General features: G+C 28.0%; 51 protein-coding genes, 8 tRNA genes, 1 pseudogene and 2 riboswitches (2 of these 62 cut by a window edge). Of the genes and pseudogenes, 8 read left to right on the forward strand and 52 right to left on the reverse strand.

Annotated features, from left to right (window positions below):
- The 21 genes from rodA to EJJ37_RS02655 form a co-directional block, all read right to left on the reverse strand.
- Positions 1-57 carry the beginning of a rod shape-determining protein RodA gene (gene rodA, locus EJJ37_RS02555; RefSeq protein ID WP_133014027.1) on the reverse strand. The gene continues 1,080 nt to the left of window position 1, outside the view, so only the first 57 of its 1,137 coding nucleotides appear in the window; its start codon is at positions 55-57; the stop codon falls past the left edge of the window.
- A 265-nt stretch (positions 58-322) separates the two neighbouring features.
- Positions 323-592: a cell division topological specificity factor MinE gene (gene minE / locus EJJ37_RS02560; protein WP_133014028.1), complete on the reverse strand. Its 270-nt coding sequence runs from the start codon at positions 590-592 to the stop codon at positions 323-325.
- Positions 593-607: 15 nt separating this feature from the next.
- The gene (gene minD / locus EJJ37_RS02565; protein ID WP_133014029.1) at positions 608-1,405 is read right to left on the reverse strand and encodes a septum site-determining protein MinD; all 798 of its coding nucleotides are present in this window, start codon (positions 1,403-1,405) and stop codon (positions 608-610) included.
- 15 nt (positions 1,406-1,420) lie between these two features.
- Positions 1,421-2,068, reverse strand: a complete 648-nt coding sequence (gene minC, locus EJJ37_RS02570) for a septum site-determining protein MinC (protein WP_133014030.1) — start codon at positions 2,066-2,068, stop codon at positions 1,421-1,423.
- A gap of 244 nt (positions 2,069-2,312) precedes the next feature.
- Entirely contained in the window at positions 2,313-5,252 is a 2,940-nt protein-coding gene (locus EJJ37_RS02575; RefSeq protein WP_133014031.1) for a penicillin-binding transpeptidase domain-containing protein, read from the reverse strand.
- On the reverse strand, positions 5,249-5,740 hold the full coding sequence (gene mreD, locus EJJ37_RS02580) for a rod shape-determining protein MreD (protein ID WP_133014032.1): 492 nt from the start codon (positions 5,738-5,740) through the stop codon (positions 5,249-5,251). The genes EJJ37_RS02575 and mreD overlap by 4 nt, the downstream gene beginning before the upstream one ends.
- Before the next feature lie 4 nt (positions 5,741-5,744).
- The gene (gene mreC, locus EJJ37_RS02585; protein ID WP_133014033.1) at positions 5,745-6,587 is read right to left on the reverse strand and encodes a rod shape-determining protein MreC; all 843 of its coding nucleotides are present in this window, start codon (positions 6,585-6,587) and stop codon (positions 5,745-5,747) included.
- Positions 6,587-7,606 carry a rod shape-determining protein gene (locus EJJ37_RS02590; protein WP_133014034.1) on the reverse strand — a complete coding sequence of 340 codons (1,020 nt, stop codon included), beginning with the start codon at positions 7,604-7,606 and terminating at the stop codon, positions 6,587-6,589. Before EJJ37_RS02590 ends, mreC begins: the two co-directional genes overlap by 1 nt.
- A 17-nt stretch (positions 7,607-7,623) precedes the next feature.
- Positions 7,624-8,313 (reverse strand): RadC family protein, encoded by a 690-nt coding sequence (gene radC / locus EJJ37_RS02595; protein WP_133014035.1) that lies wholly within the window; start codon positions 8,311-8,313, stop codon positions 7,624-7,626.
- A gap of 36 nt (positions 8,314-8,349) precedes the next feature.
- Positions 8,350-8,916, reverse strand: a complete 567-nt coding sequence (locus tag EJJ37_RS02600; protein WP_133014036.1) for a Maf-like protein — start codon at positions 8,914-8,916, stop codon at positions 8,350-8,352.
- A gap of 267 nt (positions 8,917-9,183) precedes the next feature.
- A complete protein-coding gene (locus EJJ37_RS02605; protein WP_133014037.1) occupies positions 9,184-9,984 on the reverse strand; it encodes an SPOR domain-containing protein in 801 nt (266 codons plus the stop codon).
- Between the two features lie 143 nt (positions 9,985-10,127).
- Entirely contained in the window at positions 10,128-11,579 is a 1,452-nt protein-coding gene (locus EJJ37_RS02610) for an aminoacyl-histidine dipeptidase (protein WP_133014038.1), read from the reverse strand.
- Positions 11,580-11,928: 349 nt separating this feature from the next.
- Positions 11,929-13,071, reverse strand: a complete 1,143-nt coding sequence (gene rpsA, locus EJJ37_RS02615) for a 30S ribosomal protein S1 (protein WP_133014039.1) — start codon at positions 13,069-13,071, stop codon at positions 11,929-11,931.
- Between the two features lie 112 nt (positions 13,072-13,183).
- Positions 13,184-13,603 carry a CBS domain-containing protein gene (locus tag EJJ37_RS02620; RefSeq protein WP_133014040.1) on the reverse strand — a complete coding sequence of 140 codons (420 nt, stop codon included), beginning with the start codon at positions 13,601-13,603 and terminating at the stop codon, positions 13,184-13,186.
- Between the two features lie 107 nt (positions 13,604-13,710).
- Positions 13,711-14,616, reverse strand: a complete 906-nt coding sequence (locus EJJ37_RS02625) for a 3'-5' exonuclease (RefSeq protein ID WP_133014041.1) — start codon at positions 14,614-14,616, stop codon at positions 13,711-13,713.
- A 54-nt stretch (positions 14,617-14,670) separates the two neighbouring features.
- The gene (locus EJJ37_RS02630; protein WP_133014042.1) at positions 14,671-16,467 is read right to left on the reverse strand and encodes a MutS-related protein; all 1,797 of its coding nucleotides are present in this window, start codon (positions 16,465-16,467) and stop codon (positions 14,671-14,673) included.
- A gap of 79 nt (positions 16,468-16,546) precedes the next feature.
- Complete coding sequence (locus EJJ37_RS02635) at positions 16,547-19,252, reverse strand: AAA family ATPase (protein ID WP_133014043.1); 2,706 nt, start codon at positions 19,250-19,252, stop codon at positions 16,547-16,549.
- Positions 19,242-20,372 (reverse strand): metallophosphoesterase family protein, encoded by a 1,131-nt coding sequence (locus tag EJJ37_RS02640; protein WP_133014044.1) that lies wholly within the window; start codon positions 20,370-20,372, stop codon positions 19,242-19,244. Before EJJ37_RS02640 ends, EJJ37_RS02635 begins: the two co-directional genes overlap by 11 nt.
- A 255-nt stretch (positions 20,373-20,627) precedes the next feature.
- Positions 20,628-20,810, reverse strand: coding sequence for an alpha/beta-type small acid-soluble spore protein (locus tag EJJ37_RS02645; protein ID WP_133014045.1), 183 nt, complete (start codon positions 20,808-20,810; stop codon positions 20,628-20,630).
- A 154-nt stretch (positions 20,811-20,964) separates the two neighbouring features.
- Positions 20,965-21,219: a hypothetical protein gene (locus tag EJJ37_RS02650; RefSeq protein WP_133014046.1), complete on the reverse strand. Its 255-nt coding sequence runs from the start codon at positions 21,217-21,219 to the stop codon at positions 20,965-20,967.
- A 69-nt stretch (positions 21,220-21,288) separates the two neighbouring features.
- Positions 21,289-22,239 (reverse strand): CRISPR-associated protein Cas4, encoded by a 951-nt coding sequence (locus EJJ37_RS02655; protein WP_133014047.1) that lies wholly within the window; start codon positions 22,237-22,239, stop codon positions 21,289-21,291.
- A 146-nt stretch (positions 22,240-22,385) separates the two neighbouring features.
- On the opposite strand from EJJ37_RS02655, the gene EJJ37_RS02660 reads away from it, so the two are divergent.
- Positions 22,386-23,231: a phosphatase domain-containing putative toxin gene (locus EJJ37_RS02660; protein WP_166484643.1), complete on the forward strand. Its 846-nt coding sequence runs from the start codon at positions 22,386-22,388 to the stop codon at positions 23,229-23,231.
- A 45-nt stretch (positions 23,232-23,276) separates the two neighbouring features.
- Here EJJ37_RS02660 and licT read toward each other — a convergent pair whose 3' ends face one another.
- The 6 genes and pseudogenes from licT to EJJ37_RS02685 form a co-directional block, all read right to left on the reverse strand.
- Positions 23,277-24,134: a BglG family transcription antiterminator LicT gene (licT, locus tag EJJ37_RS02665; protein WP_133014049.1), complete on the reverse strand. Its 858-nt coding sequence runs from the start codon at positions 24,132-24,134 to the stop codon at positions 23,277-23,279.
- Between the two features lie 129 nt (positions 24,135-24,263).
- Positions 24,264-24,953 (reverse strand): annotated as a pseudogene (locus EJJ37_RS21115) (sensor histidine kinase).
- On the reverse strand, positions 24,889-25,047 hold the full coding sequence (locus tag EJJ37_RS20035; protein WP_166484644.1) for a hypothetical protein: 159 nt from the start codon (positions 25,045-25,047) through the stop codon (positions 24,889-24,891). The pseudogene EJJ37_RS21115 and the gene EJJ37_RS20035 overlap by 65 nt, the downstream one beginning before the upstream one ends.
- Positions 25,048-25,140: 93 nt before the next feature.
- Positions 25,141-25,214, reverse strand: a tRNA-Trp gene (locus tag EJJ37_RS02675).
- Between the two features lie 86 nt (positions 25,215-25,300).
- Positions 25,301-27,499, reverse strand: coding sequence for a DNA helicase RecQ (gene recQ / locus EJJ37_RS02680; RefSeq protein WP_133014050.1), 2,199 nt, complete (start codon positions 27,497-27,499; stop codon positions 25,301-25,303).
- Positions 27,500-27,652: 153 nt separating this feature from the next.
- Positions 27,653-27,726, reverse strand: a tRNA-Trp gene (locus EJJ37_RS02685).
- Positions 27,727-27,861: 135 nt separating this feature from the next.
- Between EJJ37_RS02685 and tsaE the strand changes: the two genes are divergently transcribed.
- Genes tsaE through rimI form a run of 3 tightly spaced genes read left to right on the forward strand, consistent with a single transcriptional unit; the run spans position 27,862 to position 29,466 of the window.
- Complete coding sequence (gene tsaE / locus EJJ37_RS02690; RefSeq protein ID WP_133014051.1) at positions 27,862-28,323, forward strand: tRNA (adenosine(37)-N6)-threonylcarbamoyltransferase complex ATPase subunit type 1 TsaE; 462 nt, start codon at positions 27,862-27,864, stop codon at positions 28,321-28,323.
- Positions 28,320-29,036, forward strand: coding sequence for a tRNA (adenosine(37)-N6)-threonylcarbamoyltransferase complex dimerization subunit type 1 TsaB (tsaB, locus tag EJJ37_RS02695; RefSeq protein WP_133014052.1), 717 nt, complete (start codon positions 28,320-28,322; stop codon positions 29,034-29,036). Before tsaE ends, tsaB begins: the two co-directional genes overlap by 4 nt.
- A complete protein-coding gene (gene rimI, locus EJJ37_RS02700; RefSeq protein ID WP_133014053.1) occupies positions 29,020-29,466 on the forward strand; it encodes a ribosomal protein S18-alanine N-acetyltransferase in 447 nt (148 codons plus the stop codon). The genes tsaB and rimI overlap by 17 nt, the downstream gene beginning before the upstream one ends.
- A 21-nt stretch (positions 29,467-29,487) precedes the next feature.
- Here the strand turns inward: rimI and EJJ37_RS02705 are convergent, their stop codons facing one another.
- The 4 genes from EJJ37_RS02705 to EJJ37_RS02720 form a co-directional block, all read right to left on the reverse strand.
- Positions 29,488-30,072, reverse strand: a complete 585-nt coding sequence (locus tag EJJ37_RS02705) for an ECF transporter S component (protein WP_133014054.1) — start codon at positions 30,070-30,072, stop codon at positions 29,488-29,490.
- A 180-nt stretch (positions 30,073-30,252) separates the two neighbouring features.
- A riboswitch (FMN riboswitch) is annotated at positions 30,253-30,367 on the reverse strand.
- 529 nt (positions 30,368-30,896) lie between these two features.
- On the reverse strand, positions 30,897-31,127 hold the full coding sequence (locus EJJ37_RS02710) for a hypothetical protein (protein WP_166484645.1): 231 nt from the start codon (positions 31,125-31,127) through the stop codon (positions 30,897-30,899).
- Entirely contained in the window at positions 31,108-32,637 is a 1,530-nt protein-coding gene (locus tag EJJ37_RS02715) for an extracellular solute-binding protein (RefSeq protein WP_133014056.1), read from the reverse strand. Before EJJ37_RS02715 ends, EJJ37_RS02710 begins: the two co-directional genes overlap by 20 nt.
- 714 nt (positions 32,638-33,351) lie before the next feature.
- A complete protein-coding gene (locus EJJ37_RS02720) occupies positions 33,352-35,514 on the reverse strand; it encodes a Tex family protein (protein WP_133014057.1) in 2,163 nt (720 codons plus the stop codon).
- A gap of 139 nt (positions 35,515-35,653) precedes the next feature.
- On the opposite strand from EJJ37_RS02720, the gene EJJ37_RS02725 reads away from it, so the two are divergent.
- Positions 35,654-35,986 (forward strand): hypothetical protein, encoded by a 333-nt coding sequence (locus EJJ37_RS02725; RefSeq protein ID WP_133014058.1) that lies wholly within the window; start codon positions 35,654-35,656, stop codon positions 35,984-35,986.
- Positions 35,987-36,053: 67 nt separating this feature from the next.
- Entirely contained in the window at positions 36,054-37,571 is a 1,518-nt protein-coding gene (locus tag EJJ37_RS02730) for a M28 family metallopeptidase (protein WP_133014059.1), read from the forward strand.
- A gap of 23 nt (positions 37,572-37,594) precedes the next feature.
- Here the strand turns inward: EJJ37_RS02730 and prfB are convergent.
- The 6 genes from prfB to recD2 all read right to left on the reverse strand — a co-directional run bounded on the left by prfB (position 37,595) and on the right by recD2 (position 46,484).
- Positions 37,595-38,696 (reverse strand): peptide chain release factor 2 gene (gene prfB, locus EJJ37_RS02735; RefSeq protein ID WP_193553906.1). Its coding sequence is split into 2 segments (ribosomal slippage): positions 37,595-38,617 and positions 38,619-38,696, totalling 1,101 coding nucleotides; the frame shifts between segments, so codons are not numbered across the junction.
- A 115-nt stretch (positions 38,697-38,811) separates the two neighbouring features.
- Positions 38,812-41,325 (reverse strand): preprotein translocase subunit SecA, encoded by a 2,514-nt coding sequence (gene secA / locus EJJ37_RS02740; RefSeq protein ID WP_133014060.1) that lies wholly within the window; start codon positions 41,323-41,325, stop codon positions 38,812-38,814.
- A gap of 298 nt (positions 41,326-41,623) precedes the next feature.
- Positions 41,624-42,151 carry a ribosome hibernation-promoting factor, HPF/YfiA family gene (gene hpf / locus EJJ37_RS02745; RefSeq protein ID WP_133014061.1) on the reverse strand — a complete coding sequence of 176 codons (528 nt, stop codon included), beginning with the start codon at positions 42,149-42,151 and terminating at the stop codon, positions 41,624-41,626.
- A 437-nt stretch (positions 42,152-42,588) separates the two neighbouring features.
- Entirely contained in the window at positions 42,589-43,269 is a 681-nt protein-coding gene (locus EJJ37_RS02750; RefSeq protein WP_133014062.1) for a ComF family protein, read from the reverse strand.
- Positions 43,245-44,234, reverse strand: a complete 990-nt coding sequence (locus EJJ37_RS02755; protein ID WP_133014063.1) for a hypothetical protein — start codon at positions 44,232-44,234, stop codon at positions 43,245-43,247. Before EJJ37_RS02755 ends, EJJ37_RS02750 begins: the two co-directional genes overlap by 25 nt.
- An 18-nt stretch (positions 44,235-44,252) precedes the next feature.
- Entirely contained in the window at positions 44,253-46,484 is a 2,232-nt protein-coding gene (gene recD2, locus EJJ37_RS02760; RefSeq protein WP_133014064.1) for an SF1B family DNA helicase RecD2, read from the reverse strand.
- A gap of 178 nt (positions 46,485-46,662) precedes the next feature.
- Here recD2 and nagA point away from each other — a divergent pair, with 178 nt between their 5' ends.
- Positions 46,663-47,802, forward strand: a complete 1,140-nt coding sequence (gene nagA, locus EJJ37_RS02765) for an N-acetylglucosamine-6-phosphate deacetylase (RefSeq protein ID WP_133014065.1) — start codon at positions 46,663-46,665, stop codon at positions 47,800-47,802.
- Between the two features lie 41 nt (positions 47,803-47,843).
- On the opposite strand, the gene metK is transcribed toward nagA, so the two are convergent.
- From metK to EJJ37_RS02800, 7 genes are all read right to left on the reverse strand, one after another.
- The gene (metK, locus tag EJJ37_RS02770; protein ID WP_133014066.1) at positions 47,844-49,019 is read right to left on the reverse strand and encodes a methionine adenosyltransferase; all 1,176 of its coding nucleotides are present in this window, start codon (positions 49,017-49,019) and stop codon (positions 47,844-47,846) included.
- Positions 49,020-49,111: 92 nt separating this feature from the next.
- A riboswitch (SAM riboswitch) is annotated at positions 49,112-49,293 on the reverse strand.
- Positions 49,294-49,430: 137 nt separating this feature from the next.
- A tRNA-Tyr gene (locus tag EJJ37_RS02775) sits at positions 49,431-49,515 on the reverse strand.
- Between the two features lie 5 nt (positions 49,516-49,520).
- Positions 49,521-49,595 (reverse strand) — tRNA-Thr (locus EJJ37_RS02780).
- A 5-nt stretch (positions 49,596-49,600) separates the two neighbouring features.
- Positions 49,601-49,676: transfer RNA gene (locus EJJ37_RS02785), tRNA-Val, on the reverse strand.
- A 30-nt stretch (positions 49,677-49,706) separates the two neighbouring features.
- A tRNA-Tyr gene (locus EJJ37_RS02790) sits at positions 49,707-49,791 on the reverse strand.
- A 3-nt stretch (positions 49,792-49,794) separates the two neighbouring features.
- Positions 49,795-49,869 (reverse strand) — tRNA-Thr (locus EJJ37_RS02795).
- Between the two features lie 36 nt (positions 49,870-49,905).
- Positions 49,906-49,990: transfer RNA gene (locus tag EJJ37_RS02800), tRNA-Tyr, on the reverse strand.
- Positions 49,991-50,392: 402 nt separating this feature from the next.
- On the opposite strand from EJJ37_RS02800, the gene yyaC reads away from it, so the two are divergent.
- A complete protein-coding gene (yyaC, locus tag EJJ37_RS02805; RefSeq protein WP_133014067.1) occupies positions 50,393-50,926 on the forward strand; it encodes a spore protease YyaC in 534 nt (177 codons plus the stop codon).
- Positions 50,927-50,980: 54 nt separating this feature from the next.
- Here yyaC and mreB read toward each other — a convergent pair whose 3' ends face one another.
- The 8 genes from mreB to atpD all read right to left on the reverse strand — a co-directional run.
- The gene (mreB, locus tag EJJ37_RS02810; protein WP_133014068.1) at positions 50,981-52,015 is read right to left on the reverse strand and encodes a rod shape-determining protein MreB; all 1,035 of its coding nucleotides are present in this window, start codon (positions 52,013-52,015) and stop codon (positions 50,981-50,983) included.
- A 102-nt stretch (positions 52,016-52,117) separates the two neighbouring features.
- Positions 52,118-52,372: a sporulation transcriptional regulator SpoIIID gene (gene spoIIID, locus EJJ37_RS02815; protein ID WP_133014069.1), complete on the reverse strand. Its 255-nt coding sequence runs from the start codon at positions 52,370-52,372 to the stop codon at positions 52,118-52,120.
- 125 nt (positions 52,373-52,497) lie between these two features.
- Positions 52,498-53,322: a M23 family metallopeptidase gene (locus EJJ37_RS02820; RefSeq protein ID WP_133014070.1), complete on the reverse strand. Its 825-nt coding sequence runs from the start codon at positions 53,320-53,322 to the stop codon at positions 52,498-52,500.
- A gap of 150 nt (positions 53,323-53,472) precedes the next feature.
- A complete protein-coding gene (spoIID, locus tag EJJ37_RS02825) occupies positions 53,473-54,528 on the reverse strand; it encodes a stage II sporulation protein D (RefSeq protein ID WP_133014071.1) in 1,056 nt (351 codons plus the stop codon).
- A 140-nt stretch (positions 54,529-54,668) separates the two neighbouring features.
- Entirely contained in the window at positions 54,669-55,931 is a 1,263-nt protein-coding gene (gene murA / locus EJJ37_RS02830) for a UDP-N-acetylglucosamine 1-carboxyvinyltransferase (protein WP_133014072.1), read from the reverse strand.
- Positions 55,932-55,951: 20 nt separating this feature from the next.
- On the reverse strand, positions 55,952-56,593 hold the full coding sequence (locus EJJ37_RS02835; protein ID WP_133014073.1) for a hypothetical protein: 642 nt from the start codon (positions 56,591-56,593) through the stop codon (positions 55,952-55,954).
- A gap of 327 nt (positions 56,594-56,920) precedes the next feature.
- The gene (locus EJJ37_RS02840) at positions 56,921-57,322 is read right to left on the reverse strand and encodes an ATP synthase delta/epsilon chain alpha-helix domain-containing protein (RefSeq protein WP_133014074.1); all 402 of its coding nucleotides are present in this window, start codon (positions 57,320-57,322) and stop codon (positions 56,921-56,923) included.
- Between the two features lie 12 nt (positions 57,323-57,334).
- Positions 57,335-57,671 carry the end of a F0F1 ATP synthase subunit beta gene (gene atpD, locus EJJ37_RS02845; RefSeq protein ID WP_133014075.1) on the reverse strand. 1,058 nt of this gene lie beyond the right edge of the window, so only the last 337 of its 1,395 coding nucleotides appear in the window; its start codon lies beyond the right edge, outside the window; the stop codon is at positions 57,335-57,337.

The following is a 57,671-nucleotide window of genomic DNA, read 5'->3' on the forward strand; positions in this document are numbered from 1 at the left end:
TATATCTACTTTTTTTAGATTCTTTAAATTCATTTTAAACTTTGATAAAGGTATCATACTTTTACCTCCTTGAATTTATACTTACTTATTATATCCTATTTCATGCTTTTTCTCCATAAATAATTATATTACTACATATAAAATTCATAAACTTTTAAGAATTACTAATTTTATAAGCTACATTTTATTTTATATATATTCTCTAATACTTATACTAAGTATTAACTTATTAAACAATACAATTTACTATATTATAATTTTTTCAAAAACTATTATCTCAATATTAAAAGAGACTGTTATTCTTTTTAACAGTCTCTTTATATTATCTATTTCTTATATTTTTTATTGGAATATTTGCAATTAACGCTGGTGAACTTTCTCCTTCAATATCATCACTTCTATTTAAAGATATCTCTACATCGTTAGCATCAATCTCTATATACTTAGAAATAACTTCTAGTATTTCTCTTCTTATCTTATCTAAAGTTTCAGGAGCTAAATCACCTCTATCATGAATAAGTATTAACTTTAATCTATCTTTAGCGACTTCTTTTGGTGTAGTTTTGTTAGAAAATACCCTTAATAAATCCATACCGCCTTTATCCCCCTAGTTTTTCTTAAAAATCTTTCTTATAGCTGAAAAGAATCCTGTAGATTCTGTTCCTAATTTTAATAAAGGAACCTCTTCACCTGTAATTCTTTTAGCTATGTTTCTAAACGCTTGACCTGACAAAGCTTTTTCATCTAAAACTATAGGTTCACCTTTATTAGTTGAAACAGTTATACTTCTATCATCAGGTACAACACCTAATAGCTTAACAGATAAAGTTTCTATAATATCTGATACGTCAAGCATATCTCCTCTTTTTGTCATTTCATAGTTTAATCTATTAACTATAACAGCATGATCTTCTAATCCTTTTGCATCTAATTTTCCTATTACTCTATCAGCATCTCTAACTGAAGTAATTTCTGGATTAACCACTACTATAGCTCTATCTGCACCAACAACAGAATTTTCAAATCCTTGTTCAATTCCAGCTGGTGAATCAATTAACACATAGTCAAACTCCTCTTTAAGCTTATTAACTAAATCAAACATATCTTGTGCTCTTATATCATCTTTATCCTTTGTTTGAGCTGTTGGCAATAAACAAAGATTAGTATATCTCTTATCTTTTATCAATGCTTGCTTTAATCTACATCTATTTTCAATTATATCTATTATCGTGTAAACTATTCTATTTTCTAATCCCATTAGTACATCAAGATTTCTTAATCCAGTATCTCCATCAACTACCACAACTTTTTTCCCTAATGCTGCTAATGCAGTTCCTAAATTTGCAGTTGTTGTAGTCTTTCCAACTCCACCCTTTCCTGATGTAACAACAATCGAAATTCCCATGTAAATCCCTCCACTTTAGTAAATATATTTATTTGGCAAATATGGTTCTACTACTATATAACCATCCTTTATTTTTGCAACCTCTGGATAAGATGGCTTTAATCCATCATCTGGTGATATAGTTAATATATCTGAAATTTGCATTAATTCAGGTTGCATAAAAAATGCGGCTATTATAGATTTTTTATTTCCTCCAGTACCAGCTCTCACATGTCCTTTAATACTTCCAAGAACTATAATATTACCTCCGGCAGAAACTTCCGCTCCACTATTAATATCTCCTATTATAATAATATTACCAGGGTAATCAACAGACTGTCCACCCCTTATTGTTTTCTTGATAAATTTAGTTTTTCCTTCATTAACTCCATTAAAAGTTTTAAAAGAATTATTTTCTTTAACTTTATTAATATCATCAAAAATACAATCTTTTATATCTATCTTTTGAAATAATTCTTCCTTCAATCTAATTATTTCAGAGTTCTCAATATGCTTAAGATTAGATGTTATTTTTAGTATCGAATTTTTGTAAAAGCCCTTGTTCTTTGATAAACTAGATACTAATACTTCTAACATATCATCAAAACATACAAACTTCTCCATATCTATTATAATATTTACACCATCTTTATCGCCTTTTATTTGTATTCTTTCATCCTTCATTGGCCATCCTCCACCAATTAAAAACTCAATTTACTTTTAATTATATCATATAACTACAATTAAAAACATAATCTCATTAAAAGTATTGTAATTTTTCTACAAATTATCACTTATTTTACCAATACATGCATTACTAATTATAATTTAACAACTCTTCTAAGTAAATAATATCTTTTTAAATAATTTAAATTTTAATATAAAAATAAGAGAAGCCATTATTAAACTTCTCTTATTTTTATTATATTTATTCAGTTTGTTGCTCTTGCTGTGTTTCTTCTTGTTGTACTTCCCCTTGAGCTTCCTGTTGTTGATTTTGTTCTTCAGCTTCTTGATTATTATCCGCTGGCGCTTCAGAAACATACTTTTTGAACGTTTCTGAAGTTGCTGCATAATTAGGATTAATAGTTAATAATTCATCTTTAAAGAAAGCTTCATATATAGCTTTATGAACATACGCACTATTTGCCCCTCTATTACCATCATATATAGTTGAGAATATAGCTATTTGTGGATTATCCATTGGTGCAAAACTTATATAGTTTGCATATGCCTTTCTTCCTTGGAATTCGTACTGCTCTGAAGTTCCAAAGTCAGCTGTCCCTGTCTTACCACAAACTTCAATAGGGAAATTAGCAAATAATTGATAGGCTGTTCCATTAGAAGGTGAAGTATTAACTCTTCTCATACCTTCTTTAATTGCCTGTAATATATCTTCATCTATTGGATTACTTTCTATTACTTCTGGCTTAAATTCTTGAATAACTTCCCCTGTAGGTGATGTTACTTTATCAACTATAGAAACCTTATAACGAGTACCTCCATTTGCTAAAGTAGCCATATAGTTAGCCATTTGTAATGGAGTAAATGCATTCATACTTTGACCAATAGCATCTTGTACTAAGTTAATAGGTGATTTTATTTCTGAAGTTTGATTTGTTATAGTAAAGTAAGCAATTGCATTTGCTACTGTTTTTGCCTGAGCATCAATATCTACTTTTTTATTATTAGCAGCTTCATAGTTAGCCACATTTTCTTTATATTTATCAGATATTTCCATTATCTTTTTAACAGTACTAAGTATACTTTTAGCATATTCATCTTGACTAGTGATTTGATCATCAGTACCAACCTTAAGTAATGTTTCTTTAATATTATTTTTTAAACTAGTTTTTAGCTCCTTTAATTCATCTGAATCAGTACTTACATCACTTATATCAAATGGTACAAATGTAAATCCATAATATACTCCTTCTTCAAGTGCTGGAACTAGACTATACTTTGCATTTGTTGCAAGGCTATTTCTCCACGAAACAAAATTATATGTTTGCCCGAAATTCTCATATATTTGAATTCCTGTAGAAGCTGTTTTACCTTGTTCTGCTCCTAAACCAAATCTCCAAGCATAACGAGCTAAAGAGTTAAGAGCATCTATATTAGCACCATTTTTAACATATAATCTTATAGCTGTTTCATAGAAGAAATAGTTAGATGATACTTCAAGAGCTTTTCTTACATCTGTAATTCCATGACCTGTCTTTTGGAAGTTTTCAAGTACTTGTTTACCTGTATATTCACTACTCCAAAGTCCTACGTCATTAACTGTATCATTTTCAGTTATAGCACCATCAGTTAAACCAGCAACGGCTGTTAATGGTTTAAATGTAGACCCTGGAGGCACTAACCCTTGTGTTGCATAATTAAGCATAGATCTTGGATATAAGTCATACTTGTCTTCTCTAACACCATCTTCATTTACAGGGAAAAGTTCATCTAAAGTTCCCTTCGCACCTGTACTTTGAATATGCTGTGTTCCGAATGATTCATAGTCAGGGTTAAAGTATTCATTATATTTTTCTGTGCTTAATTCACTAGGAATAGCAAAATCATTTGGATCAAAATCTGGATAGCTTGCCATAGCAAGAACTCTTCCTGTATTAACTTCTATAGCAACAACAGCTCCCCTTGTAGCACTACTTAACCCTTCTGACTGCAATTTAAGAATTTGGTCTTTTAATGCCTCTTGAGCAGCATACTGCACATCCTTATTTATTGTTAAATGTACATTATTACCTGGATAAGATTCTAACTTAAACAATTCTTCTGTTGTTCTACCTTGAGAATTTACCTTTACAGTAGTTCCACCTTTTGTTCCCTTTAACTGCTCTTCAAATGCTGACTCTATTCCTGATACACCAATTAAATCAGTAGATGTATCATATCCTCTTAACTCATAACTCTCTTTTTGAGAACTACTTATTGAAGATACATATCCTACAACAGCTGATGCAAGTGTACCATATGGATAATATCTAACAGGTTTTAAACTAACATTAATTCCTGGTAAATCATTTAATTGTTGATACACAATAAAGGCAGTATCTCTTTTTATATTACTTGCTATTGTTATATTAGAATATCCACTAAAACTTCCCATCTTTATAGCATCTTTTATAACTATATATCTTCTTATTTGTTGTATAGAGTATTCCTTTAATAAGTCATCTAATATTTCTTTACCAGTTGCATCCTTATATTTTTTAGCTAATTCACTAGCTTGTTCCGAAGTATAGTTTTCTGGCAACAATAACTTATATAGATCATATGATTTTACAAGATAATAAAAAGTATCTTCTGCTGATATTTCCATAAGTGCATCATTAACTTCATTTATCTCTTCATCAGTATAATCGCCTTCTTTATCACCAAATTTTTCTTTCTCTATATCTTCATTTAACCCTCTATCTCTTTTAAATCTTATTTCAAGTGTTCTTTTACTAGATTCACTATCTGTTTTAAAATCAAAATATATATTTCCACTGTCATCAACTTTAAGTGCTAAATCATCTTGAAAGCTTTCACCATTGTCTTCTAGTATTTTAAAAACTTTATCCATGGTGGTATAGAATGCCTTAGTTGAATCTACAGTTTCCATATAAGTTAAAGTATAAGTTTGCTTATTAGTTGCTATAACATTTCCTTCACTATCATATATATTTCCTCTTGGAGCCTCTTCTGAAATAAATTTAGTAGAGCTTACATCAGCTTTTTCTTTATAATCATCATATTTGTATACTTGAAGATATAATAGCTTGGCAACAATAGTTCCCATCATTATAAACATAATTATATACAAAACAGAATATCTGGAATTCTCCTTATTTTTTTTAGGTTTATTAACTATCATTTAAACCTCCATGTATTCCTATCTAGATATTTATCTAAAGTTTTTAAAATTAAAGTATAGAAAAGCATCATACAAATAGCATTTAATACACATGAAATTAATGCTACAGGTATGTTAATAGTTTGAGAAAATAGTTTAAATATAATTACTACTCCTAAAACCTTTAATAATGAAATACCTAAAGCTGTCAAAACTGGTACTAGTCTATTTTCCTTAAATATACTTTCTCCTATTTTTGCACATAAAAGACATAAAAGCATATTTAAAAATAAATTTACCCCAAAACCAGAAAAGAAAAATATATCTTGTAAAAATCCGCTTACTATTCCCATAAAAATAGCTTTTTCTTTACCTTCAATAATTGAATAAGCCATAGCGAAGGTAAATAATAAACTTGGGAATGAGCCGTGTATTGAGTAGTAAGGCAATAAAGTATTATCAATAATTAATAAGACTATTAATATAATTATTAAATATAATTTCTTCATACTTCTACTCCCCAATATTAATTTCTTCTTTTGGAACTACCACAAATAATCCCTCTAACTTATTAAAGTCTACATATGGCTTTACAACTGCTTTCTTCATAATTCCAACAGTATCAACCTCTACTGAAACTACTTCACCAATTCTAATTTCTTTTGGATACATTCCCCCAAGTCCAGAAGTTAAAATTACGTCACCTTCCTTTATTTCAGAATCAATCGGAATATTTGACAGTACAGTTAAATTTTTATTTTTGCTATCTGTAGCTCCTTGTAATATCCCTGTTGTCTCTCTAGTACTTTCTACCATAGAAGCCACTGCAATATTTTCATTTAATATAGTTTGAACAATTGAATAACTACTTTCAGACTTTGTAACTTTTCCAACTAATCCTTGTGGAGTTATTACTATCATGTCCTTTTTTACTCCATCATTAGTTCCTTTATCAATTACATATCCGTTAGAAATATTTCCTCCACTATATCCAACTATATTGCATCCTAAATAATTATAATTTTGGTTAGCTTGAGAATAATCAAACATTTCTCTTAATGTTGTATTTTCATCTTTCATTCTATTATATTCAACTAACTTATTTTCTAATTCTGCATTTTTTGCTGCAAGTTCTTCATTTTCTTGCTTTACTTTTGAAAAATTAATAAAAAAATCAAAAGATTCTTTTAGCTTATCATTTGCATTATAAATTATTTTTTGTAATGGACTAATAACACTACCTACACCACTAGAGATAACACTTGAATTGCTTTTTAAACTGAAAATAATTATGCCTAAAAAGGCAACTGACAGTACCACTATAGTTACTGCCAGTTTGTTTTTAAAAGGTTTCATTATTGACCTCTTTGAGTTTTGCTTAATTCATCAAAATTCTCTAGTGCTTTTCCTGCTCCTAAAACAACACAATCTAATGGTGTTTCAGCAATATGAACAGGCATGTTTGTTTCGTGGTTTATTAACTTGTCTAGCCCTTTTAATAATGCTCCGCCTCCAGCTAACATTATTCCTTTTTCCATTATATCAGCTGATAATTCTGGTGGAGTCTTTTCCAATGTAGTTTTTATTGATTCAATAATTGAATATACTGGCTCTTTTAATGCTTCTCTTATTTGATCTTCTGTTATTGTAACTATCTTTGGAAGCCCTGTTATCATATCTCTTCCTTTAATATCCATAGAAGCATTTTCATCATCTATCTTATAGGCTGATCCTAATTCCATTTTTATTTGCTCAGCTGTTCTTTCACCAATCATTAAGCTAAATTCTTTTTTAACGTATGCTATTATCGCTTGGTCTAACTCATCTCCAGCAACTCTTAATGACTTACTAGTTACTATTCCTCCTAATGAAATAATAGCTACTTCAGTAGTTCCTCCACCGATATCAACTATCATACTTCCTGTAGGCTCACCAACTGGAAGTCCAGCTCCAATAGCCGCTGCCATTGGCTCTTCCATTAAAACAACATCTCTTGCTCCAGCAAATTTTGCTGCTTCTTCAATAGCTCTTCTTTCTACTTCTGTTACTCCTGATGGATAACATACTATTATTCTTGGACTTGTAAAGGCACTCTTGCTTGTTACTTTTTCTATTAGTTTTTTAAGCATAGTTTGTGCAACATCAAAATCAGCAATAACTCCATCTTTAAGTGGTCTTATTGCAACTATATTCCCAGGTGTTCTACCTATCATAAGCTTTGCTTCTTGACCAACTGCTAGAGGCTTTCTTGTATTACTATTTATTGCTACAACTGAAGGTTCGCTTAACACAATCCCTTTTCCTTTAACGAAAACAAGTGTGTTAGCTGTTCCTAAATCTATTCCCATATCTTTATTACTACTGAAAAATCCCATATGAATTCCCCTTTCAATTATATAATTCCTTTTTCCTTTAAACTAACATATTTATTATCACCAATAATAATATGATCTAACAATTCAATGCCCATAATATTTCCACATTCCTTTAGTCTAAGAGTTATATTAATATCCTCTTTACTTGGACTAGGATCTCCTGATGGGTGATTGTGACAAACTATTATACTTGCACTTCCTCTATGAACTGCTTCTTTAAAAACTTCTCTTGGATGAACTATAGATGAGTTCAATGTTCCTTTAAATACATCTTTAGTTCCTATTACAATATTCTTAGTATTTAATAGTATTAATTTAAATACTTCTTGTTTAAAATTGCTCATTTCATTAATTAATAATGTTGAAACATCTTTAGGTGACGAAATTTTAAAACTTTCTCTTTGAGATTTTAAAGTTCTAAACCTATTGAACATCTCTATCATAGCAATTATCTGACAAGCCTTTACTTTCTTAATACCTTTGATTTTACTTGCTTCTTCAAAACTTACATTTAAAAGCCCGTCTAAACCATCTAGCTCAATTAGTATTCTTTTACTTAAAGCTATGACGTTTTCTCCTTTTGTACCTGTTCTTAATAATATAGCTAACAGTTCTTCGTTACTTAAACTTTCTACTCCAAATTGAAGTAATTTTTCAACTGGTCTTTCGTTTAATGGTATATCACTTACTCTTATATTTTCTGCCATAAGCACTCCTTTTAAGTAATAATATCCATCCCCCAATTATAAAATTTCTTTTATCATTTTGTTTAGTAAGTTTAATGGTAATCCAACTACATTATAGTAACATCCATTTATCCTTTTAACAAAAACCCCACCGAAGCCTTGTATTCCGTAGGCACCAGCCTTATCCAAACATTCTTCAGTTTCTATGTACTTCCATATTTCCTCATCCGAAAGCTCTGAAAAATAAACCTCTGTATATAGACATTCACTTTTTATCACTTTTGTAGTATTATTAATAACTGTAACTCCAGAATATACTCTATGCACATTATTACTTAGCGCTTTGAGCATTCTAAAAGCATCATTTTTATCCTTTGGCTTTCCAAGAACTTTATTATCTATAACAACTATAGTATCAGCTCCTATTATTATAGAATCTTTACTACAATTTAACGCTACTGATTTAGCTTTCCCTTCTGACAATATTTTAACATACTTTTCAATGTCATTATTAACTTGTACTGAATCTTCATCAAAATCACTAACTCTAACTTCAAAATCTCTTACTATCCTAGATAATAACTCTTTTCTACGCTCTGAAGCAGATGCCAATATAAACTTCAAAATATCACATCCTACAGTCATTTATTAAGTATTATTCCCAATTTAACGTTAGTCTTACACCTGACTTTAAAATTTAATTTAAAACACAATAAAAAAGAGGTAAATTCTTGTCACCTATCTTTATTTCTAATATAGTTTATCACTTAATAGGTATTCAAACAAGCATTTTCCTCTTTTTATATATGAATTTTTTGTAGAATATTCTATAAAATTTTCTTAATTTTTAATGTAATTTTTTACATTTATTGATATATATTTATGTGTTTTTTATTTATTAAAGTTTAATAAAATTTTATATAAATATTGCATCTCATTAGAAACATCTTCCTTCTTTATTTCCGTTCCTAATTCATTAATATGTTTTTTTAGATCAGATAAAACTTCATATTTATCTCCATCCTTTATATCATCTAACTTTCCAACCCATTCTTTAAAATCTGTAGTATCTACTGATTTTACATCATCTTTAAATGCAGTATCCAATATTTCTAAATAACCATCATAAATTCCAGCTATTTGATTTTCAATAGAATTTCCACCATTAAGATTAAATTCAACTTTAGCACACTCAATACCACTTGCAGTTAATTTATCCATAACAGCTTGCCCCTCGTCTTCTGAATAAACGCCAGCTAAAACCTTAAATTTATCTGCATCATTATATATAAAAGCTCCATATCCATTAGCTATCTTATTAAATATTTCTTTTGCATTATCTTCTTGTGCAAAGTATCCACATTGAATCGCCATAAAACTAGTATTAATAGTTCCTTGTGTAGCTTCTGAAGATTTATCATTATCTACTACTTCAGCAGCATTTACTTGAGTATCTGCCTCTCCCTCTGAAACTTCATTACTTACATTCTCCGAATTATCAGTTTGAACCTGTTCATTTTTATTACTAGCATCAGCTGTACTCGCATTATTCAATGGTAAAAAGTGAATTATAATATTAGCAAGTAATACTCCTACTATTATTACAAATACGCTCATACCAATAAATGATAGAATAAATTTCAAAATATCATTATTTTTCTTTTTCTTATAGTTATATCTTGTATACCTCACTTTCTCATCCTCCCACTCATTAACTTATTATGTTTTTTACTTACTACATTACAATATATTCATTAATACTCACTTATATACATAATAAAAATAACTTTTCTTTATAAAAAAAACGAAGACATTACATCTTCGTTTTTTACTAACTATTTAATTTCCTTAAGTATTGCTTTTAAATATTCATAACAGTTTCTTACTGATGAAATACTCATATGCTCATCTGGAGTATGTACATCATAAAGATTTGGTCCAAAGCTTATCATATCAAGATTACCTAATTTTTCATTAAATAATCCACATTCAACACCTGCATGAATTGCAACTATCTTTGCTTCATTTCCATAAAGATCCTTATGAACCTTTTGGCAAATTTCTCTTATTTTTGAATCTGGGTTATATTCCCATCCTGGATAATCTGATGTAGTCGTAAATTCTCCACCAAAAAGCTCAACTATAGTTTTACTTCTTAAAACTATTTCTTCTTTTAATGATGGTACAGAACTTCTTATTGCTGAATCAAATTCTACAGTAGTATCATTAGTAGTTAAAACTCCTAGATTAGTTGAACTTTCTACTAGTCCATCTATTTCTACGCTCTTTGAGTTTATTCCATTTGGATATAGATATAATAAATCTACAACCTTTTTAGTAGATTCATCTGTAAATTCTTTTTCCTCTTTATCAGCAATTGATGAAACCTCAATTTTTAATCCTGAATCTTGAGTTCTTAATTCATTACCTATAATATCATTCCAGTTTTTTATTACATCTATAACTGTATTTTCATCACTAGAATTAATAGTTATAACAGCTTCAGCTTCTCTTGGAATAGCATTATTCTTAGAACCACCATTTAAATTAACAACATTAAAGTTAACTTCTCTTGATAGTCCCTTAAGAACTCTACCTAGAATTTTATTTGAATTTCCTCTTTCCTTAATTATATCCATACCAGAGTGACCACCTTTAAGTCCTGATACGTTTATTTTTACTAACTTTTTATCTTTAATATCTTGTTTTTCTATATTAATAGTTGCTGTACTTCTTATTCCACCAGCACAGCTTACTAAAAGATACCCTTCTTCTTCATTATCTAAATTTATTAATATTTTACCATCAATATGTTCCTTATTGATAGCCATTGCACCAGACATTCCTGTTTCTTCATCTGTAGTAATTAATACTTCTATTGGCGGATGTGGAATATCCTTTGAAGCTAATATTGCCATAGCATAAGCAACTGCAATACCATTATCAGCTCCTAATGTTGTATCTGTTGCATATATATAATCATCTACTATTCTTAATTTTAATGGATCTTTTTCAAAATCATGCTCTACACCATTATTTTTTTCACAAACCATATCCATATGACCTTGAATAATAACAGTTGGTGCATTTTCATACCCTTCAGTTCCCGGCTTTTTTATTATAACATTTAATGCCTCATCTTGAATTGATTCAAGACCTAAGCTTTTACCGAAATTTAATAAATAATCACTTATTCCTTTCTCATTTCCTGATCCTCTTGGAATATTTGAAATTGCCTCAAAATACTCAAAAACTTCTTTTGGTTCTAAATTTTGTAAAATCTTCATTTTTAAGTCTCCTTACTGTTTAATTATGTTAAAATAATTATATATTAATTAGTTTATCATATCTATATAGCAGTCAAATTTATTCTATATAATTTTTATTTTAATTAAAGTAAGATGGTTTTATGCAAAAGACTAAAATGATTTTTACATCGGACCTGCAAGCGATAATGAAACAATATTAACTGAATTTATTAATGATGGTGTAAAATTAAAGGCCGGTTAGCATTTCACATTTATATGTGATAAAGAAATATTAGGATAAAATAGAAAAGATTTAGAGAAAAAATAAAAGAGGAAAGTTAAGAGATAAGCTGAATTCACACCTTATCTCTTTCCTCTTATCTCTTAATTAGAATAAATCTTTGAATAAATCTCCTAATGTAACATCATCATCGTTATCATTATATTGTAAATACTCATTTGATCTTTCAACTGCATCTTTAATGCTTAAAGAAATTCTCTTGTTTTCTTTGTTAACATCAAGAACTTTAACTTTAACCATTTGTCCTATTTCAAGAACATCGGAAGGCTTAGCTATGTTTTCATCTGTAATTTCATTTATATGAACTAATCCTTCAACTCCAGGAAATAACTCTACAAATGCTCCAAATGACATAAACTTAACTACTTTACCTTCTATTACATCACCAGTTTTTATATCATCAGCATGAACTTTCCAAGGTTCTTTATCTACATCCTTTAATATTAAAGACACTCTTTCATGCTCTGCATCCACATCACCAACAAATACAGTAACCTTGTCTCCAACATTTACTACATCTTCAACTCTTTTAACTCTTTCCCAAGCTAAATCATTGATATGAATTAGTCCAGTAATTCCACCAATATCTACAATAGCTCCAACTTTAATAATCTTCTTAACTGTACCTTCTCTTTTTTCACCGCTCTTTACAGCCTTCCAAAGTTCTTTTTTCTTAGTTTGGTAAGCCTCTTCTTCTAATACTCTTCTAGAAGCAACAACTTTTCTATTTCTTAAATCTAATTCTGTTAACTTAACTTCAATTTCTTTTCCTAATAAAGTACTTAATTCAATTCTTTCTCTTGAAGCTAATGATGCTGGAATAAACACTCTGATTGATCCATAGTAAGCAACTAATCCACCCTTAACTTCTTCTTTTACTAATACCTTTATAACTTCTTCATTTTTAAAAGCCTTTTTTAAATCTTCCTTTTCAGTTATTTGTAATGCTCTTAATCTTGAAAGTTGAACATATCCTTCACCATCATTAGGTGAAATAACGTATACATCTAATGTATCTCCTGGCTTAACAACTTCTAATGGAGAAATATCCCCTACTACTAATTCTTCCTTTGTTATTACCCCATCAAATGCATAGTTCATGTTAACTGTAGCTTCTTTTTCATTAACATCTATAATTTGACCTTTTAATATATCTCCTGAATTAATTCTCTTAACATCAAATTCCTTTAAAAGATCTCCCATTGAATTTTCATTTAATTCAACTGACATAGTATCCACTCCTTTGTAAAAACATCTCATATTTAATTTTAAGTCACCAGTAAATTTTATACAAGTAAAACAATAAAAAAGCTACTTTAGAAGAAGTAGCTTTAATTAAAATCTATAAAATTTTTTTATCCTTTTTGATTGCATTGTAACAATAATTTATTATGTCACTACGTTTTATTATTCCTATAAATATACCTTCATCATCAACTACTGGTACAAAATTTTGAGTTGTAGCTAATCTAATAATACTCTCAACATCTGCATTAATAGAAACACTCTTATGTTTTGTTCTTATAGCTATTTCACTAACTTTAACATTCTCTGTATTTTTGAAGTTAAGATTTGCTGTGTTTTTTAACTTCCACAATAAATCTCCCTCTGTTAAAGTTCCAACATATCTTCCATGCTTGTCTATTAGTGGTATTGCTGTATAACCATGATGCTCCATTCTCTCAATTACTTGTCTCATTGTTGCATCTATATATTCATAAATAACCTCATTTTTAGGAGTTAAAAGAAATGCAATATTCATATCTTCTTCCTTTCCTTTAAATCATACTTCCTCTTCATTTTATCATATATAAAATGTATTTGTTATATTATATTTAAATTTTAATAATTTCTTAATTTAATTAAATCTTAATTATAAACTTTATTTTTTAATTTATTCTCGTATCTTAAATAATCATACTCATCTATTACAGTTGCAACTTCTTTATATATCTCTTCACCAGATAAACTCTTTCTTACAATAAGCTCATCTAATATTTTACTATTACATTTTGTACATGTTCCTAAACATATAAATCTCCATCCAACTACACTAAATGGATAATCAACTTTAATCTTTTTTTGACATTTAGGACATATTTGATTTATTTTGTTATAATCTAACTTTATTCCTTCTAATGATTTTACTTCTAAAGCCGGCATTTTATAAACATCTTCTATTATATATTTTTTTATAGCTCTAGCATTATATACATTCTTAAATACATGTGCCGTATATATAGAATCATTTAAAGCATCATGTAACGCTCCCTCATTCACTTTTATTTTTAAAGCCTTAAGTGCATTTTTTAAACTCAATGATTTTCTAAAACCTAATATCTTTGTTACATATTCTTGAATATCTAAATAATTATCAATCCAAGTTAAATCATTATATCCATAATAATTTGCATTTCTTATTATTTCAGCTATATCATCCTTAGCCCATGAACAAATTATATCCCCTTTACTAACCATACTCCTAAGCTTATTAATACCTTCTATGAAATCCACTCCATTTTCTAAATCTTTTATATCTATTTTAGTTATATCTAATATTTTAGGATTTATTACTGGAATAACTGATGGCTTTATAAACACTTTCAACTCTTCACATGGTTCCATATGAGAATCTAATTTAACTGCACCTATTTCTATTATTTCATTTACTAAATCTAACTTTTTTAGATTTGGATAATCATTATATACATTAGGAATATACTTATGTATTCCACTTAAATTATTAAATTCTAAATCTATTATTATAAAGGCCAAAATTCTCCCCCCACCCTTTTATTAATGGTAAATTAACAATATTAATTTTAAAAATTAATATTCTATATCTATACCTGCTAACTTCATAAGATGCTTTGCATTTTGTGTCTCACTTTTCCCTCTTCTAAGAACATAATCAAAGTTAATTTTATTTTCTTTATAATACTCTCTAAAGTTATAATTAACTAACCAACTTTTTTCTTTTTCTAAATTGCATAATTCTAAATCATGAGTAGAAACTAGCCCAACTCCTTGAAGTTTAACAAGCTGTTCTATTAATATTCTTGCTCCATCATGTCTATCATTTGAATTAGTTCCCTTAAATATTTCATCTAATAAGAAAAATACCTTTTCTCCTGCCTTAGCAGCTTCAATAACTAATTTTATTCTTAATATTTCAGCATAAAATGAAGATATATTTTCTTCTAAATTATCTTGCGTTCTCATACAAGTATAAATATTACTTATTCCACATTTAAAGGATTTTGAACAAGTTGGTAACCCTAGATAAGTTAAAATCATATTAAAGCCTATAGTTCTTAAAAACGTACTCTTTCCAGACATATTTGACCCTGTAATCAAAGCAACTTTCTCACTACCATTAAGATTAAAATCATTAGACTTAGCTCTATCTCCTAACAATGGATGTGCTAAAGCTTTAGCCTCAATCTCATTTACGCCTGATATAGTAGGATAAGCCCATTCTTCATGCTCAAATGCTAAAGTTGATAAACTTACTAATGCCTCTATTTCTCCCATAATTTCAAGCCATTTCTCTAATTTATATCCATTTTTAATTCTCCACTCTTCCAAATTGCAAAGAATAAAAATATCACTCATTAAAAATACATTTATTATAAGATAGTAAGCATTTGATGTACTATCCCCTAACCAATTAACTATATTTTTTAACTTTTTCATTTCAACCTTACAATTTATATTAGAACCTACTAAATCTTTTTGTAGCTCTAATAACTTCTTAGATTCGAACTTTTCATCTTGTATTAATGCTAACAAACTACTATATTTAATTATTTCCCTCTTATTTTTTATAAAGGTATCTATTACACTACTTAATCTTTTAGTTAATAACTTAATAACTAAATAATTTATCATCAAATCTAATAATAGATATGTTATTGGAATACGTCCTATAATAGATAAAAATATAATTATTACAGTTATAGCTATAAAAATATATGATATATACTTTGTAGTAAAGCTATTTTTCTCTTCACCTTTAGCCCATTTTAATAATTCTTCTATATTTTCTTTTTTCTTGTTTTCTATACTAGCAGCGAAATATATCTTTTCACAAAACTCTCTCTTATTTGCTAATTCTTTTATAGCTTCCTGATTATCTTGTATTTCATATCTTGTAGGTAAATTATTTACCATCATTTTGTGCGCTAATTTTTTTCTACCAAAGCTAGTTTTAGTTACATTTATCCATTGAAATAAAGAACTTTTCCCAAATATATCTAAATCACTTGAAAAGTTATGATTTCTATTAATAAATTCCTTACCAATATCATCAAATTCCTTCCAAGTATTATCTAATCTCTTTATTCCTTTCTCATAATAATTTAACATTGTTAATAGTCTTTTTTTAGCGTTTATCTTTTCATTATGAAAAAATGCAATTACTAAAAATATAATTAATGCACATAAAAAACTAAATCCCATACCTTCTATACTATTTTGCTTATAGTAATAATACATGGATATTAATCCAATAATAACAACTATAAAGCGTATAATTGAAAAAACTATAAGTTTTTTTTCTAAGTTTTCCAATTTACTATTAACTTTACTTATATTATTTTTATAATAATTTAATGAATTCTCCATCCTCTTATTACCTCTTTAAATAAATCTACACTCTTAAGTTTAGACTATTTTTCCTATTTAATCCATATTAAATTATACTTTATGGTATTAATTTAATATATTTATGTTCTATATTATTTTTTGAAAGTATACTTTCCTCCCTATTCTGACAAGTAAATATAATGTATTGTTTAAAATTTTGATTAACTAAATATTTAATTGTTTTTTCTAATCTTTTATTATCATATTGAACAAAAGCATCATCTAAATATATTGATACATCTTTGCTTTTAAATATCATATCTATAAATGCCAACCTAAGAGATAAATTTAACTGATCGTTAGCTCCATTACTTAATATATCCGCTTTCATTATATTATTTTGATTTCTAACCTTCATTTCATAATTATCAGATACCATAACATCACTATATTTTTCATCAGTAAATTTACTAAAGGAATCTATTACATTCTTATTAAGTATTGGCCCAAAATTCTCTCTTATCTCTTGATATGCTTCCTGTAAACTTTCTATAGCAATACTACTTGCTCTTAATTGCTTTACTTTTTCCTTTACTTCATCCTCAACCTCTTTAATTTCCTCTTCTATATCTGGTATTGTTCTTTTTCCATTAAATCTATTTTTTATTTCATTTTCAATATCCTTAATACTCTTCTCAACTTCCAACAATTTTAAATTTTTTTCCTTAATAACAGAATCTATTTCCTCTTCATTTTCATAGGAATATTCAAAATTAATATTAATTACATCACCTAGTTCTTTTTTTATTAAATCTATATCTTTCCCTTTTGTTAAAACAGAATATGCTTCTTCTACTGATGCTAAATCTCTATTTATTTCATCTCTAAGCTCTAATTTATCCTCTAATTCCTTTAAAATATCTTTAACGCCTAAAATATTTATATTTTCAAAGCCTATAGAACCTAATTTTCCCCTTATCTTTCTCTCTCTAATTATCAATTGCTCTTTTGTTTTTTCTAAGCCAATTTTTAAATTTTTTAATTCAATCTCTAATATATCTAATCCTTTAGATGATTGTTGATATTTATTAACTTCAGTTATAAGCTCTCCTAAATCATTTGTACCAGAAATTTTTAAATACTCTTCTATTTCATCATTTACAGCAGCATATTCAGATATAGCTTTTTCTAAATCTAATAACTCCTTTTGAGATAACTTTTCATTAATCTTTTCATTAATTTTATTTTGGAGTTTTGTATAATCATCATATATTTTTAACTTTTTAAATAACTCTTTATAACTACTAATTTTCAATGCATTACAATAATAATCTAAGTCTTTTTCTATCTTATTTATATCCATTTTTATAGACTCAATCTTTTTATTTTTTCCACCCTTATTAAAATAAATATTAATTAATAAGAATACAGTTGATACACCAAAAATTATATATAATATTAAACTTAATATTATATTATTTGAAGCAATTGCTAATATTATAGATAATATTGATATTATTAATAAAAATCCATAAAATACATTATTATTTTTATTTCTATTATCATCTTCTACTATTTTTTTTAAATCTTTTAATTTTTCTTCATAACTATTTACTGTGTTCTCTATTGATTCTCTAAAATCATTAATAATTAAAGCATCTCCAACTATTTTTTGTGCTTCTCTTTCTTTAAGATTTAAGAAATCAATTTCATTTTCTATAGATTGATTTATATCAACTTTTTCTTTTAATATTTCTCTTCTTATTTTTAGTCCTTCTAATATATTTAATATATTTTCAGGTAATTGTTCTATATAATCATATTTATCTAAAGGAGTTTTTAATTCTTTTAATTTTTCTTCCTTTTCTCTAATCTCTTCTTTTTCAGATTCACTTGTATCTAATATATTTAAATATAAAGAATATTCTTCTCTTAACTCCTTTATAAATGCATAATTTATAAATTCGTCATTATAAGTTAATAACTTATTTATATACTTTTCCTTATTTTTCAACTCTTGCTTCTTTTTAAAATATTGTGTTATTTCTTCAAATTCTTTTTTAAGCTTTGTCTTCTTTAAAAACCTCTTATATATCTCTAAATTGTTAATTTCATTATTTAGACTTTTCTTTTCTAAATTCATATTAATCAACGATTCCTCATTGTCTAAATTATGATTTGATAAATTATATGCTTCATATCTTTCACTTAGTAAGTTACTATACCTTTCATTTAATACATCTAGATCTCCATTTTTCCTAACATTAGAAATAGATTTTTTATATTTATTCAATTTTGTAAGTGCCACATCTACTGATACTTGTCCATCATCTATTCCTATAGAGTTAGCTATCTTATCTATTATTTCTTCTTCTTTATCTTTTCTTACCTCAACGCCTAATTGGCCAATAAATAATGTATTAATAAAAGTAGCTCTGTTTATATTAAAGAAATATTTTCCTGGTTCTTCCTTTGAAATGTATTTTATCTCTTCTCCAGTAATAGCATCTATTACTGATGATGTATCTTCTTTTTTACTCTTTCCAAAAGTCCTTCTAATTATATACTCCTTATTTTTAAATTCTACATATAACTCTCCACTAATAGTTTCACCTGTACTTGGCATATATTTAAGTCGTTCATTTTGCTTATAGTCTTTACCTTTATAATTTGACATTCCATATAACCAAATTTTAATGAACGCTTGAATAGTACTCTTTCCAGCTTCATTTTCTCCATAGACTATATTCATCCCTTTATCAAAGCTTATTATTTTATCCTTTAAACCACCAAATACAATAATATTTACTTTTTTAATAATCATTTAAATTCACCTCGTCTTCTGAAAGACATTGAATTCCCATTTTTAAGGCCAGCTTTAATATCTCTTTATCATCATCACTTGCATCTTTTAATTTCTCAAGTATTTTTGCTATAAACATTCCTTTTATAGAGTAATCCCTACTTAACTCTGTTAAATTAACTTCTATACTTGTATCATTAATTATCTTAATATAGTAAAATTTATTTTTTAACTTCTCTATAAGTAAACTTTCCTTTAAGTTAAAATGTTCTTTTAATTCACCTTTTAATATAATCTTATAAAAATTTTTATGAATTTCCTCATCACTTAAATCTGATAGTAATTTAAATATAACTTCATCATAATTATTAGTACCTGTTATATCTATTTCCTTTGTAATATACTTCCTTTTACACACAGGTAAAAAACTCAAATTAGTTCCACCTTTATACACCTCTCCAATTATGACTCCCTTTTCTCCCTCTTCATCAAAGCCTCTTCCTTGTGGACATCCACTATATGCATAAGTAGTCATTCCCTCTTTTAATATTCCTGAAAATTTATGTCTATGACCTAACGCAATATAATCAATATTTGACTTATATATATCATTTATATATATTGGATTATATTCGTTTTTGCTATTGGCAGATGTTATTTCCCCATGAAGTAGCATAATATTTATTTTGTTATTTTCTACGTTAATATTTTTTAATAAAGTTTCATTTTCATAATTATTCCTAAATCCAGCTCCCCATATAATTAAATTTAATTCTTTAACTTCTTTAAACTCCATATCACCTTTGAAAATATAAACATTTTCTGGCCAATTTATCATACTATAAAAGGATTTTTCATTATATGGATCATGATTACCTGGTGAAATAAAAACCTTAATATTTTTTATTCTTTTAATTTGATCTGATATAAAAAATAAGGTATTCTTATTTACTGTCAAATTATCAAAAACATCTCCTGCAATAAGTAATACCTCTATATTTTCCTCTATGGCTAAATCTATTATTTTTTTAAATACCTCTAATAACTCATTTTTGCTAGTATCTGAAACTTCTTTACTAAGCTCTTTAAATGGCGTATCAAAATGCAAATCAGCACAATGTAACACCTTAACCTTATTCATTTTATCACCTACTTCACGAACCTTTGTTCATATTTTAACATAAATTGCCTTAGTTATAAAGTCTGTTAACTCTTTATATTATTTATACATAAAAAGAAAAGAGAGATATTATCATAGATATAATCTATTTTAATATCTCTCTCCTCTTTTTCGAATGATAGATTAAATTTCAGGTGGTGCTTCACCCATAACAGTACTCACCTTCTCGAAGTATTGTTTCCTTTAACCCGTCTGATTGTGCCCGTTAGTGGTTGATTATTTTAATCCACTTTCGTATTGTTCTACCATTCTTTTAACCATTTCACCACCTACGGAACCACATTGTCTAGATGTTAAGTTACCATTGTAATCAGTGAATGGCACTCCCATTTCTGCTGCAACTTCGTTCTTGAATGCGCTTAATCCTTGTTTTGCTTCTGGAACTAATGTTTTTGACATAATCGATTCCTCCTCTGGTTAGCGGTAATTTTGTAAACCCAACTTAAATATTTTTTTCACATCTAAGTTGTTTCTGTTTACACTATTATATTAACCAGTATAGGTTTTTATATTACAAGCAAATAATACCCACTTTTCATTATTTTGGATTGTTTTAACTAACTTCCTTATTTACTGCATTCTTAAATCTTTTAACTATAAAATCTCTAACTATTGCAACTAACATACCTATTTGAAATGACAAAGAAACTGATATAATTTGTAAATAATTCACTTTGCTAGTTTTGTAAATTATTATTGTTTCTATAATCCAAACTGCACTAGCCATTAAGGATGCTTTCTTTCCACCAATAATAGAACAGATAACTATACTAAAAAAAATTATAGCTTGAATTTGAATAAAACTCATACTTCACCTCTTACTCTTTGAATTAATTTCTTAAATCCCTTTTATAAGTTCTATCCAAATTATATTTTTTTAAACAATATCCTCATGGCATAACATTCTAAACTTACAATTACTACATTTATAATTTTTTAATGTCTTTTGAAATACTTCTTTTTCTTTTGGCTTATTTAAAATCGCATCATCTAAATAATAATTTATTATTTTTAAATCATTAGAAACCTTTTCTTTTATAAATTGAATATCTTCTGGTTTAAATATTACTTCTTCTGCATGTCCATCTAAAAGATATTCTATCCTACCTTTAATCTTAGAATAATGTACATTATATTGTTCAATTACATACCAGGCATATACTAATAATTGTTCCTTATCACTCTCTGATGCCTTTCCTGTTTTCCAATCTACAATTACATAATATCCATCATAATCTTTGTATAATAAATCTATTTTAGAATATACTTTTAAGCTATTATAATTAATACTACTAAATATATCTTCATCATTTTCTATAATTACTGTTTCCGGTTTTAAAATATCTTCAAATGTTTTTGAAACATAAAAACTATTTATACATTGACTTAATCTTTCTTTTAATTCGTTTCCAATTTGCTTTGATATTTTATCACCATAATAATATTCTTGAAGCATTATACCTTTAGGATATTCATCCCACTCTTTAGTATTATACTTATGTATACTTTCTCGTATTATATTTCTCAACTTATTTAAAGTAATTTCATTAAATCTTGTAGCATTCATAAATTTTGTTTTATCTTTTTTACATATATTTATTATTCCTCTAATTTCCTTATGGACTACTTCTCCAAAACACATCCACAAATTAGTTAATTTTTTTAATCTCCATGCAATTTTTTGCTCATCTGTACTTGTATAAATCCAACCATTATGACTTCCATAGTATGTATAATAATAATCTCTTTCACAATTTTCCAAGGTTTTCATCTTTGATATAGACCATGATTTTTCTGGATATTTTCTATCTTGATAAGTCTCACTCATTATATCTCTCCTAATTTAAATATTATATTAATATATTTACCATATTCATCTAATAGTATAAATAATACATTGAATAATTTAGAATAAATTTATCCTTTACTACAAATGATATTAATAAAATAAATAAAATGTTGGAGGTTTTAATTATGAAGCAATTTATTTCGAAAACATTTATGTGTATTTCATTTATAGCTTTAAGTATTAATTTAATATCTGCTTCTCCATTCGATGCGCTCTCTAATAAAAAGAATGAAACTTTAATTGTTAGAGACAGCACTTCAACTACTGGATTACCAGATAGATTTAGGGATATACCTAACTTAAATATTTCTGGTAGCGCTCAATTTACATCTGAGCAAGCAAAAAATTTAAAAGATACTATAAATAAATCTAATATCTGTATTGTAGACTTAAGGCAAGAATCTCATGGCTTAGTTAATAATTATGCCATAAGCTTTTTCAATCCTGCTAAAGATTTGAATAATGGTTTTACTACAGAACAAACAATCAAAACAGAAGATTCACTTTTATCTAAAATAAAGCTTAATGAGAATTTAAATATTTATAGAAAAACAGGTAAACCTTTTAAAGAAATAACTGTAGATTTTGTTAGTAATGAATCTTCCGTAGTCAACAAAGCTGGTATGGAATATAAAAGATATGCAGTAAGAGATAATGGTGCTCCTACAGCTGAAATTGTTGATGAATTTGTGGAGTTTATTAAAACAAAACCTTCTGATTTGCATCTTCATTTTCATTGCGATGCTGGTGAAGGTAGAACAACTACTTTTATGTCAATGTATCAAATTTTAATGAATAATACTAATTTATCATTAGATCAAATAACATCATATCAATATAATGTTGGTGGTGTTAATCTTCATGATAATAAACATCAATTTGAATTTTTAGAAGATTTCTATAATTATGTTTCAAAAAATAAATCTAATAATTATACTACACCTTATTCAGAATGGATTAAAGAATCTTAAAAATATGACCCTAAGCAATTTAATTTCAGCTTAGGGTTTTTAAGTTTATAAATTATCTTTCTTTTCTCTTGCTACAGATATAACTCTTTGTATATGCATAGTTAGATATACAAGTTCATCATCATTTACTTCATAATTATTATGCATTGCTATATACTCACCTATCTTTATTGCACATCCATATGCCTCAGAATATGTTGACGATATAACTTTCACAAAACTAGAATCAGTACTATTATGTTGATTATTATTAACTATACGTTTTGCAAAATACTTTAGGTGAGTTAATAATCTATCATAATTTAAATCATCCTCATCTAGCTCTATAGCAAAATAATACTTAATAATATTTAATACATCTTTTATTATCTTAGTTGATTCTACTGATTTCATTGTAGTTTCTTTATAACTAGCATTTACAAAATGTAACGCTATAAATCCTGCTTCATCCTCTGGAAGTTGAATATCTAACTTTTTATTTATGTAATCAACAGCCCATAATGAAACTTTAAATTCACTCCTATGAACTCTTCTTATTTCATTTAATAATTCATTTTTTATAGTAATACCATTTTTAAATCTTTTTACAGCAAAAGCTATATGATCTGCTAGTGAAACATAAACTTGTTTATCTAATTCAACATTTAACTCAACTATTGCATGAGTTATTATCTCATCTGTTAATTCAAATATACCTTCTGGTATTTGATTAATTAGCTTTTTTATTTTATTTCCTAAGTTTTCATCATCCACTATAAATGTTTTTTCTATTCTTTTAGTATCAATTAATTGCCCAGGCTTTTTATTAAATGCTATACCGCTTCCCATAAGAATTACTTCTTTTCTAGTCGTAGGATCTATTGAAACAACTACATTATTATTTAAAACTTTTTCAACTATCATACATTTGCTCCTTACTTATGGTACTAAAAAGATATCCTAAATTAAGACTACTCTTAATTTAGGAATATCATAATTTTAACATTATAAATATTTTTTTGTCAATTAAATGAGCTATATATCCTTATTAAATTAAGGCTGTTCTTCTGGCAATTTCATGGTAAATTCACTACCTTTTCCTAGCTCACTATTTACAAGTAGTTCTCCATTATGTAACTCTATTATTTGTTTTGTTAAATTCAACCCAATTCCACTTCCACCAAATTCTTCTGTTTTTTTATTATAATCCTGTCAAAATCTATCAAATATAGATTTCATATATTTTCTATCTATTCCTATACCATTATCTTTTACTTTTATATTAACAAAACCATTCTCTTCAGTGATGATTACTTCTATTCTTCCTCCCGCTTCAGTAAATTTAGCAGAATTCCCTAATACATTAACTATACATTTTTCAATTTCCCCAGCATCGCATTCAATTATTTTCTCTTCTATTTCTGGATCTATAATTAATTCAATATCTTTGCTTTCAATAAAATCCTTCATTGATAATGCTAATTCTTCTACTAAATAAACAATATCATTACCTTTCATATCTAATTTATACATACCTGCTTCTATCTTAGCGGTATCTATAATATCATTTATTAATTTTAATAGTCTCTTAGAATTTCCTCTTAAAGAATCCATATAATTATTTAACTTTTTCTTGTCAATATGATTATCTTTTTTGTTCAACGCTGTTATTATTGCTCTATAGATAAAATAACTGTGATAATCCATCCTCAATTGTAATTCTTTTAAAATTAATTCCACCATTATCACTTATATTACTATCTGAAAATACTAAATTTTCATTAGTTATAATTATCATAGATATAATAAATATAATCTTTTTTAATTTATCTATCATATATTCTCGCCCCCTACAGCATTTCCAATAATTATATCATAAACCCTTTTCATATTAACATAAAAAAAGACTTAGCATTTTTGCTAAGTCTTTTGGCAGGGGTACTAGGAATCGAACCTAGCCTAATAGTTTTGGAGACTACTGTACTACCGATATACGATACCCCTTTAACAATGGTTATTCTACCATGTTAATATAACTATTGTCAACTAAAATATTTCTTCCTCCATATATCTTCTTGTAACGTTCTCTCTTATACATTAACTTCGTTAATAACTTTTTTCAAAACTATTGCTCTTATTGCATCATATGTTATTTCTTCAGGAACTACTTCTTTTATATCTTTTAACTTATTATATCCAACTTTATCTATAGCATCTAAAACCGTTTTTTCTTCCTCATCATTAAAAAACTCATCTAAAGGTATTTCAAAATCTACCTTATTTCCTTCAGCAATATATTGTTGAATATGACTCATTATAGTAACTAAAGTTAATTCCCTTTCCTTAGCAATTTCTTTTATTGAGCTACCAGCTTTAATAAAGTCCATAGTTACTTCATATGATTTTTTCTTTTCTTCATTATTATTTTTTTCTTTTTTCTTTTTATCTTTTTCTTTATCTAAAACTTCATCAAATGATATATTATTATTTTTCTTACTAATAAAGCTCCATTTTACTTCAATATTATTTTCATTAATATATGCTTTAATTTTTTCTATAAACTTTTCACCATATTTATTAAGTTTAGAATTACCAACACCACTTATATCTAAGAATTGCTCATTTGTTATTGGCATTCTATTACTAAGTTCTTTTAATGTAGAATCGCCAAACACCATGTATGGAGGTATTTTTTCTTCTCTAGAAATATCCATTCTTAACTCTTTTAATATAGTAAACAATTCATTTTCTTCTATTTTAATTTTCTTAACTACTTGCTCTTTAACAAATACTTGTCTTTCTCCTCTTACAATCTCCATAGATTGTTTATTTAATGTTAAAACTGGATACTCTCCTTTATAGTTTAAATATCCATGTGAAATTAGCATATTAATAAATTCTGTTAATGCATCCTTAGTATAATTTTTTACTATTCCATAAGTTGATAATTCATCAAATCCTAATTCATATACTTTCTTGTTCTTAGAACCTCTAAGTACATCTACCACCATTCCAATTCCGAATCTTTGATTCATTCTATAGACACATGAAATAACTTTTTGGGCATCAACACTTTTATCCACTAATTCTCCTGGTGCCTCACAATTACTACAATTATTGCACTTCTCATCATATTGTTCACCAAAGTAATTTAATATAAATTTTCTATAACAATCTTGAGTATATACAAGGTTTATCATAGTTTGTAACTTTGAAAGCTCACTTTCTTTTCTTACGCCATTTTCTGTAGCAGTTTCTATAATATATTTTTGTGTTTGAACATCTCCAGGCGAAAACAACATTATACATTCACTTTCTTCACCATCTCTTCCTGCTCTTCCTATCTCTTGATAATATCCTTCAATATTTTTAGGCATATTATAATGTATTACATATCGAACATTAGGTTTATCTATTCCCATACCAAAAGCATTAGTAGCAATTATTATATTACATTTATCATATATAAAATTTTCTTGAGCTGTTTTTCTATAATCGTCACTAAGTCCTGCATGATATTTTTCAACTTGCAACCCCTTTGAATTTAATAACTCATATAAATTATCTACTTCTTTTCTTGTTGAAGCATATATTATTCCTGATTCATTTCTATTATTACTTATGTAATCTAAAATATAATTTTTCTTATTTACTCCTTTTTCTATTATTATCTTAAGATTCTTTCTATCAAATCCAGATATAAATATTTTAGGATTATTCAATTCAAGTAAATTTATTATATCTTCTCTAACTTCATCTGTAGCTGTTGCTGTAAAGGCTGTAACTATTGGTCTATTTCTTAATAATGCAATTACCCTACTTATTCTTCTATAGCTACTTCTAAAATCATGTCCCCACTGTGATACACAATGCGCCTCATCTATGGCAACCATGGAAACATTAATGCTAGCTATAAGTTCTAAAAAAGCTTGTGATTCTAATCTTTCAGGTGCAACATATAATATTTTTATTTCATTTCTTGCAGCTTCATCTAAAATATTATTTATTTCTATATTACTTAAGGATGAATTAATATAAGCAGACTTAATTCCTAAATTATTTATATTATCTACTTGATCTTTCATAAGAGATATTAATGGTGATATAACTATTGTTATACCCTCTAATAATATTGCAGGCACTTGGTAACAAATTGATTTACCTCCACCCGTAGGCATAATAGTTAAAACATCATTTCCATTCAGTATTTCTCTTATTATTTCTTCTTGACCTTCTCTAAATGAACTATATCCATAATATTGTTTTAAAATATCTAATGCCTTATCCATAAATTCTCCTTACTACTCCAAACTATTTTCTTTTTTAATTATTAACTTTATCATTTAATTTATTCAAACATTTGTTCTTTTTATAAAATGTCACAAATTTTTTGTAAAAAAATTTATAAAAAAAAGCTAGCAAGAAAATCTTACTAGCTTCTTTGGCAGGGGTACTAGGAATCGAACCTAGCCTAATAGTTTTGGAGACTACTGTACTACCGATATACGATACCCCTAAGTACAAAATATATTATACATTATGTTAAATATAAAAGCAATATTTTTTTCTACTATTTTTCTATTATTCTTTTCTTTTTCTTACTTTTTGGATAAAATATAAAATAGTTAATTAAAAAAGGGAGGATTTTAACATGATTTTTTCTGTTAATAGCGTGGAGGAAACTACTAACCTTGGAATAGCCCTTGGTAAACTATTAAAATCTGGTGACATAGTTTGTTTAACTGGAGATTTAGGTACTGGTAAAACTCATATAACTAAAGGCATTGCTAAAGGTTTGAAAATAACTGATTATATAACAAGTCCTACTTTTACTATTGTAAATGAATATGATTCTGGTCGTTTAAAATTAAATCATTTTGATGTATATAGAGTTTCAGATCCTGATGAAATATATGCAATAGGATTTGATGATTACATTTTTTCTGATGCAGTTTCAATTATAGAATGGGCAAACTATATAGAAGAAATACTTCCAAAGGATTTTTTACATATTTATATAGAAAAAGATTTAGAAAAAGGCGAAGATTATAGAAAAATCACTATAACTCCATATGGAGAAAGATATGATTATATAAAGGAGTTAAAAATATGATAGTTTTAAGCGTTGACTCTTCATCTTTAGTAACTACAGTTGCTTTACTTAAGGATGAATTTATACTTGGTGAATATACTTTAAACTTTAAAAGGGAGCATTCTGTTATCTTAATGGAAAAAATAGAAATGCTATTAAAAGACTGTGGAGTGGATATAAGTGAGGTTGATGGTTTTGTAGTTTCTAAAGGACCTGGATCATTTACTGGCCTTAGAATCGGAATGGCTACCATTAAAGGATTAAGCATGGGCTCTAATAAACCTTATGTTTCAATTTCAAGTTTAGATGCATTAGCAAACTCTTTAATTACATTTGATGGCATAATATGCCCAATTATGGATGCATTAAGAGATAGCGTATATACAGGTCTTTATAAAAATATAAATGGTGAGTTAGTTAAAATACTTGAATGCACTGCTTTAGAACTAACTGAACTTGCAGATATTTTAAATGAAAAAGGTGAAAAAGTTATATTCACTGGTGATGGTGTATCTAAACATAAAGAATTCTTAACTAAAAATATTAACAATTGTGAATTTGCTCCAAATCATTTAAGTATCATTAGAGCCTCTTCTCTAGGAGAGCTTGGAATGGAAAAAATTAAAGCTGGTGAAGTTGACAATATGAATTCAGCTCCACTTTATATTAAGAAACCTCAAGCCGAAAGGGAACTTGAGCAAAGGTTGGCTATGAAAAATGAAAATAGATTATAGTCTTATGAAGGAAAGCCATGCAAAAGGTGTATATGAATTAAGTAAAGAATGTTTTGCTATTCCTTGGACTTTAGATTCAATTAATAATGAGTTAAATAATCCATTAGCAAAATATGTTATTGCTGAAGATTTATCCACAGGTGAAGTAGTTGGATTTGTAGGGGTGTGGATAATTGCTGGGGAAGGTGATATTACAAATATTGCTGTAAGCTCAAAATATAGGAAACAAGGTATTGCATCAAATCTGTTGATAAAATTATTTGATGTGTGCAAAACTTTTAATTGTGAAGATATTACTTTAGAAGTTAGAGCTTCAAATACTCCTGCTCAAAATCTTTATAAGAAATTCAACTTTAAAGAAGAAGGTATAAGAAAAGGATATTATTCAGACAATGGTGAAGATGCCATTATAATGTGGAAAAGAGGATAGCAACGCTATCCTCTTTTATTATTAAGCTACCTCTTTTTTTCTTACTTCAAACTTGCTATCAACATTAAATATTGCACGTGATACTCTTTTATATAATAAATATGTTGCCATACAAACTATTAATGCCTTTACTCCATTAAAAGGTACCAATCCTACAAATATATAGTTCATTAATGCAGTTCCCTCTAAACTCATTCCAAATGCAGGTAATAAAAAATATACATTTGAAATTATCCCTAAAATTTGCATAACTAACGCACCTATAAACATACCTAATATGGCAGTTTTTTTACTTTTATTTTTATTATATATCCAAGCTGCTGGAACAACTAATGCAAGTCCAACTATAATATTTGCAGCCTCTCCCACAAACCCAGTTTCTGTTCCTTTTATTAAAAATCTTAAAAATACCTTTAATATAACTATAACTCCGCCAGCTACTGGTCCATATGCAAATCCTCCCATTAAAGCAGGTACTTCACTTAAATCAATTTTAAGCCACGGAAATGCAGGTATGATAGGAAAATCAAAATACATTAATACTACTGCAATAGCTGCTAATAAAGAAATTTTAATCATTTTGTTTAGGTTTTTTGATGAATTCATACTCTTTCTCCTCCCAAAAGTTATCCTTCGGGGCAATAGTTTATTTAAATAATCCTTATTTTAATTTGTTCAATATTTGATTATTTAATGCAAAAAGCCCTGATGTAAAATTACACCAGGGCATTAAAAACAAAACAATAATTAAATATAACAAAAAAATTCGTTATTACTTAAATCACTATTTACCTTCTTTCATCCAGACTTTACTGTCGGCTTCGGAGTTACACCGAATCTGCAAAACTTGCTCGCGGGCTATACCGCCGGTAGGGACTTTCACCCTGCCCTGAAGATATTTTTTATTTATTTGCTTTTATTATATTACTAATTTTTTCATATTTCAATAGTATGATTCATTTCTTTTTTTATTCCATTAAATATATTTCTAAAGCACTATTTATTTTCTCTAAAGCTTCATCTAATGATATTTCATCTTCTAAATATTCTTCACCAGTATTAATAATTACTTCTGAAACATATGAATCAATATTAATAGGTGAACTTAAATTATTAACTATATTTACAAACTTATTATATTCCTCTTCTGGTGGACATTTTATATCTAAATCAATCTCATAACCTTCTCCACTTATACCAACGCCTCCTAAATTATCATTTCCTAAATTCTTATTATAAATACTTAAAAGAGCCTCCTTATTAATAGGAATACCTTGATAATTATTAATTTCTTGTGACTTTTTATCAATTACATATGAAATAAAGTCCTTTGCAATTTCCCTCTTATTGCTCTTAGAAGTTATTGAAATAATATCTTTTTCTAAAAACTTATTACTTCCTGCATAAGTATTATATGTTAAGTTCTCATCTTATTGCATAACAGTATAAATATTAGCTAAATCGTAAAAACTTGATATATAGCCAATATCCATAGAATATTCTGGTCTAAGAACTTCTATTGGATCAATACTTTTTTCTAAATAAACTTCCGACATTTGTTTCATAAACTCACTAGACATTTGTTCAGCATATTCTAAGTAATTGTTATAGCTATCTTCATCTATATTACTTTTTTCAAACTCATATATTACTTTTTTCAAACTCATATATTTCTTTTATATTCTCTAAAAATAATTCTATTTCATTTATATTAATTATATTATTTTCAATTAGCTTATCATTATTTATATTATACATTAAGTTTAATATATCTCTAGCGCTATAGGTTCCAAATAATCTATTATTAATTTCATCCTTGTTATCTAAAATTTTTTCTAAATTGCTAAATTTATTTATTATATCTTCTCCTCCAAAAATAACTGGAATTTTTACTCTTAGTGGTAATGAGTATATTTTATCCTCTGTAAAATATACATCTAAAATATTCTCAAATAATGATTCTTTTTTACTATTAACTATATCACTTATATCCTCTAACATCCCTTTGTTGATTAAATCGTCTGATGATAAATTATCTAAAAATAATATATCTGGTGCATTATCAGACATTAATTCTGTATTAAGAGCTTTTATAGCATCATTCTCTGTTTGTCCACTATCTTCTGTAATTCCTACTTCATAATTAATAACTACATTTGGATTATCATTTTGATACTGAGCACTATATTGCCTTATAGATTCACTTTCATACAATGAATAAATTGTTATTTCTTCAAGCTCTTTATTAGCTAATTCATCTGAATAAGAGTATGTATACATTTCCATACCATCTTCACCATAATATACAGCTAAGAAATTCTCACTATCTAATTGTAAAAAATATGATAATTCCACTTCACTGCTGTTAAATAAATAAGCATTAGTATCTATTATTTGATTAATATTATAATTTTCATCATCTACACTATATACTCCTGTAGAATCTACAAGAAAAAATTCATCCTCTTTACTTCCATTAAATAATTTTAATTTATAAGTTATATCTCCATCTACATATTCTTGCAACTCTTCTATATCTTCAATAAACTCACCATTATTTAAATTATATTTTTTTACTGCTTGTATGGTTTGTACCATTAAATATTTATCAGTTGTACATATACTTATAATTTCATCATCTAAATCAATTTCCTTTTTTAATTTTCCATCTTTTAAATTATATATATAAATATTATAAATATCATATATTATAATATCATTACTTTCTGAAACAGTTATTCTAGAAAATGCATTATCGTCTATATTAACTTCCTTTATCGAGCCATTATCTTTTATTAATATAAATTCATTAGTATTTTCACTTCCATCAATAGCTAATATATCTGCATTATTAAAAACATTTAAAAAAAATATTCTGTCTTTTTTTAAATCACTTAATTCTATTTCTTTTTCCACCCATGTTTTCCCTTTATCTTCTGACATTAATACTACTTCTTTTAGGTTATTATCCATACCTATTAATTTTATAGTATCATCATCAATCATTTTTATATCTTCTATACCTCTAATATTATTTATATTCACTTTTTCTTCAACAAAACCTCTCAATGACATATTATAATTTCCAAGTACTTGTTTTTCTTTACAAGATATTAAATTAAATAATAATATTATTACACTTAATAATCCTATTGTTCTTTTTAAAATCATACCTTATTTTTCTCCTTATTCTATTAATATAAGCATCAAAACAAGTATATAATTACTTACTTTGATGCCTTTTTAACTTTATATATTAATATATATTAAAATCTACATATTTGGTACGTCTCATATAACTAACAGTTCCCGTTTTGGCAGTTGATCCTTCGTTATATATTTTCATAGGTCCGGTATAATTTTTTGCTTGAGATGAATTATAAATATCATATGCCTTTATTCTAGTTTGGTGTACTGCTGATTTTTTACCATTTCTCTTTTCACCATAACTGGTATAAGATGTGCTTACAGCTTTTTTAGAATCATTATAGACAGTCCCATAATTATTAGTATATTACCATGCATAGGTATTAGTTGCAGTGCTAGCTATAATTCCTGCTGCAAGCATCATAGTAATAAACTTTTTCATTTTTTCATAAAAATTCTCCTTAATAATTAAAACAATTTTTTGTAATTTAATTTTTAACCTAGGTTATATATTTATAATTACATAAATGTATTTTTTTGTAAATAACTTTAACACACTTTTGTAATTATTTACAAAAGTGCATTTTTATTGTTTTTTGTGGCTTTTCACAAATCCACTTCTACTAAAATACTCTTTATTTATTATTTAAATTTAACTATTAATATCATATTTTTTACAAAAAAACTTGCATTATACAAATAATGCAAGCAAAATTTAATTTAAATATAAATAATTAACTAATCAATATCTTTCATAGTTAATGAAATTCTCTTTCTCTTTTCATCAACCTCCATAATTCTAACTTTAATTACATCTCCAACCTTAACTATATCTAATGGATGCTTAACAAACTTATTAGCCATTTGACTCTTATGAACTAATCCATCTTGATGAACCCCAATATCAACAAAAGCACCAAAGTCTGATACATTTCTTACAGTTCCCATAAGCTCCATTCCTTGTTGTAAATCCTTTAAGTCTATAACACCAGTTTTTAAAATTGGCTTAGGCATATCTTCTCTTGGATCTCTTCCTGGTTTTTGTAATTCTTTAATTATATCTTTTAAAGTTAATTCTCCAATTTCAAGCTCTTTAACAAGATTATTTAATCCTTTTGAGCTAACTCTTTCTTCTATATCATTTAAATTTCTATTTCTTAAATCTTCCTTAGTGTATCCTAAAATTTGAATAAGCTTTCCTGCTGCTTCATATGATTCTGGATGAACTGAAGTATTATCTAAAGGCTCCTTACTTTCCATAACTCTTAAGAAACCTGCACATTGTTCATAAGCCTTTTGTCCTAATCTCTTAACCTTTAGTAATTCTTTTCTGCTCTTAAATCCTCCAACCTCATCTCTATATGCAACTATATTATTTGCAATTGATGCATTTATCCCTGCAATATAAGTTAAAAGTGATGGTGTTGCAGTATTTAAATCAACTCCTACCTTATTAACAGAGTCTTCAACTACACCTGCTAATGATTCATCTAATTTCTTTGGAGTAACATCATGTTGATATTGCCCAACCCCAATTGCTTTAGGATCTATCTTTACAAGCTCAGCCATAGGATCTTGAAGTCTTCTTCCAATAGAAATAGCTCCTCTTATAGTAACATCTAAGTCTGGATACTCCTTAGCTGCAAGTTCTGATGCAGAATATACAGATGCCCCTGCTTCTGATACTATTACATAAGCTAGTTCTTTTCCAGTTTCCTTTTTAATTTCACTTATCATTTCAGAAACTACTTCTTCAGATTCCCTAGATGCAGTACCATTTCCTAATGAAATAACATCTACATCATATTTATATATAAGTTCTTTTAATATTTTCTTTGTACCCTCTACATCATTTTTAGGTAAAGTCGGATATACTGTAGCTTTTTCTAAGAATTTACCTGTAGAATCTAAAACTGCAACCTTACATCCAGTTCTAAACCCTGGGTCATACCCCATAACTACTTTCCCCTTTATTGGTGCTTGCATTAAAAGAGCCTTTAAGTTTTCTTTAAATATTAATATTGCTCCTTCTTCACCTTTATCTGTTAATTCACTTCTTATTTCTCTTTCTATTGAAGGATATATTAATCTCTTAAGAGAATCTTTAATTGCTAACTTTAAATATTCATCAGTAACTTCATTATTTTTTAATAATCTATTTTGAAGATAAGTTATTATCTTCTCTTCATTAGCTACTATTTTAACAGATAATACCTTTTCCTTTTCTCCTCTATTTATAGCTAATATTCTATGAGCAGGAATTTTATTTACATCTTCACTATATTCATAGTACATTTCAAAAGGTGTTGGTTCTTCACTTGATCCTTTTGATTCTATTTTTCCTTCCCTCATTACAAGATCTCTTATCCACTTTCTAAATCCTGCATCATCAGAAATTACCTCAGCTACTATATCTAAAGCTCCATTTATAGCCTCATCTGCAGTAAGTACCTTCTTTTCCTCATTTATATACTTACTAGCTTCCTCTTTTATATCATCTTTAAAAGTTCCTTCTAAAATTAAATCAGCTAATGGCTTTAATCCTTTTTCTAAAGCTATTGTCGCTCTTGTTCTCTTCTTTTGTTTATAAGGTCTATAAATATCTTCAACTTCTGTTAAAGTGTCAGCCTTTTCTAAAGCTTTAACTATATCATCATTTAACTTTCCTTGCTCATCTATTAATCTTAAAACATCTTCTTTTCTTTCTTTTAAATTTCTTAAATAAGTTAATCTTTCAAAGAATTTTCTTAAAACATCATCACTTAATCCACCTGTTTGTTCTTTTCTATATCTAGAGATAAAAGGAACTGTATTTCCTTCATCTAATAATTTAATTACGTTTTGAACTTGTTTTAAAGTTATCCCTAACTCCTTAACTAGTCTTTCTTCTATATTTACCATATTTTCCTCCTATAAGTTTTATTATAAATTTAACTCTAATAATTAGTATAACATAATTTTACACTCTTGATATTAAGTAAAGCTAATAGTATAATTAATTTATAAATATTTTCCATTTAAATGTAAGGGGGAATCTTCTTTGAATAAGTTTATTAATAGATTTTTAAATATACTACTTATAGTTTTTATTACGCTTTTATTCTTAAATCAACTCTACGTAATTGAATTTTCCATAGATTTAAAAAATGTATTTATATTTTTGTCTCTTATAATAATTTTATTTATAGCAACTAAAGAAATATTAACAGGCAAATCAAATTTTCTTAAATTCATAAATATAGTTACATTATCTAGCATAATAATTGGTGGTGTAGCTTCAGTTGTTACTAAGCAACTTAATATTTTAATTTATATCTGTATTTTATTTTCATTATTTCAATGTTTATTTGAACTTATTCAAAATAAGGCATGATTTATTATCATAATGTAACTCCTCACTTAATAGTATTTAATATAATACTATTAGTGAGGTATTTTTTATGAAAAAAAAAATTATATATTTTCCCCTATTATCAATAACTTCATTTCTATTGCTGTTTACAATATGTCTTAATAATACTTATTCACCATTTAATTCTAGTAATGTTCTGAGTAATATTTATGTTTTATCATCAGATACACTTGCTGGAAGGCTAGCTGGAAGCACAGAAAATTCAATGACAGGAGAAATAATAAAAAATAGGTTTATAGATAGTGGATTAACCACATTAAATGATGATGGTAACTACTCTCAAAGTTTTAATACTATTTGTCCTGTTACAACTAATACTTCTCCATATTTAAAAATAGAATCTAATGGAGAAATTGAAGAAGAATTAAAGTATGGTGTTGACTTTAAAGAAGATATGATTAACTTTAAGAACAATACATTTACTTTTTCAAAAGCAGATAAAGTTAATTCCTATTTAGCATATATGGAAGTTACTTGTTCTGATGGACAGTTTTTAATATATGTTCCTAAGGATAATAATTTTTCATTTAGAAGTTCATTTTTTAGTGATTTTGCTAAAGATGCAGTAATAATGGTTTCTAATAGCACCTTTGAAAAAATATCAAATAGCTTAAATGAAGGAAAAGAAATTTCTATTCATATTCCATTTGAGGAAGAAGAAAAGACAATTTCAAATATTATCGGTGTAATTAAGGGTTCAAATCCATCATTAGCCCCATTTGTATTAACAGCTCATTATGATCATCTTGGAAAAGATGGATTAGGAAATACTTATTCTGGTGCATTAGATAATGCATCTGGTGCTTCATTTTTACTAGAACTAAGTAGAAGTTTATCTACCTATGGAAAACCAGAAAGAGATATAATTTTTGTTGCTTTAAATGCTGAAGAATTTGGTTTGCTAGGATCTAAAGCTTTTGCTGAAGCTAATTTATTTGACATACAAGATTCAAAAGTAATTAATTTCGATATGATTGGTAGTGCTGATTACCCTATAAGTTTCATGCAAGGAAGTAAATTTAAGAACACAAATTCAGAACTATTAACTTCATTAAAAGAGCTTTGTGATTCTAATAACGTAAGTTATGAAGTTCTTTATGAAGATTCTAGTGATCATGCTAGTTTTAATAATTTAAACATAGATGCTGTTAGTTTCTGTCATAGTGATAAAACAAGAATTCATACTCCTTCTGATACTATAGATTATATAGATAGTGATGCTATTGATGTTGTTTATAGTATAGTTGATGAAGAAATCAAGGACTCTTGTTATAGTACTTTCACTAGATTCGTATATAATTCACAATCATTATTGTGGATATCTATTATGTTAATTATATTAATTGCTTGGGGATTATTTGATAAAAATAACATTATAACTGACAAAAAAGGATCTATATTCTTTGCAATAATTGCATTAATATCAGTTATAGCTTCTTGTATATTTTACGCTAAAGGTTACAGCAATTCTATTATCGTAACTCTTATATTTAGCTTTTCAATAATAATTATTAGTATTAAAAATTTCAAATTAATATCAAAATAAAAAAAAGTGCAATGCACTTTTTTTTATTTTGATATACTTTTTAAATACGTAGTTATAAATTGATCTATCTCTCCATTCATAACAGCATTTAAATTTGAAGTTTCTTCATTTGTTCTATGATCTTTAACCATGTTATATGGATGGAATACATATGATCTTATTTGACTTCCCCATCCCATATCTTTTAGCTCACCTGTTAAATCTTCTATTTTTTCCTTATGAGCTCTCTCCTTAAGCTCTATAAGCTTTGATTTCAACATAGACATTGCTGTATCTTTATTCGAGAATTGACTTCTTTCACTTTGACACTGAACAACAATTCCTGTAGGTATATGTGTTATTCTTATTGCCGATTCTGTTTTATTTACGTGTTGACCACCAGCTCCACTTGCTCTATAAGTATCTATTTTTAAATCTTCAGATCTAATTTCTATATCTTGATCCTTTGTAAGCTCTGGTAGTACTTCTATAGATGCAAATGAAGTTTGTCTCTTTCCATTTGCATTGAATGGAGATATTCTTACTAATCTATGAACTCCTTTTTCAGCCTTTAGATATCCATATGCAAATTCACCTTTTACTCTTAGAGTAGCACTTTTTATTCCTGCTTCATCACCTTCAAGCATATCTACTGTTTCCACTCTATAACCTTTCTTTTCACACCATCTTGTATACATTCTAAGAAGCATAAGCGTCCAATCATTGGCATCACTTCCACCAACACCCGCATGTAAATTTAATATAGCGTCATTTCGGTCATATTCTCCTGATAAAAGAAGCTCTATCTTATACTCCTCTATAAGTTTTTCTATATCTCTAATTTCTGTAATAACTTCATTTACAGTTTCTTCATCATCTTCTGCAAGCTCTGCTAATACTTCAACATCATCTAATCTATTTACTAAACTTTCATATCTGTCTATTTTATCTTTTATACTTTTACTTTCTTTAGTAACATCTTCAGCTCTTTTTATATCATCCCAAAAACCCTTTTCTTGCATCTGAAGCTCAAGTTCTTGAAATCTTTTTTCTAGGCTTTCCTTGTCAAAGTGAAGCCCCCATTTCTTTTAATGTTTCTTTTAAGCCACTAACCTTAGCTAGCTCTTGCTCTAACTTGATTAACAAAAAAAATCACCCCTTCATTTAGTGATAAACGACAAGTGACAAGTTATATGTAGTAATATTTATAAATCTCTCCTCCACATTAACTTGCCACTTTTAACTTATCACTTGAAACTATCTATACTTCCCTACCACAGCAGTTCTTATATTTTTTACCACTTCCGCATGGACATAAATCATTTCTTCCAACTTTGTTATCATTTCTTACAGGTTCTTTCTTTAAACTCTTGTCATCACTTCCATGACTTGCAGAAGTTTCTTCAGCTACCTTTTCTCTCTCAACTGGTCTTTCAACTCTTACATGGAATAAGAATTTAACAGTTTCAACCTTAATACCTTCAATCATTTCTTCAAACATTGCACTACCTTCCATTTGGTATGCTTGAATTGGGTCTTGTTGCTTATATGCTCTTAATCCCATTCCTTGTTTTAAATGATCCATATTATCAATGTGTGCCATCCATTTTTGGTCAACAACTCTTAAAAGAACTACTCTTTCAATTTCTCTTAATTGCTCTTCACCAAATTCAAGTTCCTTACCCTTATAAATATTCATAACAATTTCAGTTAACTTACTCTTTATTTGTTCATTAGATAAGTCTGCTAACTCTTCAACAGTTATAACACCATGTGGTAAACAAATTTCCTCTAAATATTGAAGTAATGTTTTAATTTCTGCTTCTATATCTTGAACTTCTCCACTTAAGTGTGAATTTACAGAATCAGAAATAACTTCTTCTATCATTCCTTCAATTTGTTCTTTTAAATTTTTACCTTCTAAAACTTCTGTTCTTTGTCTATAAATAACTTCTCTTTGTAAATTCATAACATCATCGTATCCAAGAAGATTCTTTCTTATATCAAAGTTATTTCCTTCAACTTTCTTTTGAGCATTTTCTATAGCTTTAGTAACCATTTTACTTTCTATAGCTTCTGATTCCTCAAGTCCTAGTTTATCAATAACTCCTTGAATCTTTTCTGAACCAAATATTCTCATTAGGTCATCTTCTAATGATATAAAGAATATTGATTCACCTGGGTCACCTTGACGTCCTGCTCTACCTCTAAGCTGATTATCTATTCTTCTTGATTCATGTCTTTCTGTACCAAGAACCTTTAGTCCCCCAGCTTCTATAACACCTTCTCCAAGCTTAATATCAGTACCTCTACCTGCCATATTAGTAGCAATAGTAACCATTCCTAATTCCCCTGCATGAGAAATTATTTCAGCTTCTTGAGCATGATATTTAGCATTAAGAACTTGGTGTTTAATGCCTCTCTTCTTTAATAAAGAAGAGATATATTCTGATCTATCAACACTAGCAGTACCTACAAGTACTGGCTGACCTTTTTCATGTGATTTTACTATTTCCTCAACTATAGCTTTATATTTTCCAGCTGTATTTTTATAAACCATATCTGATTGGTCAATTCTTTGAACTGGTTTATTAGTTGGTATTACTATAACATCTAAATTATATATTTCTCTAAATTCATTTTCTTCAGTTAATGCAGTACCTGTCATACCTGATAATTTAGCATACATTCTAAAATAATTTTGGAATGTTATAGTAGCTAAAGTTTTTGATTCTCTTTGAATCTTAACTCCCTCTTTAGCCTCTATTGCTTGGTGAAGACCATCTGAATATCTTCTACCTTCCATAAGTCTTCCTGTAAACTCATCAATTATTACTATTTCATTATCTTTAACCATGTAGTCTTTATCAGCTTTCATTGTATAGTTAGCCTTTAAAGCCTGTGTAACATAGTGCTGTAATTCTAAATTTTGAGAATCAGCATAGTTTTCTATACCAAAATATTTTTCTGCTTTAACAATACCATCATCACTTAATAAAACTGCATTAGCTTTTTCATCTACTGTAAAGTCTTTTTCACTTACTAATGTTTTAACAAAATTATCTGCAACATTATAGAACTTAGTAGATTTATCACCCATTCCAGAAATAATAAGTGGTGTTCTGGCTTCATCTATTAAAATAGAGTCAACCTCATCTACTATACAGAAATTAAGTGCTCTTTGAACTCTCTCTTCCATATGTATTACCATATTATCTCTTAAGTAATCAAATCCAAATTCGTTATTAGTTCCATATGTTATATCACATGCATAAGCAGCTCTTCTTTGCTCTGGAGTTATTCCATGAATTATACATCCAGTAGTCAATCCTAAGAAATTGTATAGCACTCCCATTTCTTCCATTTGAGTTTTTGCTAAATAATCATTTACTGTTATTACATGAACTCCATTTCCAGTTAATCCATTAAGATATGCTGGTAATGTTGCAACAAGAGTTTTACCTTCCCCAGTTTTCATTTCAGCTATTCTACCTTGATGAAGAACCATTCCTCCTAATAACTGAACTCTGAAATGCTTCATTCCAAGAACTCTACTTGAAGCTTCTCTACAAACAGCAAAAGCTTCTGGTAATATGCTGTCTAAAGACTCTCCTTTTTTTATTCTTTCTTTAAATTCTATAGTTTTTGCTTGAAGCTCTTCATCTGTTAATTTTTGCATTGATTCATCTAAAGCTTCTATCTTATCTGCAATTGATTGAAGTTTTTTTACTTCTCTCTCGCTATATGTTCCAAAAAGTTTTTCTAAAAATCCCATAATATATTTCCTTTCAATATCAATATCCATTAATAATATATGAATATAAGATTAAGTAATCATTTTATCTATTTTATATAAGTTACCCTTTTAATAAATTCGCTTAATAAATTATACCATTTATACTGTTTATAATTCAACAAAAAACATATATACTTATATTAAATGTAAAATTTTAGTTCCATAATTTATATTTTTTATCAGATGAAAACGTCTTTCTATAAATATAACTACATATTAATAAAAGTTTATATAAAAATAAAGAGAGCTGTTAATAACAACTCCCTAATTATAATCATTAAATATAATCTGGTTCTAAAAGCCCATAGTTTCCATCTTTTCTTTTGTATATAACATTAACATTATCTGTGTCAGAATCCTTAAATACAAAGAAATTATGTGCAACAAGTTCCATTTGTAATATGGCTTCCTCTGTACTCATTGGTTTTATATTAAATTTTTTAACTTTTACGATTTCTCCTTGATCATCTTCTTCTGATGCAACTTCATCAAAGTTACTAAATCTTAAAGACTCATTATTTCTTCTTTGTAACTTAGTTCTTTGTTTTCTAATTTGTCTCTCTAATTTTGCTTGTACTAAATCAATAGACTTATACATATCGTCTGTTGATTCCTCACATCTTAAAATCACACCATTAAATGGTATTGTTACCTCAAAAATTTGGCTATTCTTTTGAACAGTTAATGTGGCTCTTGCCGATACGTCAGGCTCAAAATATCTGTCTAATTTTGAAATCTTTCTTTCTACTATCTCCTTTAATGCAGGTGTCACGTCAATGTTCTTTCCTATTACTGTTACTCTCATAAGGTCAGCCCCTCTCTTTAAGTTATAATCATACTATTTAAGATTTCAATATATATTTGTTTTATATATATATTTTACCATTTTAAATATTATTCCTCAAAGCTTTTTTTCTGAATTTACAGAAAATTTAAACTTATTTACTCTACATAACTCACCCTATCTTCATTTATCTCATTATTAAAAATAAAAAAACATCAATTCACATGAATTGATGTTTTTTTATAAAGTTAGCTGACCTGGATTTTGACCCCACACTCGCCTGCTGGAGCTTTTGCTACCCGGAATTACCCTCTCACTACTAACCCTCTCAGTATTTCTACTGGCAGGACTTACTTCTATACCGCACCATGCTCATTAAAACTTTGTTTAACTTACGTGGATCGTTTTGCCTGCGACTGGCATCGACTTTCATCCACAGACCTAACTTTACATTACTATTATATATTGCTTTTAGCAATTGTCAATACTGTAATTTTATTTGCTCCTGATTTTTTTAATACATCTTTACATTCATTAATAGTAGCTCCAGTAGTCATAACATCGTCAATTAATATAACATTTTTATCTTTTATATCTTTAATCCTACTAACCTTAAAGACTCCTCTTAAATTTTTAATTCTTTCTTCTTTTGTCAATGTTTTTTGCTCTTTAGTATTTTTTATCTTTTTAATGCAATTACTTACCGGAATATTTATATCATATCCTATATTCTTTGCAATTAATTCACACTGATTAAATCCTCTTTTTTTCTCAGATTTTTTTGTCATGGGAACATAACAAATAACATCTGCATAAATTTTCTCTTCTTCTATCATCTCTATCAACAATTTTGACAATAAGTATCCTGCAGCAAAATCACTCTCATATTTGAACTTTAAAATTAAAGTTTTTATAATCCCTCCATAAAAGCCATATGATAAACTATCATTTTCAAATGCAGCCCTTTTAATGCTACTTTTACAACATGAGCATAATCCTATAAATCCATCAGTTTTACAAATTATACACTTTTCTTCTATTGGATAAACTATATCTAAAATTTCATTGTATATTTTTAATATAACTTTATTAAATAAATTTAAAATTTTGCTTATTATTTTAAATACTGCTTTTCCCATAATCTCCTATTAAATTCTCTAGTAATACTTTTTGCATAATCCATATCTTGAGAAACCTCTTTTGAAACCATTATTAGTTCCGACTGAATCTCTCTACTATTATCAAGTGAAGCACACATATAAACTATCTTTTTATATGAATAATAAATATCATCAGCAAATAATATTATTATATTTACATTTAAAATATTATTCATATATTCACCACAATTATTCGTAATTATAAATAATGAATCACTATATCCATCTATAATTTCCTTTATAAATTTAAAATCTTGATTCTTAGTATACCTAACTACTCTAATATCTAACTCTCTTAATACCTCATAGTAATGATTATAAACCTTATTTAATTTTTCTTCAGATGGTACAACTACTAATACTATTCTTTTATTTTCCTTAAACCATTTAAAGTACTCAAATAACGATAGAGGTATATTTTCTTCTAGACGTATTCTAGTACTCATTAATCTTGGTTCTACCATAGGTTCTTCTGACACTATATAAGGTAGCTCAATTTTCTCACCTATAGGAAAAATATATTCACTTGAATAAATTATAACCTTGCTACTTTTCCAATAAATATTTTCTATAGACTCTCTAATATATTCATTACTTATTTTTGAAAACAAACTTATATCATCAACTATAACTAAATCATAAGATTCATCTATATTATCTATATCATCTATAGTTGTGTAGTGTAAGCTAAATTCTAATTGTTTAGTGCTTATGGCCTCATCTAAACTTTCATATATGTCATTAACCCTTAGTTTTATATAATCCTTCTCTTCACTACAAAATACATATAAAATTTTTTTATTTTCATGTAAAATTTTATTTATTATATTAGAAAAAATTTCTATAGTATTAAAAGGTCTTGTTTTTATATTTAATACTTTAGTCCTTTTTCCATACCATTTATTTATTTTTTTAAAAGCATTACTCAATTCCTTATAATTCATAGTATCGACTCCATTTATCTAATCTTCACTTATTTTATCATCAGATACAATATCTAAAATTCTCTCTTTCAACGATGAATATCTCTCCATACTATTTGTATTATCAACCATATATTTTAGTGCTTTTTGATTTCCAACAACAACTACAAGCTCCTTAGCCCTAGTTATTCCTGTATATAATATATTTCTATTCATCAAGAAAGCTGATCCCATAAAAGCAGGTGTAATTACTACTTTAAATTCACTTCCTTGACTTTTATGTATCGTTATAGCATATGCTAACTCTAATTCTTCTACATATACATTATCATAAACAATTCTTCTTTCATCATCAAAAATAACAGTTACTGTTCTACTTTCTTCATCAATGGACTCTATAAATCCCATATCTCCATTAAATACGCCTACACCTTCATTATCGCCATATCCACCTATCCTATTCCACTTTAAAGAATAATTATTTTTAGTCTGCATTACTTTATCACCAACTCTAAAAATAAAATCTTTAATTTTCTTTTCTTTTTTATATTTATCAGGCGGATTTAAAATGGCTTGAAGTTCATTATTTAAATTTTCCACTCCTAAGATTCCTTTTCTAGTAGGTGATAATATTTGAATATCTTTAACCTTATTCCATTTTGAATTAAACATTGGTAATCTTCTATTTACTAAATCTAATATAGTTTTTAAAATATTTTCATTATCTTCTCTATTATCAAAAAAGAAATCTCCACCTTTTTTATTTAAGTATGGCAACTCTCCATTATTTATTCTATGAGCATTTAATATTATCATGCTCTCTTTTCCTTGCCTAAAAATTTCATTTAATCTTACTACTTTAATAAAATCACTATTTATTAAGTCTCTTAATACATTTCCAGGTCCTACAGATGGTAATTGATCTACATCTCCAACTATAATAACTCTTGTTCCTAATTTAATAGCTTTTAATAAGCTATTCATAAGCATTATATCAATCATAGATGCTTCATCAATTATTATTACATCTCCTTCTAATGGTTCACCTTCACCTTTTCCAAAGAATGAATTTTCATCATCACTTACTCCCATCTCTAATAACCTATGTATTGTTTTTGCTTCACGCCCTGTTGATTCTGTCATTCTTTTAGCTGCTCTTCCTGTTGGTGCTGCTAAAAGAACCTTCATTCCATTATTTTCATATATTTCTATTATACATTTAATTATTGTAGTTTTTCCAGTCCCAGGCCCTCCAGTTATTATTTCAATTCCATTTTCAAAAGCTCCTATTATAGCATCTTTTTGAGAATCAGCGAATTTAATATTATTTTTACTTTCAAAACTAGATATCTCAAAAGCAATATCTGAATTTATAGTTTGAAAGTTCTCTATACTTAAAGTAATAATCTTATTTGTAACACCTAATTCACAAAAATAATATGGCAATGAGTATACTGCTTCAACATCATTAATTTTTTCTACCTTTATTTTTCCTTCTAAAACACTATTATATATATTAGCTTCTATTAACTCTTTATCAACCATTAAAACCTTTTGACATTCTGCAATTAACTTATCCTTAGGCATATATGTATTTCCAAGTCCTGAAAAATTATTTAAAACATATCTTATTCCACTTTGAATTCTAAAATCTGATTGTGGTTCAATTCCTAAACTTTTTGCAATTCTATCAGAGGTTAAGAAACCAATACCAGATATTTCATCATTTAATATATATGGATTTTTTGAAACTATATCTATAGAATCTGGACCAAACTTTTTATAAATTTTTAAACATTGATTTATTGTAACTCCATGTTTTTGAAAAAACATTATAATATCTTTTAGTTCTTTACTCTCAAGGTAAGATTCATATATTATGTTAAATTTCTTTTCACCAATTCCTTCAACTTCTTTTAATCGTTCAATATTATTATCAAGTATATCTAATGTTTCTACTCCAAATGCCTTAACTATCTTTTTAGCAGTGACAGGACCTATACCATGAATTATTCCTGTACTTAAATATTTTTCAATTTCTCTTGCTGAGGTCGGAAGAATTTCTTTGTATTCTTCTACATTAAATTGCCTTCCAAACTGCTTATGATTTATCCAATTTCCCTTTATTTCTATTTGCTGCCCTTCTTTTATTAATGGCATTATTCCAACAATTGTTACTACTTCCTTATTTGCCGTTATCTTTGCTACTATATATCCACTATCTTCGCTCTTAAATATTATTGCTTCTACTAAGCCCTCTAATATTTCCATATTATCGCTCCAAACATTTTATTTTACTTATTAATATTATATAATTATATCATAAGTAAATTTTTCATTGTTTAATTTACCTTATACATTTATATTTAAATTATACACTTAAATTTTACTTACTAATTAATATTAACTTATTATTAAATAGTTAAACATAAAACTGGAGGGAATTTAAATGTTATTAAAAAATTGTAATATAGTCTTTTTAGATAGAATCGAAAAAGGCTCACTATTAATTGAAAACGGTATAATAAAAGAAATTAATCCATCTGAAACAAAGGTTCAAAACGCTATAGATTGTAAAGGTTTATATGTTTCTCCTGGATTTGTTGATGTTCATATTCATGGTGCTGGTGGCCATGATACAATGGATGGAACATTTGAAGCAATTAATGAAATATCAAAAACTATTTGTAAGTATGGTACAACCTCATTTACTCCAACAACAATGACTATGTCTGCTGATGACATATTAAAATCTATGATATCTATAAAAAAAGCAAAAATAGAAGGAACTGATGGTGCTATTGTTTTAGGTGCTCATTTAGAAGGTCCTTTTATAAGCCCTAGTGCAATAGGTGCACAAAATCCAAACTATTTAATATCACCTTCATATGAAAACTTTGAATCAATGACTGGTGATGCTATTGATGCAGTGGTTTCTATTACTATGGCACCTGAAGTTGAAGGAGCTAAAGAACTTGCTTCAATTTTATCATCTAAAGGTATTCGTTGTTCTATGGGCCACACTAAGGCAACTTACGAAGAAGCTATTGATGGTATAAAACACGGCTTCTGCCATTCTACTCATCTATTTAATGCCATGACTGGATTTACTCATAGAGAACCTGGTGTAGTTGGAGCAACTTTCGATTCAGACATAACTACTGAAACTATTTCTGATGGTATTCATATATCATATCCATCTTTAAGAGTTGCATATAAACAAAAAGGAACTGACAAAACTCTACTTGTAACAGATGCAATGTGTGCTTGCGGAATGCCTGATGGCACATATGCTTTAGGTGGACAACCTGTAATCGTTAAAAGCGGTGCCGCAAGATTAGAAAATGGTGCCTTAGCTGGCTCAATCTTAACATTAAATAGAGCTATTAAAAATCTATATGATAATACAGATTATCCATTATATGAAATTGTCAAAATGGCTTCTTATAATGGTGCTAAATACTGTAGAGTTGATGATAGAAAAGGCCAAATAAAAGAAAACTTTGATGCTGATTTAACTGTTTTTGATGAAAATATAGATGTTAAAATGACTATAATTGGCGGAAAAGTTGTTTATAATAACCTATAAAACAAATTAAAGCGAGATACAAATAGTATCTCGCTTTTTTATTATAGATATTTTCTAATTTCATCTACTTTATTTAACTCTTCCCATGGAAGGTTTAAGTCATTTCTTCCGAAATGTCCATAAGCAGCTGTTTGTCTATATAAAGGTCTTCTTAATTCAAGATCTCTTATTATTGCTCCTGGTCTTAAATCAAATACTTTTTCAACAATATTTGTTATTTCTTGATCTGAAATTTTACCTGTTCCAAAAGTCTCAACTTCAATAGAAACTGGTTTTGCAACACCTATTGCATAAGCTAATTGTATTTCTAATTTATCCGCAACACCTGCTGCAACTAAGTTCTTAGCAACCCATCTCGCTGCATATGCTGCTGATCTATCAACCTTTGTTGGATCTTTTCCTGAGAACGCACCACCACCGTGTCTTCCATATCCTCCATAAGTATCAACTATAATCTTTCTACCTGTTAGTCCACTATCACCTTGTGGGCCTCCAACAACAAATCTTCCTGTTGGATTTATATAATACTTAGTTGACTCATCTAGTAATTCAGCTGGAATAACATCCTTTATAACATGTTCCATTAAATCTTCTCTTATTTGTTCTTGACTAACATGGTCATCATGTTGAGTAGAAATTACTATTGCATCGATTCTAACAACTCTATTATCATCATATTCTACTGTTACTTGAGTTTTTCCATCTGGTCTTAAGTAAGGTAAAGTTTTATTTTTTCTCACTTCTGTTAATCTTCTAGATAATCTATGCGCCATAGCAATTGGTGATGGCATATATTCTGGCGTTTCATTAGTGGCAAAGCCAAACATCATACCTTGATCCCCTGCTCCAACAGCTTCAACATTATCCTTTTCACCAGCTCTAGATTCTAATGCCTCATCAACACCCATAGCAATATCACCTGATTGTTCATCAATAGATGTTAAAACTGAACATGTATCACAATCAAATCCATATTTTGCTCTATCATATCCTATTTCTCTTATTGTTTTTCTAACTACTTTAGGAATATCCACATAACAAGATGTTGATATTTCTCCCATTACTAATACCATCCCTGTTGTTACTGCTGTTTCACAAGCAACTCTTGCCATAGGATCCTTCTCTAATATACTGTCTAAAACTGCATCTGATATTTGATCACATATTTTATCTGGATGCCCTTCTGTCACTGATTCTGAGGTAAATAATCTTTTCATTTTTTGCTTAGCTCCTTTCATTTTTTGATATTAATTCTAAGCAATAAAAAAAGCCTCTTCAAGATAGAAGAGACTGCAATTATCTAAGGTCTTTCTTATCTTGCAAAAAAATAATTTTATGCAGGAATTTGCACCACGTCTACCAGTTGCAAGTGACAAGTGACAGGTGACAAATTATTTAATTTAACTTGTCACTTGTCACTTATCACTTGTCACTATCGACAGGTTGCCGGGTTTCATAGGGCCTTTCTCCCTCCACCTCTCTGGATAAGAACTAATATCAAATTTTACTTACACAATATTATAACAATATATTTATACTATGTCAATAGAAATTATATACCTTATTATTAATATGAAATTCAAATTATTTTTTTATAAAAAAATAAAAGCATGGTATTAACCATGCTTTGGTGGGGGAGGACGGATTCGAACCATCGAAGCGAATCGCAACAGATTTACAGTCTGCCCCCTTTGGCCACTCGGGAACTCCCCCTTATTTGGAGCTTCATGTCGGAGTCGAACCAACAACCTGCTGATTACAAGTCAGCTGCTCTGCCATTGAGCCAATGAAGCTTATTTGGTGGAAACAACAGGGATCGAACCTGTGACCCTCTGCTTGTAAGGCAGATGCTCTCCCAGCTGAGCTATGCTTCCATATCAATATTAATAAAATTAAATTTTAAATGGTGGGGGAGGACGGATTCGAACCATCGAAGCGAATCGCAACAGATTTACAGTCTGCCCCCTTTGGCCACTCGGGAACTCCCCCATTTGGAGCTTCATGTCGGAGTCGAACCAACAACCTGCTGATTACAAGTCAGCTGCTCTGCCATTGAGCCAATGAAGCATATTCCAATTTAATTTTATTTTCTTTAGTTATTAATGGTGGGGGAGGACGGATTCGAACCATCGAAGCGAATCGCAACAGATTTACAGTCTGCCCCCTTTGGCCACTCGGGAACTCCCCCATATCTCATATTAATAACTTTGCTGCCGTTCGTTATGTCACCGCCGAACTGACAAGGATTAGTATATAATTAAAGTTAACATAAATCAACCCCTATTTTCAGCGTTTTTATGTAGTTATTCTTATTTAACTCTTATTTTCTCTTTTTTTCTCTCTTTAAATACAATATTCACTTTTTTTATAAAAAACTAATTAACATATTAATGCAAGTAAAATTAAAATTGATTCATATATTTTAGTAACATATATGGTTCTATAAAAATATATTATATATTGCAAGAATATCTTTATATTAAAAGTTAATCTATATTATTTTCCTAATAAAATTATATTATCAAATTTCCAATCATATATTTTTATATATGATATTCTTTCATCTATTATTATGATAGGGGTGAATTATTTGATAAAACGAAAATTTAACTATAAATCTAATTTAGCATACTATGAAATTGCTGAATTTATGAGAAAGTATATTAACTCTGATACTATAATAGTTTGTATTGGTACTGATAAATGTGTAGGTGATTGTTTGGGACCATTAGTTGGAACATTTCTTGAAGAACATAATTTTCCCTTACCTGTATATGGTACATTAAGAGATCCTATTCATGCACTAAATCTTGATAAAAAATTAATTGAAATAAACAAACTACATCCTACTGCCTCTATAATAGGTATTGATGCATGCTTAGGTGACACAAACTCCATAGGCGAAATTCATACTCGCGATTATCCAATACATCCTGGAAAAGGTGTAGGAAAATCTTTACCTGACGTTGGCACTGCCTCTATAATAGGAATAATTGATTCAAGTGATACTGCTGAATTCTTTACTTCTAGAAGTATACGACTTCACTTGGTATTTGAAATGGCAAAAGTTATTTCTCATGGATTAATTCACGCATATTATCTAAATACTATAATTAATAAATAAAGCTAGAAGTTAATTACTTCTAGCTTTATCATCTTATAAAAAATATCATAATAATTAATTTATTAATTGTATCTCTCTACTTGAAAAATCGTTGTCCAATTTGCTGACATAATTTAAAACTTCACCAGTTCCTATTGCAACAGCTTCCACTGGATCTTCTGCTATTTTAACTGTTATACCTGTATTTTCTTCAATAAGCTTATCCAATCCATCAATTAATGCACCACCACCAGTCATTAATATTCCTTTTTCTATTATGTCTGCAGATAACTCTGGTGGAGTTTTCTCCAATACTGATTTTACACTCTCAACTATTAATGATACAGGCTCCATTAATGCCCCTCTTAACTCTTCAGTAGAAATAACTATTTCATCAGGTAAACCTGTGATTAAATTTCTTCCTTTCATTGTAGTTGTTAAATTTCTAGATCCTTTAAATACTGATCCAATTGTTACTTTTAAATCCTCAGATGTTTTTTCTCCAATTAGAATCTTATATTTACTTCTAACATATCTTGTAATGGCTTCATCAAATTTATCACCAGCAACTTTAATTGATTCTCTTATAACTATCCCACCTAATGAAATTACAGCTATATCAGTTGTCCCTCCACCAATATCAACTATCATATGACCATCTGGTTTAGTTATATCTAATCCGGCACCAATTGCTGCTGCTAATGGTTCTTCTATAAGATGTACCTTTTTAGCTCCTGAGTTCATTGTTGCATCTACAACAGCTCTTTTTTCTACCTCAGTTGCTTGAGATGGTATACATACCATTACTTTAGGAGCTATTACTCTTCCTTTTCCACATGCTTTTTTTATAAAAGCCTTCAGCATTTTTTCTGTTATATCATAATCAGAAATAACGCCATCCCTTAATGGGCGAACTGCAACTATATTTCCTGGTGTTCTACCAATCATTTTTCTTGCCTCTTCACCAACCGCTAACACTTTATTATTGTTTTTATTAATGGCTACAACTGATGGTTCTTTTAATAAAATACCTTTTCCTTTAACATATACAAGTACAGTAGCTGTTCCTAAATCTATCCCTAAATCGCTACCACTTCTCCAAAACCACATTTAATTCACTCCTAAATATATAATAATTTCAAAATAATTGTTTTTTCTACAAATTTATCCCTACTACAATTATATATGTAATGAATTTATCATTCAATCTTTTTATAATTCATTTTCCTTGTATTTCATTTTTGTAGCTTCTCCGCCTCTTATATGTCTTTCTGATTTATTTAACTCTAATATTAAATGTGTTTGTTCTGCTATTGCTGGATTAATTTTAGGTAATCTTTCAGTCATATCCTTATGAATAGTACTCTTACTCACACCAAATACTTTTGCTGTTTTTCTTATTGTAGCCTTTGAGTCAATTATATACTGTGCAACTTCTAAAACTCTTTCTTCAATATAATCTTTCAAAATTCTACCTCCTTAACCTCTATTTATTATTTACTCAACATAAAAAAAATTCATAAAGTTTACATAAAAATAAAAACTAAATATTTTTCAAGTATCAACCATAAAATGGTTGATACTTAAAACAATTACTTAAAATCAAAGTATGCGCTAGGATCAACATCATTTCCATTTGCATCTTGTACTTGAACATTTAGTACATCACCGCAAACTTTTGATGTAAATATACCTGAAGTGTTACCAACTGTACCTATTTCAGCACCAGTACTAACAACATCTCCAACTGCAACTTTAACCTCTTCGCTTAAGTTAGTGTACTTTGTCTTTAATCCATTTGCATGTGCAATAACTACATAAGTACCATCAGTAGTGTTACTTGCTACTTCTTCAACTTTTCCTTCAGCAGCAGCTTTAACTACAGTTCCTACTGAAGCATTAATATCAATACCTCTTCTAGATGTATCTTCACTTCTAGTTTCATCTACATAAGTTCTAATCATTTTTCCAAACTCTCTTGAAATAGCTACATTACCATCTATAGGGAATGATAAAACTACTTCTGTATCTGTTCCTGCAGAAACATCTGCCACTTCTTCTTCTGTAACTTGATTTTCAGCAACTTCTTCTTGATCATTAGTTGCTACTTCATCCTCTGCATTTGCAACCTCTGGTTCAGATAAACTTTCCTCATTACTATTAGCTAATTCATCATTATTTTCTACTCTTTCAGCATTTTGCTTATTAAAGCTAGAATCTGTTTCTGAAGAATTATTATCCTCCACCTCATTTAAAGATAATTCGTTATTTACCTTATTTTGTTCATTTGCAACAGAATTTTTTCTAATTGTAAACGCTGCTACAGTTGCAACAATACATAGGCAAACAAATAATACTAAGTAAAAGCCCTCCTTTCTGAAAAAGTCCTTTACTTTATTTTTTTTATTTTGGTCCATTTCAACACCTCCTGTCTTGTATTCTTGCCCGTAAAAGTAAATTAATTCACTTTAAATTCAACTTTTATACGTCAAATTTATACAAAAAAAAACAAAAAGAGATTCGTTTAAACAAATCCCTCTTTGTTTTTAAGTTGTTATATTAATATATTAATTAAATTTCAAATATCCTATATCAACCCCAGTATAATAATGCTTCAAAATCTCATCATATTTACTACCCTCTTTAGCCATCACATTAGCTCCCCACTGACTCATTCCAACTCCATGTCCATATCCCTTACAATCAAATATAATTGTATTGTCATTTATTGAATATGTAAAATTAGTTGAATTTAATCCTGCTATTAACCTGAAATCACTTCCATTTATTTTATCATTTCCTATTGCCACTGTAATAACTCCACCAGCCTCACTTCTCTCAATTATTTGTAGTTTAGAACTTATATTAGTTGTATTTAATCCTGAAGTAGGATACTTAGACTTTATAGCTAAAACTAAATCACTTATTGCAATTTCTTTTTTCGTAGTATACTTAGGGGCCATCTCTTCACCTGAGCTTTCAACAGATACCAGGTATGGTATATCTCCAAATGATGAATCTATTGCTGATTCAGTTTTTCCAGAGCTTGTAGAAAAAAATAATGGATATAGTACTAATTCGCCTTTATATGTTAAAACCATTCCCTTAGTGTCATCCACTGCTTCTTTTATTTTATTCCAATATTTCTCACCATTCTCCTCTCCCCATTTACTAATTAATTCTTCCTTAGAAGAATACACCTGACAATGTGTAGAATCACATATATCACTTCCATCACTAATTAGGCAATTATTCATTTTTTTACTTACTAAATAAGTTCTGCTTGCTATAGCTTGTGCCTTCAAAGCCTCCTCCTCAAAGGTTACTTGCATCTCATTAGCAACTACTCCACATATATATTCCTCTATATCAACTTCTTCTATTTTATCTTGCAATGTTCTATAAACTTTTACCTTTTCATCTCCATCTATATATACCTCGCTACTTACTTGTGCTGAAGTCTCTTCAGATATCTCTTCCTCTTCTATATTTTCATTAGGACCCTTATTATTTTCAGTTCCTATAGAAAGTATTGGGATAAGTATCATAAATAAGATTATTAATATAGCTGTAAATAATAGTGGCTTTATTTTTGCTATACCGTTATAATTTATTTTTTTCATGGTTCCTCCTATCACTATGTTTACATCTATATATATGTTTTAATCTGTAAAACAATACCTCCTATTAAAAGTCATGATTTTTATATAATTTAAATATTTATAAATAAAAAAATTAGGAGCCATCAAGTGGCTCCTAAGTATTATCTATAGGTTCTATATATTTCTGCTCCAAGTTTTCTAAACTTATCTTCTATATTAGTATATCCTCTATCTATATGGTATATTTCCCCTATCTCTGTTTGCCCATTTGCAACCAATCCAGCTAAAATCATTGCTGCCCCAGCTCTTAAATCAGTAGCCTTAACTTGACATCCAGTAAGATTATTTACTCCCTCAACAATAGCAACTCTTCCATCAATCTTAATGTTCGCTCCCATTCTACCAAGTTCTCCAACATGCATAAACCTATTTTCAAATACAGTTTCAGTTATTACACTAGCACCTTTAGTAATTGACAATAATGCCATCATTTGTGCTTGCATATCAGTTGGAAATCCAGGATAAGGCATTGTTTTTATATCTACAGGTCTTTTTTCCCCTGTTCCATCTACTATCATCTTTTCTCCATCCATCTTACAGTAAACACCACATTCTTTTAATTTCTCAATTGTTGGCATTAAATGTTCTTCATTAACCCCATTTATAGTTATTTTACTATTTGTTATTCCTGCTGCAACCATAAATGTACCTGCTTCAATCCTATCAAAAATAGGTGTAAATGGTTCAGGTTGTTTTAATTCTGATACACCATGTATAGTTATTCTTCCATATCCAGCCCCTTCTATTTTTGCACCCATGCTATTTAAAAATCTTGCTAAATCCCATATTTCTGGTTCCTCAGCTGCATTTTCTATAATTGTAACTCCAGGTGCAAACACAGAAGTCATCATAATATTTTCAGTAGCTCCTACAGATGGGAAATCTAAATATATTCTATTTCCATGTAGATTTTTAATTTTAGCTTCAACATATCCATATCCTATTTCAGAATCTATTCCTAACGCCTTAAATCCCTTCAAATGAAGATCTACAGGCCTACTTCCTATATTACATCCTCCTGGCATAGATATTTTACATCTTCCAAATCTAGCTAGCATTGGTCCCATTACTAAAAATGATGCCCTCATCTTACGTATTAACTCATTATTTCCTTCTATCTCTTTTAAATTTGAAGTATTTATTTTCAAATCTCCTGTTATAGGCGAAAATTTTACTTCACAGTTCAATTCTCTTAATAAATTTATTAAAACTGTTACATCTTCTAACATAGGTACTTTTCTTAAAATTATCTCTGTTGGATTTAAAATAGTTGCAACTATTATAGGTAATACTGCATTCTTTGCAACACTTATATCAACTTCTCCTTGAAGTTTCCTTCCACCTCTAACTATAATCTTTTCCATATTATCCTCCATATTTATTGTTAGTATGTTACGAAAATTATCGGCGTTCCTATAATTAAATATGAACCTGTATCGTAAGTAATTTGTCCAATGTTTAAATTTGTTCCATCTATCATTGTTGCTTTTGCTATACTACCATTGTTTATATCTAAATTCTCACTGACTCTTATTTTTAATTTACTTTCTATATCTTCAAATATATTTTTATCTTCAGTTTTTATCTTTCCCTTTATAAATGAAAAATACCTCTCATTTATGAAATTACTATTTCTTATTTCTTTAACTAATAGCTTTAAATAACTTTCAGCTAAAGTCCTATCAGTGTTAATAACTATAACTTCAACTTTGGTCAATTCATCGTATTTATAAATATTAACACTATAATTAATATTTTCACTTTCTGCAGATATCCAATTTTCACCCTTTGTTACTATTAAATCATTTTTAGATTCGAAAATTTTATAGATTCTTTTAAGTTCTTCATTAATATCATCTTTTATTGTATACTCTAATTTCATTCCATTTTGTATAAACTCATATTCATTTAATACATATCTCTCGACTTCATTAAATAAATCTTTCTTTGCTTCACACTCATATTCTTTTCCATTAATAATTAATAGAGAAAAGATTAAAAGAAATACAAAAAATATCTTTTTCATATTGTAATCCCCTGCCCTTCCTCTAAAATTATTGTCCAAACTATATTTTTTTATACAATAAAACTATGAAATTTAGCAATGTGTTCCCTTATAAGTGAAATTCTAAATCTTTAATTTAGTTAACTGAAATTACACCTACGATTTTTAATGAGTAGTGTATTTCTTTATAATATATATATATTATAATCCCCCTAGAATAGTTCGCTTTCATCTTAAAATTTTATAAATCTCTACTATATTCGTCTATATACAACATTGTGTTTAAAATTTTCTCCTTTTATATATAATATTCAAAAAAAATAAAGAAGCCACTCATTAGCGACTTCTTTATTTCAGTTCTAATCTAGCTTTAGCTCTTGCTTCTGCTCTCTTAGCTCTTTCAATATCAATATTATTATTTTCTTTATTATTTAATCTCTCTTGAGCTCTCTTAAGAGACTGCTCAGCACGATCTCTATCAATCTCTTCTGGGAAATTAAAAGAATCACAACAAAAATTAATTATATTCTCTTTAATATAAACAATTCCTGATGATGTAAATAATTTTTTCTTATTTCCATCTATAGTAGTATACGTAGTTGTAGTTGGTATAGTTGCTATTATAGTTGGTGCATAATTTGCTAAAATTTCTATTTTACCATCACCTTCAGTTGTTGCTAAACTAACTACTTCCTCAGTTAGTACTTCACGCCCAGGAGCTACAATATTAAGCTTTATTAATTTTCCCATAAATTATATCTCCTATTTCATGCTATTTGCTTTTTCTACAACTTCTTCAATTGTACCTGCAAATAAGAATGCTGATTCAGGTAAGTGATCGTATTTTCCTTGTAATATTTCCTTAAATCCTCTTACTGTTTCTTTTACTGGAACATATCTTCCTTGCATTCCTGTAAATTGTTCAGCAACTGTAAATGGTTGAGATAAGAATCTTTGAATTCTTCTTGCTCTAGCAACTACAGCTTTATCTTCATCTGATAATTCATCAACACCTAAAATTGCAATGATATCTTGTAACTCTTTATATCTTTCAAGTATATTTTTTACTTCTGTTGCAACTTCATAATGTTCTTTTCCT

Source organism: Clostridium cuniculi, assembly GCF_004353185.1.
GTDB classification, from domain to species: domain Bacteria; phylum Bacillota; class Clostridia; order Clostridiales; family Clostridiaceae; genus Clostridium; species Clostridium cuniculi.

Coding starts and splice junctions, on each gene's coding strand:
- minE (WP_133014028.1), bottom strand. CDS start 592: ATGGATTTATTAAGGGTATTTTCTAACAAAACTACACCAAAAGAAGTC.
- minD (WP_133014029.1), bottom strand. CDS start 1,405: ATGGGAATTTCGATTGTTGTTACATCAGGAAAGGGTGGAGTTGGAAAG.
- minC (WP_133014030.1), bottom strand. CDS start 2,068: ATGAAGGATGAAAGAATACAAATAAAAGGCGATAAAGATGGTGTAAAT.
- EJJ37_RS02575 (WP_133014031.1), bottom strand. CDS start 5,252: ATGATAGTTAATAAACCTAAAAAAAATAAGGAGAATTCCAGATATTCT.
- mreD (WP_133014032.1), bottom strand. CDS start 5,740: ATGAAGAAATTATATTTAATAATTATATTAATAGTCTTATTAATTATT.
- mreC (WP_133014033.1), bottom strand. CDS start 6,587: ATGAAACCTTTTAAAAACAAACTGGCAGTAACTATAGTGGTACTGTCA.
- EJJ37_RS02590 (WP_133014034.1), bottom strand. CDS start 7,606: ATGGGATTTTTCAGTAGTAATAAAGATATGGGAATAGATTTAGGAACA.
- radC (WP_133014035.1), bottom strand. CDS start 8,313: ATGGCAGAAAATATAAGAGTAAGTGATATACCATTAAACGAAAGACCA.
- EJJ37_RS02610 (WP_133014038.1), bottom strand. CDS start 11,579: ATGAAGATTTTACAAAATTTAGAACCAAAAGAAGTTTTTGAGTATTTT.
- rpsA (WP_133014039.1), bottom strand. CDS start 13,071: ATGTCAGTTGAATTAAATGAAAATTCAATGGGAGATCTTTTAAAGGAA.
- EJJ37_RS02620 (WP_133014040.1), bottom strand. CDS start 13,603: ATGAATATTGCATTTCTTTTAACTCCTAAAAATGAGGTTATTTATGAA.
- EJJ37_RS02630 (WP_133014042.1), bottom strand. CDS start 16,467: ATGGAGAATTCATTAAATTATTATAAAAATAATATAAGTAAAGTTAAT.
- EJJ37_RS02635 (WP_133014043.1), bottom strand. CDS start 19,252: ATGATTATTAAAAAAGTAAATATTATTGTATTTGGTGGTTTAAAGGAT.
- EJJ37_RS02640 (WP_133014044.1), bottom strand. CDS start 20,372: ATGAATAAGGTTAAGGTGTTACATTGTGCTGATTTGCATTTTGATACG.
- EJJ37_RS02645 (WP_133014045.1), bottom strand. CDS start 20,810: ATGTCAAAAACATTAGTTCCAGAAGCAAAACAAGGATTAAGCGCATTC.
- EJJ37_RS02650 (WP_133014046.1), bottom strand. CDS start 21,219: ATGAGTTTTATTCAAATTCAAGCTATAATTTTTTTTAGTATAGTTATC.
- EJJ37_RS02655 (WP_133014047.1), bottom strand. CDS start 22,239: ATGAGTGAGACTTATCAAGATAGAAAATATCCAGAAAAATCATGGTCT.
- EJJ37_RS02660 (WP_166484643.1), top strand. CDS start 22,386: ATGAAGCAATTTATTTCGAAAACATTTATGTGTATTTCATTTATAGCT.
- licT (WP_133014049.1), bottom strand. CDS start 24,134: ATGATAGTTGAAAAAGTTTTAAATAATAATGTAGTTGTTTCAATAGAT.
- EJJ37_RS20035 (WP_166484644.1), bottom strand. CDS start 25,047: ATGATAGATAAATTAAAAAAGATTATATTTATTATATCTATGATAATT.
- recQ (WP_133014050.1), bottom strand. CDS start 27,499: ATGGATAAGGCATTAGATATTTTAAAACAATATTATGGATATAGTTCA.
- tsaE (WP_133014051.1), top strand. CDS start 27,862: ATGATTTTTTCTGTTAATAGCGTGGAGGAAACTACTAACCTTGGAATA.
- tsaB (WP_133014052.1), top strand. CDS start 28,320: ATGATAGTTTTAAGCGTTGACTCTTCATCTTTAGTAACTACAGTTGCT.
- rimI (WP_133014053.1), top strand. CDS start 29,020: ATGAAAATAGATTATAGTCTTATGAAGGAAAGCCATGCAAAAGGTGTA.
- EJJ37_RS02705 (WP_133014054.1), bottom strand. CDS start 30,072: ATGAATTCATCAAAAAACCTAAACAAAATGATTAAAATTTCTTTATTA.
- EJJ37_RS02715 (WP_133014056.1), bottom strand. CDS start 32,637: ATGATTTTAAAAAGAACAATAGGATTATTAAGTGTAATAATATTATTA.
- EJJ37_RS02720 (WP_133014057.1), bottom strand. CDS start 35,514: ATGGTAAATATAGAAGAAAGACTAGTTAAGGAGTTAGGGATAACTTTA.
- EJJ37_RS02730 (WP_133014059.1), top strand. CDS start 36,054: ATGAAAAAAAAAATTATATATTTTCCCCTATTATCAATAACTTCATTT.
- secA (WP_133014060.1), bottom strand. CDS start 41,325: ATGGGATTTTTAGAAAAACTTTTTGGAACATATAGCGAGAGAGAAGTA.
- hpf (WP_133014061.1), bottom strand. CDS start 42,151: ATGAGAGTAACAGTAATAGGAAAGAACATTGACGTGACACCTGCATTA.
- EJJ37_RS02750 (WP_133014062.1), bottom strand. CDS start 43,269: ATGGGAAAAGCAGTATTTAAAATAATAAGCAAAATTTTAAATTTATTT.
- EJJ37_RS02755 (WP_133014063.1), bottom strand. CDS start 44,234: ATGAATTATAAGGAATTGAGTAATGCTTTTAAAAAAATAAATAAATGG.
- recD2 (WP_133014064.1), bottom strand. CDS start 46,484: ATGGAAATATTAGAGGGCTTAGTAGAAGCAATAATATTTAAGAGCGAA.
- nagA (WP_133014065.1), top strand. CDS start 46,663: ATGTTATTAAAAAATTGTAATATAGTCTTTTTAGATAGAATCGAAAAA.
- metK (WP_133014066.1), bottom strand. CDS start 49,019: ATGAAAAGATTATTTACCTCAGAATCAGTGACAGAAGGGCATCCAGAT.
- mreB (WP_133014068.1), bottom strand. CDS start 52,015: ATGTGGTTTTGGAGAAGTGGTAGCGATTTAGGGATAGATTTAGGAACA.
- EJJ37_RS02820 (WP_133014070.1), bottom strand. CDS start 53,322: ATGGACCAAAATAAAAAAAATAAAGTAAAGGACTTTTTCAGAAAGGAG.
- spoIID (WP_133014071.1), bottom strand. CDS start 54,528: ATGAAAAAAATAAATTATAACGGTATAGCAAAAATAAAGCCACTATTA.
- murA (WP_133014072.1), bottom strand. CDS start 55,931: ATGGAAAAGATTATAGTTAGAGGTGGAAGGAAACTTCAAGGAGAAGTT.
- EJJ37_RS02835 (WP_133014073.1), bottom strand. CDS start 56,593: ATGAAAAAGATATTTTTTGTATTTCTTTTAATCTTTTCTCTATTAATT.
- EJJ37_RS02840 (WP_133014074.1), bottom strand. CDS start 57,322: ATGGGAAAATTAATAAAGCTTAATATTGTAGCTCCTGGGCGTGAAGTA.